At 72.1% G+C, this 46266-nt stretch carries 34 protein-coding genes; 26 read left to right on the top strand and 8 right to left on the bottom strand.

The window, feature by feature from the left end; translation table 11 throughout:
• The first annotated feature begins 54 nt into the window (after positions 1-54).
• Together GSF22_RS02530 and GSF22_RS02525 are read left to right on the top strand one after the other, a co-directional pair.
• A complete protein-coding gene (locus GSF22_RS02530; protein ID WP_208811070.1) occupies positions 55-1119 on the top strand; it encodes a ferrochelatase in 1065 nt (354 codons plus the stop codon).
• 60 nt (positions 1120-1179) lie between these two features.
• Entirely contained in the window at positions 1180-1959 is a 780-nt protein-coding gene (locus tag GSF22_RS02525; protein WP_208811069.1) for an HAD-IIA family hydrolase, read from the top strand.
• A 108-nt stretch (positions 1960-2067) separates the two neighbouring features.
• On the opposite strand, the gene GSF22_RS02520 is transcribed toward GSF22_RS02525, so the two are convergent.
• Positions 2068-2859 carry a hypothetical protein gene (locus GSF22_RS02520; protein ID WP_208811068.1) on the bottom strand — a complete coding sequence of 264 codons (792 nt, stop codon included), beginning with the start codon at positions 2857-2859 and terminating at the stop codon, positions 2068-2070.
• Between the two features lie 281 nt (positions 2860-3140).
• On the opposite strand from GSF22_RS02520, the gene GSF22_RS02515 reads away from it, so the two are divergent.
• Entirely contained in the window at positions 3141-3962 is an 822-nt protein-coding gene (locus tag GSF22_RS02515) for a DUF3097 domain-containing protein (protein ID WP_208811067.1), read from the top strand.
• 15 nt (positions 3963-3977) lie between these two features.
• Here the strand turns inward: GSF22_RS02515 and GSF22_RS02510 are convergent, their stop codons facing one another.
• A complete protein-coding gene (locus tag GSF22_RS02510; RefSeq protein WP_208811066.1) occupies positions 3978-5306 on the bottom strand; it encodes a serine hydrolase domain-containing protein in 1329 nt (442 codons plus the stop codon).
• Positions 5307-5405: 99 nt separating this feature from the next.
• On the opposite strand from GSF22_RS02510, the gene GSF22_RS02505 reads away from it, so the two are divergent.
• The 3 genes from GSF22_RS02505 to GSF22_RS02495 all read left to right on the top strand — a co-directional run bounded on the left by GSF22_RS02505 (position 5406) and on the right by GSF22_RS02495 (position 8270).
• Positions 5406-5891: an NfeD family protein gene (locus GSF22_RS02505; protein ID WP_208811065.1), complete on the top strand. Its 486-nt coding sequence runs from the start codon at positions 5406-5408 to the stop codon at positions 5889-5891.
• A gap of 5 nt (positions 5892-5896) precedes the next feature.
• Entirely contained in the window at positions 5897-7006 is a 1110-nt protein-coding gene (locus tag GSF22_RS02500) for an SPFH domain-containing protein (RefSeq protein ID WP_208811064.1), read from the top strand.
• A 382-nt stretch (positions 7007-7388) separates the two neighbouring features.
• Positions 7389-8270, top strand: coding sequence for a hypothetical protein (locus tag GSF22_RS02495; protein WP_244365840.1), 882 nt, complete (start codon positions 7389-7391; stop codon positions 8268-8270).
• A 96-nt stretch (positions 8271-8366) separates the two neighbouring features.
• On the opposite strand, the gene GSF22_RS02490 is transcribed toward GSF22_RS02495, so the two are convergent.
• On the bottom strand, positions 8367-19976 hold the full coding sequence (locus tag GSF22_RS02490) for a non-ribosomal peptide synthetase/type I polyketide synthase (protein WP_208811063.1): 11610 nt from the start codon (positions 19974-19976) through the stop codon (positions 8367-8369).
• Positions 19976-21244 carry an MFS transporter gene (locus GSF22_RS02485; protein WP_208811062.1) on the bottom strand — a complete coding sequence of 423 codons (1269 nt, stop codon included), beginning with the start codon at positions 21242-21244 and terminating at the stop codon, positions 19976-19978. Before GSF22_RS02485 ends, GSF22_RS02490 begins: the two co-directional genes overlap by 1 nt.
• A 170-nt stretch (positions 21245-21414) precedes the next feature.
• On the opposite strand from GSF22_RS02485, the gene GSF22_RS02480 reads away from it, so the two are divergent.
• Positions 21415-22224: a TrmH family RNA methyltransferase gene (locus tag GSF22_RS02480; protein WP_208811061.1), complete on the top strand. Its 810-nt coding sequence runs from the start codon at positions 21415-21417 to the stop codon at positions 22222-22224.
• A gap of 133 nt (positions 22225-22357) precedes the next feature.
• Here the strand turns inward: GSF22_RS02480 and GSF22_RS02475 are convergent, their stop codons facing one another.
• Together GSF22_RS02475 and GSF22_RS02470 are read right to left on the bottom strand one after the other, a co-directional pair.
• Entirely contained in the window at positions 22358-22546 is a 189-nt protein-coding gene (locus GSF22_RS02475) for a DUF397 domain-containing protein (protein WP_208811060.1), read from the bottom strand.
• Entirely contained in the window at positions 22537-23337 is an 801-nt protein-coding gene (locus GSF22_RS02470) for a helix-turn-helix domain-containing protein (protein ID WP_208811059.1), read from the bottom strand. Before GSF22_RS02470 ends, GSF22_RS02475 begins: the two co-directional genes overlap by 10 nt.
• A gap of 204 nt (positions 23338-23541) precedes the next feature.
• Here GSF22_RS02470 and GSF22_RS02465 point away from each other — a divergent pair, with 204 nt between their 5' ends.
• The 17 genes from GSF22_RS02465 (at position 23542) to GSF22_RS02385 (ending at position 41023) form a co-directional block, all read left to right on the top strand.
• Entirely contained in the window at positions 23542-23805 is a 264-nt protein-coding gene (locus GSF22_RS02465; protein WP_208811058.1) for a flavin reductase, read from the top strand.
• Positions 23806-23954: 149 nt separating this feature from the next.
• Positions 23955-24197, top strand: a complete 243-nt coding sequence (locus GSF22_RS02460; protein ID WP_208811057.1) for a DUF397 domain-containing protein — start codon at positions 23955-23957, stop codon at positions 24195-24197.
• A 222-nt stretch (positions 24198-24419) separates the two neighbouring features.
• A complete protein-coding gene (locus GSF22_RS02455; protein ID WP_208811056.1) occupies positions 24420-24710 on the top strand; it encodes a hypothetical protein in 291 nt (96 codons plus the stop codon).
• A gap of 13 nt (positions 24711-24723) precedes the next feature.
• Positions 24724-25626, top strand: a complete 903-nt coding sequence (locus GSF22_RS02450; RefSeq protein WP_208811055.1) for a JmjC domain-containing protein — start codon at positions 24724-24726, stop codon at positions 25624-25626.
• An 85-nt stretch (positions 25627-25711) separates the two neighbouring features.
• Positions 25712-27163: an argininosuccinate synthase gene (argG, locus tag GSF22_RS02445; protein WP_208811054.1), complete on the top strand. Its 1452-nt coding sequence runs from the start codon at positions 25712-25714 to the stop codon at positions 27161-27163.
• A 74-nt stretch (positions 27164-27237) separates the two neighbouring features.
• Complete coding sequence (locus GSF22_RS02440; RefSeq protein ID WP_208811053.1) at positions 27238-28983, top strand: PucR family transcriptional regulator; 1746 nt, start codon at positions 27238-27240, stop codon at positions 28981-28983.
• Between the two features lie 91 nt (positions 28984-29074).
• Entirely contained in the window at positions 29075-29992 is a 918-nt protein-coding gene (locus GSF22_RS02435) for an LPXTG cell wall anchor domain-containing protein (protein WP_208811052.1), read from the top strand.
• Positions 29993-30251: 259 nt separating this feature from the next.
• Positions 30252-31454: a dipeptidase gene (locus GSF22_RS02430; RefSeq protein ID WP_208811051.1), complete on the top strand. Its 1203-nt coding sequence runs from the start codon at positions 30252-30254 to the stop codon at positions 31452-31454.
• Positions 31451-33091 (top strand): ABC transporter substrate-binding protein, encoded by a 1641-nt coding sequence (locus tag GSF22_RS02425; protein ID WP_208811050.1) that lies wholly within the window; start codon positions 31451-31453, stop codon positions 33089-33091. The genes GSF22_RS02430 and GSF22_RS02425 overlap by 4 nt, the downstream gene beginning before the upstream one ends.
• Positions 33092-33119: 28 nt before the next feature.
• Complete coding sequence (locus GSF22_RS02420; protein WP_208811049.1) at positions 33120-34073, top strand: ABC transporter permease; 954 nt, start codon at positions 33120-33122, stop codon at positions 34071-34073.
• 55 nt (positions 34074-34128) lie between these two features.
• Complete coding sequence (locus GSF22_RS02415) at positions 34129-35004, top strand: ABC transporter permease (protein WP_307803681.1); 876 nt, start codon at positions 34129-34131, stop codon at positions 35002-35004.
• A 1-nt stretch (position 35005) separates the two neighbouring features.
• Complete coding sequence (locus GSF22_RS02410) at positions 35006-36181, top strand: M24 family metallopeptidase (protein WP_208811048.1); 1176 nt, start codon at positions 35006-35008, stop codon at positions 36179-36181.
• Positions 36178-37011: an alpha/beta fold hydrolase gene (locus tag GSF22_RS02405; protein ID WP_208811047.1), complete on the top strand. Its 834-nt coding sequence runs from the start codon at positions 36178-36180 to the stop codon at positions 37009-37011. The genes GSF22_RS02410 and GSF22_RS02405 overlap by 4 nt, the downstream gene beginning before the upstream one ends.
• A complete protein-coding gene (locus tag GSF22_RS02400; protein ID WP_208811046.1) occupies positions 37011-37997 on the top strand; it encodes an ABC transporter ATP-binding protein in 987 nt (328 codons plus the stop codon). Before GSF22_RS02405 ends, GSF22_RS02400 begins: the two co-directional genes overlap by 1 nt.
• The gene (locus GSF22_RS02395) at positions 37981-38970 is read left to right on the top strand and encodes an ABC transporter ATP-binding protein (RefSeq protein ID WP_208811045.1); all 990 of its coding nucleotides are present in this window, start codon (positions 37981-37983) and stop codon (positions 38968-38970) included. Before GSF22_RS02400 ends, GSF22_RS02395 begins: the two co-directional genes overlap by 17 nt.
• A 30-nt stretch (positions 38971-39000) precedes the next feature.
• Positions 39001-40203, top strand: a complete 1203-nt coding sequence (locus GSF22_RS02390; protein ID WP_208811044.1) for a dipeptidase — start codon at positions 39001-39003, stop codon at positions 40201-40203.
• A gap of 88 nt (positions 40204-40291) precedes the next feature.
• A complete protein-coding gene (locus GSF22_RS02385) occupies positions 40292-41023 on the top strand; it encodes a GntR family transcriptional regulator (protein ID WP_208811043.1) in 732 nt (243 codons plus the stop codon).
• A 56-nt stretch (positions 41024-41079) separates the two neighbouring features.
• Here the strand turns inward: GSF22_RS02385 and GSF22_RS02380 are convergent, their stop codons facing one another.
• Entirely contained in the window at positions 41080-42429 is a 1350-nt protein-coding gene (locus GSF22_RS02380; RefSeq protein WP_208811042.1) for a hypothetical protein, read from the bottom strand.
• 48 nt (positions 42430-42477) lie between these two features.
• Here GSF22_RS02380 and murD point away from each other — a divergent pair, with 48 nt between their 5' ends.
• Complete coding sequence (murD, locus tag GSF22_RS02375) at positions 42478-43842, top strand: UDP-N-acetylmuramoyl-L-alanine--D-glutamate ligase (RefSeq protein WP_208811041.1); 1365 nt, start codon at positions 42478-42480, stop codon at positions 43840-43842.
• Between the two features lie 64 nt (positions 43843-43906).
• Here murD and GSF22_RS02370 read toward each other — a convergent pair whose 3' ends face one another.
• Entirely contained in the window at positions 43907-44941 is a 1035-nt protein-coding gene (locus GSF22_RS02370; RefSeq protein WP_208811040.1) for a hypothetical protein, read from the bottom strand.
• A gap of 314 nt (positions 44942-45255) precedes the next feature.
• On the opposite strand from GSF22_RS02370, the gene GSF22_RS02365 reads away from it, so the two are divergent.
• A partial coding sequence (locus GSF22_RS02365) for an aspartate aminotransferase family protein (protein WP_208811039.1) occupies positions 45256-46266 on the top strand: 1011 nt, incomplete at its 3' end.

Genomic DNA, 46266 nt, shown 5'->3' with positions numbered 1-46266 from the left:
GCGTCGTACGCCATGCCCCCATTGTCCCCGGCCCAGGCCGGGGACAATGGGGGCATGGCGTACGACGCACTGCTGCTGGTTTCGTTCGGTGGGCCGGAACGGCCCGAGGACGTGCTGCCGTTCCTGACCAACGTGACCCGTGGCCGGGGCGTACCACCCGAGCGGCTGGCCGAGGTGGCCGAGCACTACCAGCACTTCGGCGGGGTCTCGCCGATCAACCAGCAGTGCCGGGACCTGCTCGCCGCGATCCGGGACGACTTCGCCGCGCACGGCATCGACCTGCCGGTCTACTGGGGCAACCGCAACTGGCACCCGATGCTCGCCGACACCGTGGCGCAGATGCGCGACGACGGCATCCGGCGGGCCCTGGCCTTCGTCACCAGCGCCTACGGCGGGTACTCCTCCTGCCGGCAGTACCAGGAGGACATCGCCTCGGCCCGGGCGGCGGTGGGCCCGGACGCGCCGGTGATCGAGAAGCTGCGCCAGTTCTGGGACCATCCCGGCTTCGTCGAGCCGCACGCCGACGCGGTACGCACCGCGTTGGCCGGCCTCGACCCGGCCCGCCGGGGCACCACCCGGCTGGTCTTCACCGCGCACTCCATCCCCACCTCGATGGCGGCGAACGCCGGCCCGCACGGCGGACGGTACGAGGCACAGTTGCGCGAGACCGCCGCCCTGGTGGCCCGGGCGGCGGCCCCGGACCTGCCGTACGACCTGGTCTGGCAGAGCCGGTCGGGCCCGCCCCAGGTGCCGTGGCTGGAGCCGGACGTCAACGACCACCTGGCGGCGCTCGCCGCCGCCGGTACCACCGCCGTGGTGGTCAGCCCGATCGGGTTCGTCTCCGACCATCTGGAGGTGGTCTGGGACCTCGACACCGAGGCACTGGCCACCGCCCGGCAGCTCGGGCTGGACTTCGTCCGGGCCGGTACCCCCGGTACCGACCCCCGGTTCGTCACCATGGTCCGGGAACTGGTCACCGAGCGACTCGACCCGGCCACCCCGGCACCCCGCCGTCGGCTCGGCGAGCTGCCGATGTGGGACACCTGCCCGACGGTCTGCTGCGTACCGGCCCGCCGCCCGGCCGGAGCCAGTGAGCCGCCCGGCCAGCGTCCCTCCTGAGCCGGTCCGCCGCCACCGACCGTCCCGACCTGCCCCGACCACACCCCTTTTGAGGACGACATGACCGAGCGTAAGCCGGTGCAGAGCTGGCTGACCGACATGGACGGCGTACTGGTGCACGAGGGCCAACCGGTCCCGGGCGCGCCGGAGTTCGTCAACCGGCTGCGTACCTCCGGGAAGCCCTTCCTGGTCCTGACCAACAACTCGATCTACACGCCCCGCGACCTCCAGGCCCGGCTCAGCCGGATGGGGTTCGACGTGCCGGAGCACGCGATCTGGACCGCCGCGCTGGCCACCGCCCAGTTCCTCGCCGACCAGCGCCCCGGCGGCACCGCGTACGTCATCGGTGAGGCGGGGCTGACCACCGCCATGCACGCGGTCGGCTACGTGCTGACCGACTTCGCCCCCGACTACGTGGTGCTGGGGGAGACCCGGACGTACAGCTTCGAGGCGATCACCAAGGCGGTCCGGCTGATCAACGACGGGGCCCGGTTCATCTGCACCAACCCGGACGTCACCGGCCCGTCGGTGGAGGGTGCGTTGCCCGCCGCCGGCTCGGTCGCCGCGATGATCTCCAAGGCGACCGGCGTGGAGCCGTACTTCGTCGGCAAGCCCAACCCGATGATGATGCGTTCGGCGCTGAACACCATCCAGGCGCACTCGGAGAGCACCGCGATGATCGGTGACCGGATGGACACCGACATCCTCTGCGGCCTGGAGGCCGGCCTGGAGACGGTGCTCGTGCTCACCGGCATCAGTACCCGCGTCGAGGCGGAGCGCTACCCGTACCGGCCGTCCCGGATCGTCGACTCCGTCGTGGACCTGATCGACGAGATCTGACCGGTCCGGCCGGGACCATCCGATCGGCCCGGCCCGGCCCGGCCCGGGACCGGTGGCCGGTCGGCGGCGGTGCAGGTGACCACGGTCCCGGAGGGCCGGACGGACTGCTCAGGGGCGCAGCGGCGCGTTGCAGGCGGCCACCAGGGCACGCCGACAGGCGGCGGTCAGCGGGCGTAGCGCCGCGTCCCGCTGCTGTGCCTCGTACCCGTTGACGGCCCCACCGGGCGCGGCGGTCTCCGCCAGGGCCAGGACCCGGTCGAGCACCGCCGCCCGGGCGAAGAGCCGACGGGCCCGCGGGTCGAACCCGGGTGGCAGGTCGGTGGTGCCGTCCGGACGGCGCAGCGCGGCCAACGCACCGGCCAGCTCGGGGCGCCACTGGGCGACGTCGAGCCGGGTCAGCGCGGCGGTGGCCTCGGCGAGCGCGATGGTCAGCTCCGCCTCCGCCTCGGCCGCGCCGGGACAGCCGAGGGAGGCGGCCGGGGCGGTCTGCGGCAACGGGTACACCCGCCAGAGCACCGTCTCGAAGGTCATCCCCGAGCCGGAGGTGTGGGTGCGGACCTCCGGGATCAGCCCGAGCCCGGCGGCGACCACGGCCTCACCCGCGAGCAGCGCGGCACCGGCGAACTCACCGGGACCGGGCAGGCCACGCGGGTCACCCGGGGCCGGCAGCACCAGCCGGATCTCGTCCGGGGAAAGCTTGGCCAGGGTCGGCAGGGCCTGGCCGAGGGGCAGGTCGGTCCAGGCGCCGGGCGCGTCGGCGACCAGGTGCTCCTCGTCGCCGGCGATCGCCTCGGCGACCTCGTCGTAGGGCACCAGCCCGGCGCGCCACGCGCGCACCCAGGCGACGAACCGGCTGGACCGGCGCGGAGCGAGGGTGGCCGCGCCCGTTGCGGGTGACATGCAGGCAAGGGTACGTGGTGGATCCGACGCTGTCTCGACCGTCGCGGTGTCCGTTCCACGCCTCCCTGCCCGACCTGCCCGCCACGGCCCCGCCGTCCCGCATGCCGGCCCGGTGTGCCGAGCCGTCCCGTCCCGCACGCCGGGCCGGTGTGCCGAGCCGCCCCGATCGGCATGTCCTGCCGGCGTGCATGCCCGACCGGTGTGCCGGGCCGGTCCGACCGGCATGTCCTGCCGGCGTGCCTGCCCGGCACCGGGCGCGTGGCCGGCTAGCCTCAGCGGCCATGGGGAGGCGATACGGCGACGACGTACTGGCTGGTGACTGGCGGCGACGCCGGACGATCCCCGAGGTCGACGCCGAGCCGGACCTGGTGGTGGAGGACGCCGACTCGGGCTTCTGCGGCGCGGTGGTCGGTTTCGAGTCCGGCGCGGTGGTGCTGGAGGACCGGCACGGCCGGCGGCGGAACTTCCCGTTGCTGCCGGCGGCGTTCCTGCTCGACGGGGCGCCGGTGACCCTGCGGCGGCCCCGGCCGACGGCGGCCCCGGCGGTACGCCAGCGCACCGCCTCCGGTTCGGTCGCGGTCGCCGGGGTACGCGCCCAGGTGGCCAAGGCCAGCCGGATCTGGGTGGAGGGGGTGCACGACGCCGCGCTGGTCGAGCGGATCTGGGGCGACGACCTGCGGATCGAGGGCGTGGTGGTGGAGCCGCTGGACGGCATCGACGAACTCGCCGAACAGGTGCGGGACTTCGCGCCCGGCCCGCAGCGGCGGCTCGGGGTACTCGTCGACCACCTGGTCCCCGGGTCGAAGGAGAGCCGGATCGTCGCCCGGGTGACCTCGCCGCACGTCCTGGTCACCGGGCACCCGTACGTGGACGTGTGGCAGGCGGTGAAACCGGCGGCGCTCGGTATCCGGGCCTGGCCGGTGGTGCCGCCGGGGCGGCCCTGGAAGGAGGGCGTCTGCGCGGCCCTCGGGGTGGCCGAGCCGGCGGAGCTGTGGCGGATCATCCTGTCGAAGGTGAACAGTTTCGCCGACGTGGAGACCCCGTTGATCAACTCGATGGAACGGCTGATCGACTTCGTCACCGTACCGCCGACCGGCGACTGACCGGCGCCCCCCGGGTTACGGATTCCCTTCCGGATCGCGGGTGAGCACGAAGGTGGCGATGTCCAGCGCCACCGGCGTACCGGCCGGATCCCGCAGCACGGTGATCACCTCACCGTCGTTCATCCCGGCCCGACCCCGCCACCGGCCGTCGCCGTCACGGACGAACCGCCACGGCACCGCACCCGCCGGCCGCAGCCCGGTGCAGACCAGCTCACCGGCCTCCGGCACCCAGGTGACCTCGTACTCCCGGCCCATCCACCACCACCGGCCGCAGAGTTCGGCGACCTCCGCCTCCGGTGGGGCCGTCGCCGGCCGCCACGCCCGCACCGGGGCCGGCTCGGTGTCGAGTACCCCGGTCAGCAGCCGCTCGCCCAGCCCACCGATCGAGCCGGCCCGCAGGCCGTACGAGTTGGCGAAACCGATCACCCCGGTCCGGCTGGGCCGGTGCACCGCCAGCGTGGCCACGTACCCGGGCATCGACCCACCGTGGCCCACGTAGACCCGGTCCCCACAGCGGTACAGCTCCAACCCGAGCCCGTGACCGGACCGCCAGGAGTCCAGGTCGCTGATCACCACCGGGGCGCACATCTCGGTGAGCGTGGCCGGGGCGAGTACGGCCGGATCGGGGTCGGCCAGGAACGCCGCCCACCGGGCCAGGTCCGTCGGGGTGGACCAGAGCTGCCCGGCGGGGGCCATCGCCCCGGTGTCGGTACGCGGCTCCTCCCGGAGCGTGCCGTGCCACGGGTGCACCACGTACCCCCGGGCGAACGGTTCGGTCGCCTGGTAGGTGGTCCGGACCATGCCCAGCGGGGTCAGCAGCCGCTCGTGCAGCAGCTTCCACCAGGACCGGCCGGTGACCCGTTCCAGCACCGCGCCGAGCAGTCCGTACGCCAGGTTCGAGTAGTGGTAGACCCGGTGCGGCGGGTACGCCAGCTTGGCCGGGGTGAGCCCGGCCAGCAGGGCGGCCAGGTCCCCGCCGGTGCTGCGTTCCCACCACTCGCCGTCCGGTTCCCGTTGCAGGCCGCCCGCGTGCCCGAGTAGCTGCCGCAGGGTGGGGGTGCCGACCCCGGTGTCCGGCAGGTACCGCTCCAGCGGGTCGTCGAGCGCGAGCCGCCCGGCGTCGCGGAGCTGGAGCACCAGCACGGCGGTCATCGTCTTGCTGATCGACCCGATCCGGTACTGGAGGTCGGCGTGCGGTTCCGGCGTCGTGCCGGCGGTGGCCAGGTGCGCCAGGACACCGTCCCGGACGACCCCGGCGACCAGGGACGGGGCGTACCCGGTCGCCTGTGTCTCCGCGACGAGGGCGTCGACCCGACGGATGGTCTCCGGCAGCAGGACGGACACGTACGGCTCCTTCGCCTCGTCGACGCCTCGCGGTGATCGTACCGTCGATGTGATCTTCGATGGTGGGCGTGACGTGCACCGGCATGTCAGGATCGGGCCATGGAGCCACTGCTCTGGATCGTGCTCGGTACGGTGCTGGCCGTCGCGGAGATCTTCACGACCACCCTCTTCGTCGGCATGTTCGCGGTCGGCGCGTTCGCAGCGGCCGGTGCGGCGGCCCTCGGTGCCCCGCTCGGGGTGCAGGCACTGGTCTTCGCGGCGGTCTCGGCGCTCACCGTCGCCTTCGTCCGGCCGTCTCTGCGCCGCCGGCTCGGGCCGACGGCCGACAGCGACGAGACCCGGTTCGGCACGGCGGCCCTGGAGGGCGCCGAAGCACTGGTCCTGGAGCGGGTGGACGTCGACCACGGCATGATCAAGATCGACGGTGAGTTGTGGAGCGCGCGGTCGTACGACGCGACCCAGGCGTTCGAACCCGGCGAACGGGTACGGGTGATCCAGGTCAGGGGCGCCACCGCCCTGGTCTGGCGGGACGACTTCTCCTCCTCCGGTGAGCTGCCCGGTGGGCTGCCCGAGACGAAAAGGTGAGTGGCATGGAACTGGTGATCGCGGTGCTCTTCGGCGCCGTGGCCCTGATCGCGGTGGTCGCGCTGGCCAAGTCGGTGCGGATCGTGCCGCAGCAGCGGCACGACGTGGTCGAACGGCTCGGTAGGTACAAGCGCACCCTCAGCCCCGGACTGAACCTGCTGGTGCCGTTCATCGACGCGGTACGCACCAAGGTCGACATGCGGGAGCAAGTGGTCAGCTTCGAACCGCAGCCCGTGATCACCTCGGACAACCTGGTGGTGTCGATCGACACCGTCCTCTACTTCAAGGTGGTCGACCCGGTCCGGGCCACCTACGAGATCGCCAACTTCCTCCAGGCGATCGAGCAGTTGACCGTCACCACCCTGCGCAACGTGATCGGCTCGCTGGACCTGGAGCGGGCCCTGACCAGCCGGGAGGAGATCAACCGGCACCTCTCCGGTGTCCTCGACGAGACCACCGGCCGGTGGGGCATCAAGGTCACCCGGGTGGAGATCAAGGCGATCGAGCCGCCGCCCAGCATCCGGGACTCGATGGAGAAGCAGATGCGCGCCGAACGGGACCGGCGGGCGGCGATCCTCAACGCGGAGGGACACAAGCAGGCGCAGATCCTCACCGCCGAAGGTGAGAAGCAGGCCGCCGTGCTGCGCGCCGACGGTGACCGGCAGGCCCGGATCCTCCAGGCCGAGGGCCAGGCCAAGGCGATCCGGACGGTCTTCGACGCGATCCACACCGCCAACCCGAGCCAGAAGGTACTCGCCTACCAGTACCTCCAGGCGCTCCCGCAGATCGCCAACGGCACCGCCAACAAGGTCTGGATCGTGCCGGCCGAACTGACCAAGGCGCTGGAGGGGATGGGTGGCGCGCTCGGCGGGCTGGCCCAGATGGCCGGCGACGCCCCGTCACCGAAGGCGGCCGACGACGCCAGCGCCGTCGAGCGGGAGGCCGCCGAGGCGGCCCGGGCCGCCGCCGCTGCCGCCCGGGAGGTGCACGACGAGGTACGCGCCGCCGAGGTGCAGGCCACCGGTGGCAACACCCCGCAGGGGCTGCCGGCCCCCGAGCCGGTCTCCCCGGCCAGCCTGCTGACCGACCCGGCCCAGCAGCGCCAGCCCGGCTGAGGTGTAAGGAAGGGCCCCTTCTTAACGTTTTCGGTAGAGGAAGGGGCCCTTGTTAACACCCGGCTGGGCTTGCCCGACGCCCTGGCCGGGCTGCCGGGACGCCCTGGCCGGGCTGCCGGGACGCCCTGGCCGGGCTGCCGGGACGCCCTGGCCGGGCTGCCGGGACGCCCTGGCCGGTCACCTCGATGGCCGGGCCTGCCAGCGCGACGGTTGGGCCTGACCTGCCGGCCTGACCTGCCGGATGCCTGGGCCGGGCCTGCCTGACGACCCCGACGTGCTGCCCCGCCGACCCGTCCTGGATATCCGAGAACTCCTCATCTGCCCCGGCCGGCCCTGCCACGATCGGTCTGGTAGGTACCGGCGGGCGGAGCGAGGTGACGGCATGAAGGAACCGAACGGACAGGTCAGGTCTACCGCCGCGGTCCCGGGGGCCCACGATCCGGCGGGTCCGCTGGGTACCCGTCGTACCGGTGGCGGTTTCGGCGTACTGCCCTTCGTCCCCGACGCCGGGCCGAACCTGCCCGCGACGAACGCCACCTGGGCCTGGTCCCTGCGCCGACTGGCCCGCGCCGCAGTCTGGCTGCTGCCGGCGTACGCCCTTCTCTACGGTGCCGTGACCATGGCCAGTGACGGCGGGATCGGCAATGAGCCGTACCCGGCGGACGGCCGCCCGGTGTACCTGGTCGGTTGGGTGCTCGCCGTCTGGCTGGGTCTGCTGGCCCTGCTGGCGCTGGCCGGACTGCTGGTCACCACCCGCAGTCGCCGCTCGGCGCTGGCCGGGCTGCTGAGCAGCCTCGCCGGTACGGTGCTGATGCTGCCCTTCACCGGGCTGGCCGAGACCACCCCGGTCTTCGGTACCGAGGCCCGCACCATGGTGCTCGCCGGGTCGGCCGTCTACAGCGTGGGCTGGTTCCTCACCGGCTGGGCGGTGGCCCGGTCCGGGATGTTCAGCTACGGTGACGGCCTCCTGTTGATGATCGCCGCTCCGCTGCTCGGCCTCGCCGGTGCCCTGATCGGCTCGTTGCAGACCTTCGGCGCGATGTTCGTGCTGGCCGCCGGAATCGGGATCGCCTACCGGGCGGGGCGGCTGGTGCCCTCGGCGATCCTGCGCGAGGCGGCCAGCGCCAGTCTGGCCACCGCAGCCGGCCCGGCCGTCCTGCCGGACGGTGGCCCGCCCGGCCCGGCCGTCCTGCCGGGAGACGCGCTGCCCGGCAGGGGCAGCCGCTCCGACGGCGTTCCGCCCCGTCCGCCGGCCGCGCCCTGACTCGTTGATCATGGAGTTGTGGTGGGCGGTTCAGTCGCCTATACGCCTTTTGTGGTGCACCACAACTCCATGATCGGCAAGGGGACGCGGAACCCGTCAAGGAGCGCCGAACCACGGCTCGGCTGCCGGCGGGGCGACTGCCGGCCCAACCTGCGGCTCGGCTGCCGGCGGGGCGACCTGCGGCTCGACTGCCGGCCCAACCTGTGAGCCGACCTGTGGATCGGCTGCCGGCGGGACGACCTGCGGGGCGACCTGCGGGACGGCTGGCAGGGCGGTCGGTGCGGCGGCACCCTCGGCGAGGATCTCGACGTACCGGTCGCACCAGCGGGCCACCGTCGCCTGGTCCAGCCGGTCGGTGGAGTACTCCACCGTGCCGCGTAGCCCCTCGGGGGTCGGGGTGAGCACCGTGGCGTACTCCCGCCGGGCACAGTCGAGCGGCTGGTCCACCAGTTCCGCGACCAGCCCCGGCAGGCGCAACGGCGGTAGGCCGGGGTTCCAGCCGAGGAGCGCGGTGGCCACCGGCGGCGGCATCCCCTGCCGCCACTGCGGGTCGACCGCCGCGTAGACCTCGGCCAGCGGGGCCGGCTGATGGCGTACCGCGTCCAGGAAGACCGCCTCGGTGACGCGGACGAGATCCGCGAAGGTGCGGGCCTCGGCCACCGGCAGGCGCAGCACCAGCGGGCTGGTGAACAGGCCCACGGTCGGCTCGATGTCCCGGCTGTCCCGGTGTGCGTACGGGCCGGCCAGCACCACGTCCGGGTCACCGGTCAGCTCCGCGACGAGCAGCGCGTACCCGGCCGCCAGCACGGGGAACATCGTCGTGCCCAGTTCACCGGCGAGCCGGGTCAGCCCGGCGGTGACCGGGTCGGGGATCGGGAAGACGTATTCGGCGCCCCGGCCGGAGGACAGGTCCGCACCGGGACGGTCCACCGGCAGCGGTACCGTCCGGGGGGCGCCCGCCAACCGGCGTCGCCAGTGGTCGAGTAGGTCGGCGGAGACCGGCTCGGCCCGCTGCCGCCGGGCGTACCCGGGATAGCTCACCGGCACCGGTTCGAGGACCGGCTCGGTGCCGTCGAGCGCGGCGGCGTACCGTCGCCCGAACTCGTCGAAGAGCCGGAACATCGACCAGCCGTCGCCGTGCAGGTGGTGCACGACGAGCATCAGTATCCAGTGGTCACCGGGGAGTCGGGCCAGCCGGGCCCGCAGTTTCGGCCCGTCGTCGTCGAACGGCTCCCGACCGGTCGCGACGCACCACCGCTCCACCTCCGGGTCCTCGGGGGCGTGGTCGAGGTCGACGACCGGCAACGGGACCGGCCGGTGGGCGAGGACCTCCTGACGGAGCTGACCATCCTGCGGTACCAGCCGGGTACGCAACGCCCCGTGCCGGGCGACGAGGCCGTCCACCGCCGTACCGAGTGCCGGCACGTCGAGCCGGCCGGTGAGGTTGATCCGTACCGCCATGTGCACCGCCGCCGGGTTCGGCGCGACGTGCTGCCGGTTCCACATGGTCTCCTGCTGGTGGCTGGCCGGCGCGACCTCCTCCACGGCCGGTGCTCCGTCGGCCGGTGCCCTGGTCGGTGCTTCACCGGCCGGCACCACGGCCGGTGCCACGGTCGGCCCAGCGGCCGGCACCACGGTCGGCCCGGCCGTCGGGTCTCCGGCCAGGCTCGCAGCGAGGGCGCGCACCCCGGCTGCCCGGAGTACCCGGTCCACGCCGACCTCGGTACCGAGCAGCTCGGTCAACCGGTTCGCCAGCCGTACCGCCCCCAGCGAGTGCCCGCCGGTGGCGAAGAAACCCTCCTCCAGTGGTACCCGGTCCACACCCAGTTCGGCGCACCAGGCATCGTGGACCACCCGTTCCAGCCCCGGCTGCGGTACCCGGTCACCGCCGTCCGGCTCGGGGGCCGGCAGCCGGGCCGGGTCCACCTTGCCGGTCTCCCCGACGGGCAGCGCGTCGAGGAAGACCCAGGCCCGGGGTACCAGGTAGCCGGGCAGCCGTGCGGTCAGCTCCCCGGTCAGCCGGGTCCGCAGCGCCGCCGCCGGTTCCGCGCCGTCGACCGGTACGACGTACGCCGTGAGGTAGGGCTCCGGGCCGCGGTCCTGCCGGGCGACGACGGTCGCCTGCCGTACCCCGGCCAGCCGGACCAGCTCGGCGGCGGCCTCACCCGGCTCCACCCGGTGCCCGGCGATCTTCACCTGCTCGTCGGTGCGGCCGAGGAACTCCACGGTGCCGTCCCCGCGCAGCCGGACCCGGTCCCCGGTGGCGTACATCAGGGCGCCCGGTTCCCCGGAGAACGGCTCCGGCCGGAACGCCGCCGCCGTCTCCGCCGGCCGACCGAGGTAGCCCCGGGCCAGGCTGCGTCCGGCCAGGTGCAGCTCACCGACTGCGCCGGGCGGTACCGGCCGACCCCGGCCGTCGAGCACGTAGAGCCGGACGTTGTCGACCGGCCCGCCGATGTGGACCGGCTCGGTCCCGTCCGGCGGTACCCGACCGGCGGTGCTGACGATGGCGTTCTCGGTCGGCCCGTAGGCGTTGACCACTGTCGCCGGGAAGTCGACCGGTGGGCGGCGCCGGAGCTGGCTGCCGCCGACCATCAGGGTCCGGGGCAGGCCGGCGGGGCGGGCCGGCAGGGCGAAGACCAGCTCGGCCAGGGGTGCCGGGACCAGCGCCACGGTCACCCCCTGCGCCGACCACCAGGCTGTCAACCGGGCCGGGTCGGCACGCCGGTCGGCCGGTACGAGGGCCACGGTCGCCCCGGCGGCGAGCGCCGGATGGATCTCCGCCAGGTTGGCGTCGAAGCCGAGACCGAGCAGATGCCCGACCACGTCGGTACCGGTCAGCCCGAGGGTGCCCACGTGCCAGGTGACGGCGTTCACGGCGGCCCGGTGCGACACGGCCACCCCCTTCGGGCGTCCCGTCGACCCGGAGGTGTAGACGCACCAGGCCAGATGGTCGGGGCCGGGTACGGCGGTCGGCGCGGGCAGGCCCGCCGGCCCGGTCTCGTCGACCAGCAGCCGGGTGACCCCGGCCGGCGTGGCGATCCCGGTGGCGGTGACCACCAGCCGGGCCCCGCTGTCGGCCAGCAGCCCGGCCAGCCGGGCGGGCGGGGTGTACGGATCCAGCGGGAGGAACGCGGCACCGGCCATCAGGACGCCGAGCTGCGCGGCGATCAGTTCGGGCCGACGGGGCAGCAGCACCCCGACGACGTCGTCCGGGCCGACCCCCTCGGCGGCCACCCGCCGGGCCAGCCCGTCGGCCCGTTCGCGCAGCTCCCGGTAGGTCCACCGGTCCGGCCCGGCGACCACCGCCACCGCGTCCGGGTCGACCGTGGCCCGCCGGAGGAACAGGTCGTGCAGCCGGTCTGCCGTCGGTGGTGTGACCGGGCCGGACAGCCCGCCGCCCGGGTGGTCGAGCCGGTCGGTCAGTACGGTCACCGACGCCTGCGGGTCGCGGGTCGCGGCGTCCAGGAACCGGTGCAGATGATCGACCAGCCGGTCCACCGTGGCCCGGTCCAGGACCTCCGAGCGGTACTCGACGTGCACGTCGACGGTGGCACCGTGGGACAGGTACACCATCAGGTCCACCGGTGCCTTGTCCAACCCGACCGGCAGCGGTTCGGCGGTGACCCCCGGCAGGTCGAAGCGGAACGCGTCGCCGCGCTCGTACTCGACGACGACGTCGAACAGCGGGTTCCGGCCGGGTTCCCGGACCGGGGCGAGCGCCTCGACCAGCTCGTCGAAGGGCAGGTCGGCATGCTCGTACCCGTCGGCGGCGGTGAGCTGCACCCGGGCCACCAGTTCCTGGAAGGTCGGGTCCCCGCGCAGGTCCAGCCGGAGCGGGACGGTGTCGACGAAGAACCCGACCAGGTCGGCGGAGCGGTCGTCCCGGCTGCTCATCCCGGTACCGACCACCAGGTCGTCCTGGCCACCGCCGAACCGGGACAGGACGACCCCGAACGCGCTGAGCAGGGTGGTGAACGCGGTGACCCGTTCGGTCCGGCTGAACTGCTCGACGCGCCGGGTCAGCCCGGCCGGGAGCTGCCGGAACAGGCTGCTCCCGGCGGCCGAGGGCACGGCGGGGCGGGGCAGGTCGGACGGCAGCACCAGGGCGGGCGGCGGCGGGTCGAGCTGGCGCAGCCAGTACCGCAGGGCCTTCTCCCGGTCCCGGCCCCCGCCGTCGTCCCCGGCGAGCTGCGGGTAGCTGGTGGTCAGCCGCGGCAGGTCGGGTGCCCGGCCGTCGACCCGGGCCCGGTAGCACTCCGACACCTCCCGGGTCAGAATCGCGTACGACCCGCCGTCGGTGGCCAGATGGTGGAAGGAGAGCACCAGGACGTGCCGGGTCGGGGCGAACCGGAGCAGGGTGAACGCGAAGACCGGCCCGGCGGTCAGGTCGAAGCGGCGCCGGCTCTCCGCAGCCATCACCGCCCGGACCGCCTCGTCCTCGTGTCCGTGCCGGACCGCCTCGTCCTCGTGTCCGTGCCGGGCTGTCGGGTCGAGGTCGCGCACCGGGCACTCCACCGGCACCGTGGCCCGGACCACCTGGTGCGGCACGCCGTCGATCTCCCGGTAGACCGTGCGCAGGGGGGCGTGCCGGTCGACCACATCCTGGAGTGCCCCCTGCAACGCCGGTACGTCCAGTGGGCCGGCCAGTCGGACCGCGACGGCCTCGTTGTAGGCCGGGCTGGTCGGGTCGAGCTGTGCGGTGATCCACAGCCGACGCTGGGCCGCCGACAGTGGAGCGACCTCCTCCGGTGCCGTATCCGGGGACACCGCTGCGGCGGCCTCCGACGGACCCGGCGGGCTCGCGGCAGCAGGCTGGTGCCGGCGTGCCGTCGTACGCCGGACCGTGTCGATGAACGGCAGGCCGGCCCGGACCGCGTCGGCGGGCAGGCCGAAGTCGACGAAGCAGGCGATCTCGTCCACGCCCGCGTCGAGCACCGCCGCCACCACCTCCCGGCAGCTCTGCGGGGTACCGATCAACGCACGTTCCGCGCAGTACCGCCCGTACGCCTGGGACAGCACGAAACGGACGTCCTCGTCCGGGGTACCGGCCAGGTCGATGTTCATGCCGAGACTGTTGGTCACCTGACCGAGCAGGCCCAACGAGGAACGCAGGTACCGGTGGAACGGTTCGAACGCCTCGGCGCGTACCCGGTCGAGGTCGTCGCCGAGATAGGTGTGCAGCAGTACGGTGACCCGACCGGCGGCCGGATCGAGCCCGTGCTCGGCACGGGTACGCCGGTACAGCGCGATGTTCGCGGCGAGCTGGTCGACATCCTGGGTCATCAGGTTGGTCACCACGCCGACGTCGTTGCGGGCGGCCTCCCGGTAGCTCTCCGGATTGCCGACGATGGCGGTGAACGCGGGCGGCGCGGCCTGGATCGGCCGGGGGAAGAGGCGTACCTCGGTGGGCTCACCGTCGCCGGCACGGGCGGTCACCGACTCGCCCCGCCAGAGTCGCCGCACCGTGGCCAGGTGTTCGTACATCACCTGCTTGTGCCGACCGTAGTGCTCGGGGAAGAAGACGAAATCGTTGGCGTGCCAGCCGGGTGCACAGCCCAACCCGATCCGGCCGCCCGAGAGGTTGTCCACCATGGACCATTCCTCGGCCACCCGGACCGGATGGTGCAGGGGCAGCACCACCGACCCGGCGTTGAGCCGGATCCGGCGGGTACGCGTGGCCAGGGCGGCGGCGAGGACAGCCGGGTTGGGGAAGATCCCACCGAAGGAGTGGAAGTGCCGCTCCGGGAGCCACACCGCGTGGAAGCCGTGCTCGTCGGCGAACTGCGCGGCATCCAGGAGTACGCCGTACTTGTCGTCGTTGTCCTGGTCGGGATAGTCCCCGAAGAAGTAGAGACTGAAGTCGGTGCTGTCCTGGCGTCCAGCGTCGTCCTGGCGTACGCCGTCGTCCTGGCGGGTTCCGCCGGACCGGCGACCGGTCTCGCGGCCGGTTGGCTGCTCGGTTGCGTCGTCGGTACCGCTGTCGGTGCTGCGGTCGGGTCGACCGGCTGACCGTGCCGGTGCCGCTACCGGTCGTACCGTGCCACCCACGTCCGCTGCCGGCGCCGCCGCCGCTGGTGGTCCCCCGGCGGCCGGGTCCGGCGGTACGGGTCCGGCGGGTGCCACCCCGGCGGTACCGAGCAGGGTGAGTTGTTGCTGCATCAGGTCGAGCTGGCGATGGATGATGCCGGCCAGTTCCGCTGGTGCGGGTGCCGGGACACCGGCGGCTGCTCCGGCTAGGGCGACGGCCGGAGTTCCGATCGGCGGCGACAGGTCCACGGAGGGCGCCGGCTGCGCCGGGCGCGTGGGGTCCCCGGGGCCCGCCGGATCGACCCCGGACGGTTGGTCGGCCGGTCGTGCCGAGGAAACGGGCTCGGTCGATGGTTGCGCCGGTCGTGCCGTGGAAACAGGGTTGGACGATGGTCGTGCTGTGGACGCGTGGTCAGCGGGTCGTGCTGTGGACGCGTGGTCAGCGGGTCGTGCACTGGTGACCGCGTCGGCGAGCCGTCGCGGGGTGTCGACCGAGCCGAACAACTCCCGGACCGGCACCCGTACCCCGAACTCCCGGTGGATCTCCCGGGACATGGTGATCAGCAACAGCGAGTCGGCGCCCAGGTCGAAGAAGCTGCGGTCCGGGTCGACCGAGGCTGCGAGCAGGCCGAGGCGCTCGGCAGTCAACTCGCACACCCTGGCGAGCACCGGCCCGTCCGTCGGCTCGTTGCCCGGCTGCTGCACCACCTCGTTGCCCAGTTGCTGACGCGGCCCGTTCGTCGGCTCGTGCACCGTGCCGGTGCCCCGGGGGTCCGCCGTCGCCGGCTGCTGCGCCGGCCCGGCCGGCCGCTCGACCCCCGGTGGAGTGTTAACAGGGGGCCCTTCCTCTACCGAATGCGTTAACAGGGGGCCCTTCCTTACATGCCAGAAGGGGCGGTGCTGGAAGGGGTACGCGGGCAGCGGCACCCGTCGGCCGCCGTACCCGTCGGTGAGCGCGGTCCAGTCCAGCGGGACGCCCGCCGCGTACAACCGGGCCACCGCGTGCCACAGGCCGGTGGCCGGGTCCCGGGCGGGCTGCTGCGACGGTACCCAGTGCAGGCCGGTGCCGGCGGACCGGGCGATGCCGGTCAGCACCGCATCCGGCCCCGCCTCGACCACGGTCCGGCAGCCGGTGGCGGCGAGGGTACGCACGGCGGCGTCCCACTGGACCGGCTCCCGGGCCTGCCGGCACAGGTGGTCGGCGTCGGGCCGCCAGCCGGGTTCCCGGATCCGGCCGTCCACGCTGCTGACCAGCGGTATCCGGATCGGCTGCCGGTCGACCCGGTCGACCAGGGCCCGGAACCGGTCGAGCACCGGTTCCACCGCAGGTGAGTGGAACGCCCGGGTGACCGCCAACCGTCGGACGGGTGGGCCGTGCCGCCCGGCCCACTCGGCGACGGCGTCGACTGCGGCGGGTGGACCGGCCAGCACGTGCTGCCGGTCGCCGTTGACGGCGGCCACCACCAGCCCGGAGCCGCTGGCCAGACGATCGACGGTGGCCCGGTCGGCCAGTACGGCCAGCATCGCCCCGGGTGGCATGGTCTCCTGCATCAGCCGGCCCCGGTGCGCGGCCAGCCACACGGCATCCTCGACCGACAGGGCCCCGGCCACGGCCAGGGCCGCGTACTCGCCGACACTGTGTCCGAGCACCTGGTCCGGGTGCATCCCCCAGGACCGCCAGAGTTCCGCCAGCCCGATCCCGACCGCCACCAGGGCGGGTTGGACGATCCCGGTCGGTCGGCCGTCGACACCCGGCGGTTCGTGGAGTTCGGCGACCAGGTCACCGCCGACGGCGGCCCGGTAGGCGGTGGCGGCCCGGTCGAGTACCGCACCGACCTGCGGGAAACGTCCGGCCAGGTCGAGGAGGGCCGCCCGCAGGTCGCCCTGCCCCGGGAAGGCCAGGGCGACCGGAGCCGACCCGGCGCCCCGGGCATCCCCGGTGTACAGGTCGGGGCCGGCGGCCCCGCCCGGTCCGTCAGGCGTGCCGGCGGCGAACCGGTCCAGGGCGTCGGCCAGCGCGGCGGGAGAGTCACCCACCACGGCCAGCCGGTGGCGTAGCCGCCGGCGGCCGACTCCGGCGGTCCGGACCAGGTCGGCGGCGCGCAGGTGAGGGTCGGCGCGCAACCGGTCCCGGTACCGGCCGGCGAGTTCGCGCAGCGCCACCGGGTCGGCCGCCGACAGCGGCAGCACGCCGGGCGCGGACGGTGGCGGTGCAGGGGACACCGGGCGGGCCGCTGCGGGGGGCTCCTCGACGATCACGTGCGCGTTGGTGCCGCCCACTCCGAGGGCGCTGACCGCTGCCCGGCGGGGGAACCGGCCGACCGGCCAGTCGCCGGGTCCGGTGGTGACGGTGAACGGCCCACCGGTCAGGTCGACGGCCGGGTTCGGCCGGTCGAAGTTGATCTGCGGGGGGATCCGTCCGGTGCGGACCATCAGCACCGTCTTGAGCAGCCCGGCCATCCCGGCGCAGCTGTCCAGGTGGCCGATGTTCGCCTTGACCGAGCCGAGCAGCAGCCGGCCACCGTCGTACGCCTCGCGCAGCGCGTGGTACTCGACCGGGTCACCGAGTTCCGTGCCGGTGCCGTGCGCCTCGACGTACCCGACCGAACCGGCCGGGACGTCCGCGTCGCGCAGCGCACGGCGGATCACGTCGACCTGACCGGCGACGCTCGGCGCGGTGAAACCGACCTTCCCGGCTCCGTCGTTGTTCACCGCCGTGCCGAGGACGACCGCGTGGATCGGGTCGCCGTCGGCCAACGCCCGGTCCAGGCGTTTGAGAACCACCGCGGCCACGCCGTTGCCGCCGACGGTGCCGTCGGCCGCCGCGTCGAAGGGTCGGCACCGCCCGGTCCGGGACAGGATCGAGCCGGGGGCGTACCGGTATCCGGTGACCTGCGGTACGTGCAGCGCGGCTGCCCCGGCGAGCATCACGTCGGCGTCGCCGTCGAGCAGCGCGCGGACGGCCAGGTGCACCGCGACCAGGGAGGTGGAGCAGGCGGTCTGCACACCGATCGCCGGGCCGGTCAGGCCCAACCGGTACGCGACCCGGGTGGCCAGGAAGTCCGGTTGGTTGCCCAGCGCGGCGCCGATCACCCCGGCCGGGTCGCCGGACTCGACGACCCCGGACAGGTTGTGCCGCAGGTAGGTCTGGTGGGTGTAGAGGTTCATCCCGCTGCCCGCGTACAGGCCGATCCGTTGCCCACCGGTCGGGCCGGCGTACCCGGCGTCCTCCAGGGCGTGGTGGCAGACCTCCAGGAAGAGCCGGTGCTGCGGGTCGAGCAGTTCGGCCTCGCGGGCGCTGATGCCGAAGAAGTCGGCGTCGAAGCCGGCCACGTCGTCGAGTACGCCACTGGCGGCCACGAGGTCGGGTGCGTGCGCCTGTTCCGGGGGCAGGCCGGCGGCGAGCAGTTCCTGCGGGGTGAAGTGGCGGATGCTCTCCACTCCGGCGAGCAGGTTGGCCCAGTACCCGTCGACGTCGGCGGCGCCGGGGAACCGGGCGGCCATCCCGATCACCGCGATCCGCCGGTCCCGGCCGGGACGTCCGGTCGGCGCGACCGGTACCGGTTCGACTGCCGGGTCGGTGAGGTGCCGGGCCAGGGCGTCCACCGTCGGGTACGCGAAGAGGACCGGCTGGTCGATCCGCCGGCCGAGGTCCTGTTCGAGTCGGGCCCGGAGCCGGACGATCCCGATGGAACCGATGCCGAGTTCGTAGAAGGGCACGGTGGGGTCCGCCGGCTGGCCGAGGATCGCGGTCACCGCGTCTGCGACGGCAGCCCGGACCGCCCCCGGCCCCCGCGCCGCCGGCTGATCCGGCGACACCGACACCGGCACCGGCGCTGCCGTCGGGGCCGACGTCGGGATCGGCTCCGGCGCTGCCGTCGGGATCGGCATCGGCGTCGGCTCCGGCGCCGGGCGTGACATCGCCTCCGGCTCCGCCCCGGTCGGCTCGTCGAACCCGCCGGCCAGGTACCGCTCCCGCAGGGCGGCCCGTTGGATCTTGCCGCCGGTGGTACGCGGGAACTCCGCCGCACCGACGGTCACCACCCGGGCCGGCACGACCTGCCAGCGTCGGGCCACCGCCGCCCGGACCGCCTGGTCCACCGGTGGCCCGGACACGCCGGCCCGCCCGTCCGGCACGTAGCAGACGACGAGCGCCTCGCTGCCGGTCTCCGGGTCGGGTACGCCGAACGCCGCCACCAGCCCGTCGGTGACCCCGGATACCGCGCCGGCCACCTGCTCGATGTCGTGGCAGAGGTGGTTGTGGCCGTTGAGGATGATCAGGTCCTTCTCCCGGCCGGTGACGGTGATCCGGCCGTCCACCATGAAGGCCAGGTCGCCGGTCGCCAGCCAGTCCCCGTCCGGGAAGGCGGCCCGGTCCGCCTCCGGGTCGCCGAGGTACCCGGGGGTGACCCGGGGCGACCGGAGCTGCAACCGGCCGATCCGGCCCTCCGGCAGTACCCGGTTGTCGTGGTCGACGATGCGCAGCGTGGTACCGGGCGCGGGGAAGCCGACCGACAGGAACTCGACCACCCCGGCCGGGTCGTCGGTGTCGGTGGCCCAGGCCAGGTCTCCGGCGAGACTGGCGGCCCGGATGCGTTGCCGGCAGCCCGATGCGCCGTACGAGTCGAAGGTGATGGCGGTGGCGGTCTCCGACATGCCCCACGCCGGGGTGAGTACGCCGGCCGGCAGTCCGGTGGCGGCGACGAAGTCGGCGAAGGTGGCCGGTAGGCACTGCTCGCCGCCGCTGACCATCCGGCGGAGCGCCCCCAGGTCCCACCGTCGGTCCGGCGCTTCCACGAGCGCGTCGGTGACCAGCCGCAACCCGAAGTTGGGTGCCCAACTGTGCGTGACCCGGTAGGACTCCATCAGGTCCAGCCAGCGCAGCGGGTCCGGCAGGACCAGCTCGGTGGCGACGTGCACACTGGTCGCCCCGAGGAACGCCCCGCCCAGCGGATAGAGCAGCAGCCCGGCGATGTGGTCCAGCGGCAGCCAGTTGAGCAGCACGTCGTCCGGACCGATGTGGAGCATGTGCCGGGCGCCGGTGGCGTAGCCGGCCAGACCCCGGTGGGTGAGCTGGATGATCTTGGGTTGCCCGGTGCTGCCCGAGGAGAGTTGCAGCAGCGCCACGTCGTCCGGAGCCGGCTCCCCGTCGGCTGCCGCCGGGCCACCCCCGCCGTCCGAGGTGTCCAGGTCGCCGACGGGTACCACCCGGTCCCGCACCATGGACCGGGACAGCCCGGCGAGGTCGTCGGAACCGCCCACGACTACCGGGCCGCCCAGCCGCCGCCAGGCGTGGCCGAGCGCGTCGAGGGCGGGGTTGTCGAGGTCGTACGAGGTCGGAGCGGCGGTGGTCAACGGGACGATCCCGCCGAGCAGGCAGCCCCACAGCGCGGGGAAGTACTCGACGCCCGACGAGATGCGCAGCATGACGTGGTCGCCACGTCCGACGCCCCGGGCCCGCAGCCCGGCCAGGATGCCCCGACCCCGGGCCAGCAGCGTCGGATAGTCCAGACCGACCGCCTGCCCGTCGGCTGCCACCACGTGGATCCCGGAGGTCGGGAACCGTTCCGCGGCGCGGACCAGCGCCTGGTCGACGGTGAGGGCGAGATCCGGGTCGGTGGGCGGCTCGGCGCCCCGACTGACCGCTGGTGGACGGGTGGACGGTGCGGGGTTCATCAGGTTACCTCGACCGGTTGAGGGGCGGACTGGTCACGGCGGTCCGGTCGGCGCCGTAGCCGGCCGGCGAGCAGGAGGAAGGCGAGTGCGGTGGCCAGGGCGGCGCCGTGCGCCACGGCGATGACCGGCAGGGGCGCGTACCGGTCGAGCAGCGCCGCGCAGCCGACCATGCCGAGGCCGAAGCCGGCGTTCTGCGCCGCGCTGGCGAAGCCGAACAGTGCGGCCCGACGGTCGGCCGGGGCGCCCTGCAACCGGGTGGTGTAGCTGATCTCGGCGTACCCGTCCGCCGCGCCGGCCGCCACGGCGACCGGGACCAGCAGCCAGAGCGGGAGCCCGGTGAACGCGAGCACGAAGAAGACCGACATGGCGCAGGTGGCGAGGCCGAACGACCGTTCCGAGGTGACCCCGCTGCCCCGGCGGCTCCGCCAGGACACCCAGCGGCCGGCGACCAGGCTGCCCACCGCCCAGGCCGTGGTGAACGTGGCGGCGAAGCCGGCCGGGTCGTCGGGCCGGACCAGGTTGGCGTACACCGGGAGGCCGACGTTGTGCGACGCGGAGCCGAAGGCGTCGGCGGCGCGTACCCCGATCATGCCCACCACCACGGGCCCCACGACCCGCAGCAGCGCGCGACGGTCGCCGGCCCGGCGTGCCCCGGCGCCGCGCCCGACGGCCGGTGCCGGGCCCCACCGGCGACGCAGCGTGACCAGCAGCAGCGCGGAGACCAGGTAGGTCGCCGCGTCGAGCAGGAACGCCGCCGAGTAGCCGACCCGGGCGACCAGCAGGCCCGCGCTGGCGAAGCCGAGCAGCATGGCCACCGACCGGGCGGTCACCAGTCGGCTGTTGGCCCGGGTGAGCTGGTCGGCGGCGACCAGGTCGGGCAGGCTGGACCGCAGCGCCACGCCCCACAGCGTCTGCCCGGCGCCGAGCACCACCGCCACCGGCCAGAGCAGCGCCGGCCGGACCCCTACGGGGGCCGCCACCAGCAGCCCGAGCGTCCCGGCGGAGAGCAGGTCCGCGCCGATCATCAGGTACCGGCGGGAGTACCGGCCGGCGAGCAGCCCGGCCAGCGGGCCCATCAGGAAACCGGCGGCCAACCGGACCGCCATGAACAGCCCGGTGCTCAGCGCGGAACCGGTGACGTGCAGCGCGAACAGGCCCAGGGCCAGCAGGTTCAGGAAGGTGCCGTAGGTCGAGACGGCGTACGCGGACGCGAGGACCACGACCGTGCGGGTGGACCGGTCAGCCACCGGCGCGGTAACCGTCGACATGGCCCCCCGGTCCTGACGGTCGAACTCGTAAGGGTCGATAATGCCTTCGTCGCAGGTCGATTTCAACCGGCCCGGCTCGTTGAGGCGGCAATCCGACGTACCACCACCTCGGCATCGGGTGGCCCGTGGCCGGTTCCGGCCGGCGGCGGTGGCACCGGCACAATCGGCGGGTGCACGTCGAAGAGATCACCGACCCCGCCGACGAGCGGATCGCCGACTACCGCGCGCTGACCGACGTCGAGCTGCGTACCCGGTGGGAGCCGCCGCACGGACTGTTCATCGCCGAAGGTGAGCTGGTGCTGCGCCGGGCGCTGCGGGCCGGGTACCCGCCCCGGTCGTTCCTGGTCGACGCGAAACGGGTCGACCAACTCGGTGACCTGGACACCGGGGACGCGCCGGTGTACGCGGCCACCCCGGACGTGTTGCAGCAGGCCACCGGCTTCCACGTACACCGTGGGGTGCTGGCCTCGTTCCGGCGGCGGGAGCTGCCGACGGCGGCCGAGGTGCTCGCCACCGCGCGCCGGGCGGTGATCCTGGAGGACGTCAACAACCACACCAACCTCGGCGCGATCTACCGGGCTGTGGCCGCGCTCGGGGTGGACGCGGTGCTGCTTTCACCGTCCTGTGCCGATCCGCTCTACCGGCGCAGTGTCCGGGTCAGCATGGGTGAGGTGTTCGCCGTGCCGTACGCCCGGCTGGAGCCCTGGCCGGCCGGGCTGGACACGGTCCGGGCGGCCGGTTTCACCGTGCTGGCGATGACCCCCGCCCCGGACGCGGTGCCGATCCAGCGGCTCACCCCGGCACAGCGGGAGCGGGCGGCGCTGCTGCTCGGCGCCGAGGGGGCCGGGTTGACCGCCGCCGCGATGGCCGGCAGTGACGTACGGGTGGTGATCCCGATGCGCCGCAACGTCGACTCGCTCAACGTGGCCGCCGCGACCGCAGTCGCCTGCTGGGAACTCGGCCGCGACGACCCGCTCTGACCGAAGACCCGACTCCCGGCACGAGCAGTCTTGGCCGGGGGCGAAGTAGGCCAGTTTCAAAAAAGTGAGAACTCGGACCGAGGCGAAGGCCCGGCTTCCCGTCTCGGGTGGTCGGGCCTTTCGCGGTTGCAGGTCAGTGCTGTTTGGTGAACTCGACGAACGCCTTCCAGGTTGCCGGCTCGAAGGTGAGCGCCGGTCCTGCCGGGTCCTTGCTGTCGCGGACGCCGACGACGCCCGGCAGGTTGTCGGCCACCTCCACGCAGTCGCCGCCGTTTCCGCTGCTCCGGGTGCTCTTGTGCCAGATCGCGCCGGTCAGGTCCATGACTCTGCTGCCTCCGAGATCAATCTGAGGGTGGCCCCGTGGGGTATCGCCTCGGCTCGCACAGACTCCCAGGTCTGCCGCAGCGAGTGTACGTCCGCCGTCCGCTCGACAATCGATCCCTGTAGCTGGTTGTCCAGGTATGCGACGTCGTCGCCCTCCGGGGGTGTGGCGATCACGAAGGCGCCGTTCAGACCGGGATACGCCCCGGTTCCCTGCGGGACGACGTGCAGGTGGACTTTCGGTCGGCGGGCCATTTCCAGCAGGTGGAGCAACTGCTCGCGCATCACCTTCGGGTCACCGATCGGGCGCTCCAACACGGTGTAGTCGAGCACTACCACGAGTTGAGGTGGGGAGTCCCGGCGCAGGATTTCCTGCCGAGCGAGTCGGGCAGCGACCTGCTGCTCCAGCGTGTCACCGAGGAAGTGGCTGGCCTTCTCGTACAGCTCCCGCGCGTACGCCTCGGTCTGGAGCAGACCGGGCAGGACCAGCGGTTGGAACGAGCACAGTGCGGTCGCCTCCTGCTCGATCGTGACCCACTCGCGGAACCAGGGCAGCAGGGACTCCCTGAGCAGCGCGGCCCGGATCCGGCCGAGCAGCCCGTCGGCCTGGAGCACGTCGTCGCACCGTTCGGTGAATTCCTCCCGTGGTGGCCGGCGGCACTGCTCGACGGCGGCGACCAGCGAGGCCGAGTAGCTGATCTGCTGGCCCAGGGCTTCCTGGGACAGCCCGGCGCGCTCGCGCAGTCGGCGCAGCTCCCCGGCGAACAGCTCCAGCATCGGAAGTCGGTCCATCTGCACACCTCTGCACATCAAGGGGACGGCGTCTGCACGGTAGCGCTGAGTAGCGCGTGCCACTTCCGAGAGTAGTCCCGTCCTGATGAGACTGTGCGTAGGCGGGCCCGCTCCACGCCGAGGAGGGCTGGGGCGGGCTTCGATCGGGGGTCGCCCCGTCCTCCCCAACGGGGCGGCCCCTCTCCAACTTCCGAGGTGATCGACATGTGCAGCCCATGGTTCCGTCCGGGCCGAGCCATCCCGCACACCCCGATGCGCCCGCTCTGGCGGTGCCGGAACTGCTGGGCGGAGTGGCCGTGCCAGCCCGCCCGCCTGGCCATGCTCGCCGAGTTCAGGGACAGCCGCACCGTCCTGCTGATCTATCTCAGCAGCCTGATGGCGGAGGCGCTCAGCCAGCTCGGTCGGCCGGAGCAGGACGGGAAGCTCGACCTGCACGACCGCTTCATCGCGTGGGCCAGGGCGCGGTGAGCCGGGATCGCGTGCCGAGGGTGCGGGGGCCTCCGTCTTCGCGCCTCTGCCGTGAGCCTCCCCGGCTTCATTTTTGCCCCACGGTACGACAGACGCGGGCGCGGAGGCCGCATTCCTCCGCATGATCGACAGTACGAGAGAGGTCTCTCATGTCCCAGCCCAACCTTTACGACCTGCCCATCGATGGGGTGCAGATCCAGGCCCTCTGCGGCGGCAATCTGACCAGCGACAACGAGAGCTGCGTCGGCGTCGGCGAGATCCCCGGCGGGGGCGGCTTCGTCGTCACCGACACCAAGCCCGAGGGGGCCGCTCGCCCCGGCCTGCGCTTCACCGCCGAGGAACTGGATGCCTTCGCGGTCGGCTGGACCGCCCGACGCGGTCTGACCGCCTGACATTTCGTACCGCACCTGAAGCGCCCGGCCGCCTTCGACCCCGAACGGGGGCGGCCGGGTGTGGTCCCGATAGGGGGAGCGATGACCTGGCAAGGCCACTGGCACGGATTCGGCCCGTGGGTAGGCCCGCGCAGCGAGTTTGCCCGAGAGGATCTGCGACGGCCTGGCCGGGAGCCGGGAGACGAACAGACGCGATCATTTCTCGCCAACACCATGACGCCCGTGCAGACCGGTCTCTCCCTGTTGCGGCGGAGCCAGGCGGCCGTCGAGCGGACCTGGACCAACGTGGAGGATGCCCTCGACTGGCTCTGCTTGACCTGGCGCGCAAACCCGCCAGGCGGCGACGTGCTGTCGCTGGACGAGCACATCGCGTACGACCGGGGATATCTCAGCCGGGGCAGCGACTGCTGCCTGGGCTACTACAACTCCGGCTACGGCTTCGTGTCGTACTCCGTCGTCTGCTGCCCGAACCACTTCTTTCCCGACGTTCCCTGCCCGCTACCTCCACGTTGACAAAGGAGGAGACATGTCACTCAAGCTCCTGCTCCCCGAGGAAGGCGTCACCGAGCTGCTGGAGCGCTGGCCCGACGAGCCGCGCGTCTACCAACGCACCAGCACCGAACTGGACAGAATCTTCACGGTCGACCAGCTTTGGGACTGGCTCGACCTGAACTGCGTTCCGGCGGACGAGGTCGCCGCGATCAAGGCGCCCAACCCTGCCGTCAATCCCAGATCCTTCACCGGAGCCCACGGCAGGGCCGACGCAACCAGGTTGCACAGACTCCACGACGACGGCCACACCATCCGCGTCGGCAACCTGCAACGGGTCATGCCGGCGATGGCTCGCGTCACCCGCGACATCCAGACCGAGACCGGGTACTCGAACTATGTGCACGTCTTCATGACCCCGGGACGTAACCAGGGACTGCGGCATCACTGGGATCAGCAGATGGCTGTCATCGTCCAGGTGTCGGGCGGGAAGCGGTGGGAGATGTGGCCACCGGTCGTGGACGCCCCGATGCGGTCGCACCTGGAGTCGTGGCGGGTGTGGCGCGACGAGTACCTCCAGGACTGGCTCGCCTCCGGCCCCGAGCGGACCATCGACCTCGGTCCGGGGGACACCATGCTGCTGCCGAGGGGCTGGGTGCACAACCCGTACAACACCGGCGACGAGCCCAGCGTGCACCTCACCTTCGCCATCCGTGAGCGTACGCCGCTCTGGGTGGCCGAGAAGTTGATCGCCGACGCCGTCGACGACGCGACCTTCCGCCAGATCATCCCGCCGGGGAGGCTGGCTGGCGGGGCACTGCCCGGCGTCGTCGCCGACACCCGGAAGGCGCTGGTGACCTACCTTCAGCGACTCGACCCGGGCGGGCTCGCGGACACCCTGCGGGAGCTTGCATCGACCGAGCTTGAGTACACCACGTAGAGCCCGTCCACGCGGAGTGGGCCGGTTGGGCAGTACGGAGACATCCGGTTTGCATGACCATGCGGGCTGATGCATAATCTTCCTTGTGTCCAAGGTTCTCACCTCCCTGCCCATCGGCGAACGTGTCGGCATCGCCTTCTCCGGCGGCCTCGACACCTCGGTGGCGGTCGCGTGGATGCGCGACAAGGGCGCCATCCCCTGCGCCTACACCGCCGACATCGGCCAGTACGACGAGCCCGACATCGCGTCGGTGCCCGGTCGTGCGCTCAGCTACGGCGCCGAGGTCGCCCGCCTGGTCGACTGCCGCGCCGCCCTGGTCGAGGAGGGCCTGGCGGCGCTGACCTGCGGGGCCTTCCACATCCGCTCGGGCGGTCGGGCGTACTTCAACACCACCCCGCTGGGCCGGGCGGTGACCGGGACCCTGCTGGTCCGGGCGATGATCTCCGACGACGTCCAGATCTGGGGCGACGGCTCGACCTTCAAGGGCAACGACATCGAGCGGTTCTACCGGTACGGCCTGCTGGCCAATCCGCAGCTGCGGATCTACAAGCCGTGGCTGGACACCGACTTCGTCACCGAACTGGGTGGGCGTAAGGAGATGTCGGAGTGGCTGCTCGAACGCGGCCTGCCGTACCGGGACAGCACGGAGAAGGCGTACTCCACCGACGCCAACATCTGGGGCGCCACGCACGAGGCGAAGACCCTCGAACACCTCGACACCGGCATCGAGACGGTCAACCCGATCATGGGAGTCCGGTTCTGGGACCCGTCGGTGGAGATCCTGACCGAGGACGTCACGATCGGCTTCGACCAGGGTCGTCCGGTGACGATCAACGGCAAGGAGTTCGGCAGCCCGGTCGACCTGGTGCTGGAGGCCAACGCCATCGGCGGCCGGCACGGCCTGGGCATGTCGGACCAGATCGAAAACCGGATCATCGAGGCCAAGAGCCGGGGCATCTACGAGGCGCCCGGCATGGCGCTGCTGCATGCCGCGTACGAACGGCTGGTCAACGCCATCCACAACGAGGACACCCTGGCGAATTACCACAACGAGGGTCGCCGCCTCGGACGGCTGATGTACGAGGGGCGCTGGCTGGACCCGCAGGCGTTGATGCTGCGCGAGTCGTTGCAGCGCTGGGTCGGCACGGCGGTCACCGGCGAGGTGACGTTGCGGCTCCGCCGGGGCGAGGACTACTCGATCCTGGACACCACCGGCCCGGCGTTCAGCTACCACCCGGACAAGCTGTCGATGGAGCGTACCGAGGACTCGGCGTTCGGCCCGGCGGACCGGATCGGCCAGCTCACCATGCGCAACCTGGACATCGCCGACTCGCGGGCCAAGCTGGAGCAGTACGCCACCCTCGGCATGGTCGGCGGCCCGGCCCCGCAGCGGATGGTCGGCGCCGCGCAGGCTGCCTCCACCGGCCTGATCGGGGCGATGCCGCAGGGCGGTGCGGAGGCCATCGCCTCCCGGGGCGTCCCCTCCGCCGAGGACGAGGCACTCGACCGCGCCGCGATGGAGTTCGGCGTCGACTGAGCGACGCAGCGGTGGAGGATCGGTAGAGCTCAGCCCTGACGGCCGGTACGACCATCGGGGTAACCGAGGGTAGCGTGTCGCCCGTGTTCCCTACCGTGCGTGAGGTCCTCGCCCTCGACCCGGTCCGGCACGGCGTTCCCCGGCTGGTCGCCGGGGAGAACGGGCTGGACCGGCCGGTGCGCTGGGTGCACGTGGCCGAGGTACCGGACATCGCCACCCTGCTCGGCGGGGGCGAGCTGGTCCTGACCACCGGGATCGGCCTGCCCGCCGACGACGCCGGCCTGCGCGCCTTCATCGGCGACCTGGCCGACGTCGGCGTCTCCGGTCTGCTCGTCGAGCTGGGCCGACGGTACGCCGGCAGTGTGCCCCGGGTGATGGCCGCCGCCGCCCAGCGCCGTGGCCTGCCCCTGGTCGAGTTACGCCGGGACACCCCGTTCGTCCGGATCACCGAAGCGGTGCACGCGCTGATCGTGGACGCACAGCTCACCGAACTGCGCGCCACCGAGGAGATCCACCAGCGGTTCACCGACCTGTCGGTGGAGGGGGCCGGGCCCGGGGACGTGGTCCGGCAGGCCGCCGAACTGTCCGGCTGCCCGGTGGTGCTGGAGAACCTGTCCCGGCAGGTCCTCGCGTACGACCCGGCGGGGGAGAGCGCCGAACTGCTGCTCGGCGGCTGGGAACAGCACTCGCGGCGGATCCAGCCGGCCGGGCGGACCGCGTACGACCCGGACAGCGGCTGGCTGGTCACCATGGTGGGCGCCCGGGGGCAGGACTGGGGCCGACTGCTGCTGCGCTGGCCCGGTGGGGAACTCGCCGCGCCGCCCGGGTCGCCTCCGACCCGGCTGACCATCCTGGTCGAGCGGGCCGCCTCCACCCTGGCGCTGGGGCGGCTGATCCAGCGGGACGCCGAGGGCCTGGAGCGGCAGATCCACCGTACCCTGCTGACCGCGCTGCTCGACCACTCCCAACCGGTCGACGAGGTGGCGCTGCGCGCCCGCGCGCTGGGCGTGGTGCTGGAACGGCGGCACCTGGTCGGGGTGATGATCCGGTACCGGGCCGACGAGACCGGCGGCGAAGGCGGCCCGGAGGTGGCCCAGTCCCGGTTGCGGGACCTGGCCGAGGCGGTCGGGAATGCGCTGCGCGAGACGAAACTGACCGCGTTGACCAGCGCCGTCGACGAGCAGGCGGTCGGTGCCCTGCTCGCGTTGACCGACCCGGCCGCCGAGGACCGGGCGCTCACCGCGTTCGCCGCCGCGTTGCGCCGGGTACGCCTCGACGGCACGACCGCAGGCGCCGCGACCGGCGCCCCCGGAGCTGCCGGTGCGGTCGGCGGCGGTCCGGCCGGCGGTACCGGTGGACCGGGCAGCCCCGGCGCGGTCATCGTCGCGGCCGGCTCCGGGGTGGGTACCCTCCGGGAGGCACGCCGGTCGCTGATCGAGGCCCGGCAGATCGCCGACGCCGCCCGTCGGGACCGCCGGGAACTGCCGGTGTTCCGGCTGCCCCACGTCGGCCTCGCCGGGCTGCTGCACCTGCTGCGGGACGAGCCCCGGTTGCAGACCTTCGTCGAGCGGGAACTGGGCCCGCTGCTGGCGTACGACGCCCGGCACCCACGGGAACAGCTGCTCGGCACCCTGCGGGCGTACCTGGAACAGGGGCGCAACAAGTCGGCGGCGGCTGCGGCGGCGCACCTGTCCCGGCCGGCGTTCTACGAGCGGCTGGCCCGGATCGGCCGGATCCTCAACGTCGACCTGGACTCGGTGCCGGCCTGTCTGTCGCTGCACGTCGCGCTGCTCGCCCTCGACGCCGTGCGGGACGTCTGACGGGGCCTCCGCAGGGTGAATACCGTCCGCCATGCACCTGAAAACAGGGGTATGAGGCATCAAATGGACGATTCGCCCATATTGTGCCACCATGGCAAGATTTTTGAAGATCAACAATGCTGTCCGGGGCGGATGGACCCGTACCCGGGCGCTGTGGGCGGCCGGTGTGGCCTGCGTCGGGGTGGGTCTCCTGGTGGCCGTTCCGGTCGTCGTGCAGGCGGACATTCCTGCGGGGTCCACGATCCGGGTCGTCGTCCCGACCAACGGCGCGTGCGCACCGGAGAACATCGTGTCGCACACGCTTCCCACTGACGAGATCACGTACGAGGCGCCCAACTTCATCATCACCCGGATACCCGACACGGCCATCCCGACCGGTACGGCGGTGCAGTTCGGCGTGATCGTCGACACCCCGATCAGCGGTTGCGCCATGCAGCAGCCGGTCACCATCACCGTCGACGGGGTGCCCGTGGAACCCTTCGAGAACAACATCTCTCCCGGTGGCGCCACGTTGACCGTCACCTTCCGGGCCCCGGCCACGCCGCCGACCGCGAGTCCGACGGTGCAGCCGACGGTGACTCCCACGGTCACGCCGACGGTGACGCCGACCGTGCAGCCGACGGTGACGCCGACCGTGACTCCCACGGTCACGCCGACGGTGACGCCGACCGTGACTCCCACGGTCACGCCGACGGTGACGCCGACCGTGCAGCCGACGGTGACGCCGACCGTGACTCCCACGGTCACGCCGACCGTGTCGCCGACCGTGCAGCCGACGGTGACGCCGACCGTGACTCCCACGGTCACGCCGACCGTGACGCCGACGGGGAAGCCCACCTGGAAGCCCACGGGGAAGCCGACCGGCAAGCCTGATCCGACGGCGCTGCCCAAGACCGGTGCGTCGTCCGGACCGCTCGTCGGCGTCGGGCTCGGCATGGTCGGGGTGGGCACGCTGCTCGTGGCCGCCATGTGGTGGACCCGGCGACGGGAGTACCGGTCCCGAGGGTAGTGAGGCGTCCCTCTCGCCCGGTGGCGAACGATGGGCCTGACCCGGCTACGGGTCAGGCCCATCGTCTTTTTCCGGCTCCTGGAGGTTCCGCTGCGGCGGCCTCGTCGCGGATCTGCCATCAGGGCTTTGACCTGCGGTTATGAAAAGTAACGGTCAGGTAACGGCTCTTCCCAACGCGTTTACGGCTCACATACCGTCCCAGGAGGCAGGAGGTCAGACCTCCATCCTCATGCCTCTCATCTGACGAGGTGAACCGTCTGTGCAGGAACCCGCCCCCCGGTACGCCGGGTACCAATCGTTCGACTACCTGGAACCACGGGTCGACTACAAGGTTTTCGACCTCGCCCCGCAGCTCGGCCGGGTGCCCGAGCACGACCTCGGGCTGACCGAGACGCAGCGGCAGCGGGTGACCCGGCTGCTGACCGAGTACACCGCGATCTCGTTGCACGAGCACCCCAAGATCCTCCCGGCGGACGTCACCCAGCTACGTGACTACAACCGGACCGGCCGCAACTCCTTCGGGTTCGAAGGGCTGGCCCGCTCCGGCCTGACCGCCGTGTTCGACAACTTCATGAACGGCACCGGCTGCGTCACCAGCGAGCACGCCTGGAAGTGGGACGACGTCATCTACGACATCGGTCTCCGCTTCGCGGATGTGGCCAAGCAGGACTACGTGGTCGTGGCCACCACCCTGGCGGAGATCCACGCGGCCAAGCGGGACGGCCGGCTCGCCCTGGTCGCCGGCCTCGAGGCGGCGACCATGATCGAGAACGAGCTGGACCGGATCGACATCCTGTACGGCTTCGGCGTCCGTCAGATGGGCATCGCGTACAGCCAGGCGAACATGCTCGGCTCCGGTCTGTCGGAGCACTGTGACGGTGGGTTGACGCACTTCGGTCGGCGTGCGGTGGACCGGATGAACAAGTTGGGCATCGCGATCGACGTGTCGCACTCGGGGGACCGGACCTCGTTGGAGGTGGTCGAGGCGTCGCGGGTGCCGGTGTTCATCACGCACGCGGGGGCCCGGTCGGTGTGGGATACGCCGCGGATGAAGCCGGACGAGGTGATCCGGGCGTGTGCCGAGCGGGGTGGGGTGATCGGGATCGAGGCGGCCCCGCACACCACGTTGTCCGAGGCGCATCCGCACCACTCGATCGAGTCGGTGATGGACCACTTCGTCTACTGCGTCGACCTGGTCGGCATCGACCACGTCGCCTTCGGCCCGGACACCAACTTCGGTGACCACGTCGGCCTGCACGACAGCTTCACCCAGCACCTGGCCATCAGCAACGCCCATGGCGCGGTCGAGCACCCCCGGGTGCCGTACGTCTCCGGCATGGAGAACCCGGCCGAGTGTTTCAGCAACATCGTCGGCTGGCTGGTCCGGCACGACTACTCCGACGACGAGATCGCCAAGGTCATCGGCGGCAACATCATTCGCGTACTTCAGGAGGTCTGGTGAGCAAGTTCCTCAGCCGCCGGCCGGGTCGGTGGCGGTCCGCCGTCGCCCTCGGCGCGGTGGCCGTTCTCGGCCTGTCCGGTTGCAGCCTCAACGAGGGCACCGGCTCGTCGTCCGGTGGTGACTCGGGGGACGGCGCGGTCCTGCGGATCGGCACCACCACGGACGTGTCCAACTTCAACCCGTTGCAGTCGCTGAGCAAGACCGACTCCTGGATCCTCAACGCGATGTACCCGCACCTGCTGCGGATCGACGAGAACGCCAAGAAGGCACCGGAACTGGCCAAGGAGTACCGCTACGAGGACGGTGGCCGGACCGCGGTGTTCACGCTGCGGGACGACTTCACCTGGACCGACGGCAAGCCCGTGGTCGCCGAGGACGTCAAGTTCAGCGCTGAGACGATCATGAAGTACAAGCTGGGCAACGTCGCGGCCAAGCTGACCTGGGTGGAATCGATCGAGGCGCCGGACGCCACCACGGTCAAGTTCCGGCTGTCCCAGCCGTACGCGCCGTTCGCCGAAGGCGTCGGCTTCTGGATGTCCATCGTGCCCAAGCACGTATTCGAGAAGGCCGGCGACCTGTCGAAGTTCCCGAACGACTCCAACTGGGTCGGGGCCGGGCCGTTCGTGCTGGAGACGGCGACCAAGGGCCAGCGCTACGTCATGAAGCGCAACGACAGGTACCCGCTCGCCCCGGGTGGCAAGCCGGCGGTCAGCCAGGTCGAGTACCGGATCTACCCCGACGTCAACACGATGATGCTGGCGCTGCGCAACGGCGACATCGACCTCATGGGTACCCCGGTGCCGGCGTCGGCGACGAAGACCTTCGACAACGACGAGAAGATCAAGTTGCAGAAGGTCGGGGCGCTCGGCTTCGCCCACCTGACCTACAACATGAACAACAAGCACCTGGCCCGCCAGGAGGTCCGGCAGGCGCTGTCCATGTCGGTGGACACCAAGGCGGTCATCTCCTCGGTGCTCCAGGGCGGCGGACGGCAGATGGCCGGCCCGATCTCGCCGATCTTCTCGGACTACGACAACACCGACCTCCAGCCGTACCCGTTCGACCCGGCCGGGGCGAAGGCGAAGCTGGCGTCGGCGGGCTTCAAGGACGGCAACGGTGACGGGCTGTTCGACGACCTCACCTTCGGGGTGGCCTGCGACCAGTCGAACGCGAACATCACCCGGGTCGTGCAGTTGTTCCGGGAGAGCGCGGCCAAGGCCGGGATCAGCCTGGAGAACCAGTGCGTGGAGCGGAACACGTTCCTGTCCCGGACCAAGAGCGGCGAGTACGACATCGACGCCTCGCAGTGGGGTGTGTTCGACAACCCGATGGACCAGCTGCGCAGCACCTACCTGTCCAGCAACCCGGGTGGCATCAACTACAACCTGCTGAAGTCCGAGGAGATGGACAAGTTGATCACCGACGCGGCGGCCACCACCGACGCGGCGGCGTTCAAGGACAAGATCAAGAACATCGACCGCGTCGTGCACGAGCAGGCGTACCTGACCCCGCTGTACGTGGAGGACTTCCAGTTCGCCTACAACGCCAGCCGATTCACCGGGTTCGTGGCGTCCCCGTCGGACCTGCTCGGCATGGTCACCGCGTACTCGCTGGCCCAGGTCAAGCCGGTCGGCTGACCAGAGACAGGAAGGGAGGGGGTTCCCCGTGGCACGCTTCGTGCTCAGCCGGCTGCTGAAGGCCGTACTGACCATCTGGATCGCGATCACCGCGACGTTCTTCCTGCTCCGGCTGCTGCCGGGGGACCCCACGACCCTGATGGTCGAGGGGGACATGACCCCCGAGATGCAGGCCGCGCTGCTCAGGACGTACGGCCTCGACCGGCCGCTGTGGGAGCAGTACGTGTCCTACCTGCGGGAGCTGTTCCAGGGCAACTTCGGCATCTCGTTCCGGCAGATCCAGCCGGTCACCGACATCCTGCTCGACCGGCTGCCCTGGACCCTGCTGCTCGCCGGTACGGCCTTCCTGGTCACCATCGCCGTCGGCATCCCGATCGGGGTGTACGCGGCGGTGCACCGGGGCCGGTGGGCGGACCGGGTGCTCCAGGCTCTGGGCATCGGTGGGCACGCGCTCTTCGTGCCCAGCGTGGCGATGCTGCTGCTGGTGTACCTCGGTGCCCGGCTCGGCTGGTTCCCGATCGGTGGTGCGATCGACCCGGACACCCGGGGCGCGGCGGCCAACCTGAGTCTCGCGCACCACCTGGTGCTGCCCGTGCTGTCGCTGGTGCTGGTGCAGCTCGGCCCGTATGCGCTGACGCTGCGGACCAACATGATCGAGGTGCTCGGTGAGGACTACATCCGGGCCGCCCGGGCCCGTGGCCTGTCCGCCAGCCGGCGGGTCTGGAAGCACGGTCTGCGTAACGCGATCCTGCCGGCGCTGACGCTGATGGGTCTGCAACTGGGCACCCTGGTCGGCGGCGCCGTGCTCACCGAGACCGTCTTCGCCTACCCCGGTGTCGGCCGGCTGATCTACGAGGCGGTCGGGCAACGCGACTATCCCGTACTGCAAGGAGCCTTCATCATGCTCGCCGTCACCGTCGTGATCGCGAACTCCCTGACCGACCTGCTCTACGCCGTGCTCAACCCCAGGATCCGGCTGTGAGCGCGGTGGGAGCGGCGCAGTGGAGCCGCGCAGCCGCGAACGTGAGGTGGGGACAGTGAGCGCACCCGTCCTGACCGAGCAGACCGCGCCGGTGGTGTCCGCCGCCCGGCCGGTCTGGCGGGACTACCTGCGTCAGCCGTCCGCGTGGCTGTCGGTGACGGTGCTCGGGCTGATGGTGCTGCTGGCGGTCGGTGCGCCGCTGATCGCCGTCGAGCCGGGCGGTACCGGCCCGGACGTTCTGCAACCACCGTCCGGCCGGCACTGGTTCGGTACCGACGACCTCGGGCAGGACATTTTCGCGCAGGTCGTCTGGGGTACCCGGACCAGCCTGGTGATCGGCGTCGCCGCCTCGTTGATCGCGCTCGTGCTCGGTACGGCGATCGGACTGCTGTCGGCGTACTTCCGGCCGGTCGACGCGGTGGGCACGGTGATCACCGACGTGATGCTGGCCCTGCCCACCCTGCCGCTGATGATCATGTTGGCGGCGGTGGTCAACCCGAGCGTGTGGACACTGACCGTGATCATCGGCGTCTTCGCCTGGCCCGAGGTGGCCCGGTTGATCCGGTCGCAGGGACTGGTGGTGACCGCGATGCCGTACATCGACGGGGCCCGGGTCCTCGGCGCGACCGCCTGGCGGATCGTGACCCGGGAGATCCTGCCGGCGGTGATCTCCCTGATGGTGGTCAGCGTGCTGCTGACCGCGTCCCGGGCGGTGATCTCCGAGGCCGGGCTGAGCTTCCTCGGTCTGGGTGACCCCGATGCCTGGTCGTGGGGGCGGATCCTGCTCAACGCCCAGCGCAGCGGCGTGGTGGCCATCGCCTGGTGGCAGACACTCTTCCCGTCGCTGGCCATTCTCGTCCTGGTACTCGCGGCGACGGTGGCCGGCATGCGGTTCAACGACATCCGCGACCCGCGCCGGAACGGAGGCTGACGTGCGCCTGCCCGACACCTTCTACACCACCGTCCGTGCCCGACTGAACGAGGCGCTGGCCGAGCAGGAACTGGACGGCTTCCTGGCGACCGCACCGGCGGACGTCGCCTTCCTGTCCGGCTTCTTCTACATCGCCACCGAACGGCCGGTCTACCTCTGGATGCCCCGGCAGGGTGACCCGCTGCTGGTGATCCCCCGGCTCGACGAGGAGTACGCCGCCCAGCAGGGCGTCCGGATCTCCACGGTCAGCTACTTCGAGTACCCCGGGGTGGTCAGCGCCGAGGAGACGCTGGCCCTGGCGTTGAGCGGCCGGCGTACCCGCCGGATCGGGGTCAGTGCCGGAATCAGCGTCGGTACCCTGGAGAAACTCTCCCGGGCCGTCGGCGGTACGCGTCTGGTGACCACCGACGCGGTGGCCCGGCTCCGGCTGTGCAAGTTCCCGGAGGAGATCCCGCTGCACGAGGCGGCGGCCCGGATCTGCGACGAGATGCTCGCCGCCGGCCGGGACCTGATCGCCGAGGCCCTCGCCGCCGGCACCGCGCTGCCCCGCGAGGACGAGATCGCCCGACACGTCATCGGTTACGGCACCGACCGGATGTACGCCGAGTACGACCTGGTCGTCTACACCACCAAACTGGCCGGCGGTCTGGTCTACGCCGGCCCCAACTCGGCGTTGCCGCACGGCCTGCCCACCCGGCGGCGGATCCAGCCGGGCGACACGCTGATCCTCTCCCTCGGCGCGGCCGTCGCCAGCCGGTTCGTGGAGAGCGAACGGACCTTCGTCGTCGGTGAGCCGACCGCCGAGCAGCAGCGGTACCACGAGGCGGACCGGGAGGCGCAGCAGGTCGGTACCGAGGCGATGGTCGTCGGCCGGACCTGCGCCGAGGTCAACCGGACCTGTCTGGACGTGTTGCGCGGGCACGGACTGGGCGACTACATCCGGCACCGGCAGGGGCACGGGATCGGGCTACAGAACCACGAACCGCCCTGGGTGGAGGACGGCGACGACACCGTGCTCGCCCCGGGGATGCTCCTGTCCAGTGAGCCCGGTGTCTACGTGCCCGGTCACGCCGGCTACCGGATCTCCGACACCGTCCTGGTCACGGCGGACGGTCCGCGCCGGTTGACCGGCTTCCCGCGCGATCTCGAGTCCACCATCATCGAGGGGGTCCGATGAAGATCAACGGCGCCGAGCTGGTCGTCGAGGCGTTCGGTCCGGAGGACGGGCCGGCGATGATCGTCCACCACGGCGCGCCCGGCCTCGGCTCGCGCAACGAGCCGAAGCGGTCCTTCGGACCGTTCGCCGACCGGATGCGGGTCATCGTCTTCGACGCCCGGGGCTCGGGGGAGTCCAGCGACGACGGGCCGTTCACCCACGAACAGTGGGTGGCCGACGTCGACGCCATCCGGGAGCACTTCGGCTACGAGAAGGTCGTCATGGCCGGTGGCTCGTACGGCGGTTTCATCGCGCTGGAGTACGCCATCGCCCACCCGGACCGGGTCTCCGCGTTGATCCTGCGGGACACCGCAGCGGACACCGCGCACGACCACCTCGCCGTCGAGCGGGCCCGCAGCACCGACCGTTCGGTGATCCCGGAGTGGGTCATCGACCGGATCGGCACCGGCCGGTTCGAGAGCGACGACCAGCTGCGGGAGTACTGGCGGGCCATCCTGCCGCTCTACGACCACCAGCACGACCCGGCGAAGGACGAGGCGAAGCTGGCCGCCACCCGGTTCCACTACCGGACCCACAACGCGGCCTTCGGGCAGAACATGCCCCGCTACGACCTCAAGCCGAAGCTACCGTCGATCACCTGCCCGACCCTGGTCACCGTGGGTCGGCACGACTGGCGGACCCCGGTGGCCGCGTCCGAGGTGATCGTCGAGCTGGTACCGGACGCCCGTCTGGTGGTGTTCGAGCACTCCGGACACTCGCCGCAGTTGGAGGAGCCGGAGCGGTTCCAGCAGGTGGTCCGGCAGTTCCTCGACGAGGTCGGGGTCCGCTGATGGACGCCCTGCTGGAGGTGACCGACCTCAAGGTGTCCTTCCCCGGGCCGGCCGGCCGGGTGAACGCGGTCAACGGCGTGTCGCTGTCCCTGGAACCGGGCCGGACGCTCGCCCTGCTCGGCGAGAGCGGATCGGGCAAGAGCGTCACCGCCCAGGCGGTGATGGGCATCCTGGACGTCCCGCCCGCCGAGGTCACCGGGTCGGTCCGGTTGCGGGGGCGGGAGCTTCTGACCCTGCCGCCGAAGCAGCGGGACCGGGTCAGCGGCGAGGAGATCGGCATGGTGTTCCAGGACGCCATGGCGGCGCTCAACCCGGTCTTCACCGTCGGCGACCAGCTCACCGAACTGCTCCGGGTCCGGCGCGGGATGTCCCGGTCGGACGCCCGCCGCCGCGCGGTGGAACTGATCGACCGGGTACACATCCCGGCCGCCCGGGACCGGGTGCGCGACTACCCGCACCAGTTCTCCGGCGGGATGCGGCAACGCGTCATGATCGCCCTGGCCGTCGCGCTGGAACCGGCCGTCCTCATCGCCGACGAGCCCACCACCGCGCTCGACGTCACCGTGCAGGCGCAGGTGATGGAGCTGATCGCGGAGATCCAGCGGGACAGCGGCATGGCCCTGCTGCTGATCACCCACGATCTGGGGGTGGTCGCCGAGGTCGCCGACGACGTGGCGGTCATGTACGCGGGCCGGTTGGTCGAGCGGGGCACCGTCGAGCAGATCTTCGACGGCCCGGCGCACCCGTACACCGAGGGACTGCTCGCCTCCATGCCCCGGGTCGACCGGCGCGACGAGCAGCTCTACGCGATCCCGGGTGCGCCGCCCAACCCGGCCCGGCTGCCGACCGGTTGTCCGTTCCATCTGCGCTGCCACCGGGTCACCGACGAGTGCCGGACCGACCTGCCGGTACTCGAACCGCTGCCCGCCGGCCGGGCCAGCGCCTGCCACCACCGTACGGAGGTGCTACGTGCCACCCAGCGATGACGTCGTCCTGCGGGTCGACAACCTCGTCAAGCACTTCCCGGTCAAGGGGCGGGTACCGTTGCGGCCGGCCGGCGTGGTCCGGGCCGTTGACGGGATCTCCTTCGAGCTGCGCCGCGGTGAGACCCTCGGCGTGGTCGGGGAGTCCGGCTGCGGCAAGAGCACGCTGGCCCGGATGCTGGTCGGGTTGGAACGCCCGACCTCCGGTGCGGTGCGGTTCGGCGACGCGGTGGTGCACGACGCCCGGGGCCGCCGGCTGCGGGCGCTGCGCCGACGGATCCAGATCGTCCTCCAGGACCCGTACACCTCCCTGAACCCGCGTCGCACCATCCGCGAGATCCTGCTCCAGCCGTTCGAGATCCACCCGGACGTACTGCCCCGGGCGCGGCGGCTGGACCGGGTCCGGGAACTGCTCGACCTGGTCGGACTCGACGCCAACCTCCATCTGGACCGGTACCCGCACCAGTTCTCCGGTGGGCAGCGGCAACGGATCGGGATCGCCCGGGCCCTCGCCCTGCAACCGGACGTGGTGGTCTGCGACGAACCGGTCTCCGCGCTCGACGTCTCCGTGCAGGCCCAGGTGGTGAACCTGTTGGAGCGGCTCCAGCGGGACCTGGGCGTCGCGTACGTCTTCATCGCCCACGACCTGTCGGTCGTCCGGCACATCTCGGACCGGGTGGCGGTGATGTACCTGGGCAAACTCGTGGAGTCCGGACCGGGTACCCCGCTGTACGACCAGCCACGCCACCCGTACACCCGGGCGTTGCTCTCGGCGGTACCGGTACCCGAACCGGCGGCGCGGACCAACCGGCAGCGGATCCTGCTCGCCGGTGACCCGCCCAGCCCGGTGAACCCGCCGTCGGGTTGCCGGTTCCGGACCCGCTGCTGGCAGGCCACCGAGATCTGCGCGACCACCGAACCGCCGCTGGCCGGTGCCGGACATCCGGTCGCCTGTCACCACCCGCTGGCCGCCTAGCCGGCGGCACCGTCCACCAAGGAGAAAGTCTTGTTGCAGAATCCCGCACCGGGGTACCAGGGCCACAAGTCCTACTCGTACCTGGAGCCGCACGTCGACTACACCGTGTTCGACCTGGCGCCGGAGATCGGGCGGGTGCCCGAGCACGACCTCGGGCTGACCGACGCGCAGCGGCAGCGGGTGACCCGGCTGCTCGCCGACCACGTGGCGATCTCGTTGCACGAGCACCCGGTGGTGCTGCCGGCGGACGTCACCCAGCTCCGCGCGTACAACCGCACGGCCCGGCAACGGACCGGCTACGAGGGGCTGGCCCGCTCCGGCCTGACCGCCGTGTTCGACAACTTCATGGCCGGTGCCTCCTGCGTGACCAGCGAGAACGGCTGGAAGTGGAACGACCTGATCTATGCCGTCGGGATGCGGCTCAGTGACGTCTACCAGCAGGACTACGTCTTCCTGGCGACCTCGGTCGCGGACATCCACGCGGCCAAACGGGACGGCCGGCTCGCCCTGGTCGCCGGCCTGGAGTGCAGCAGCCCGATCGAGAACGAGCTGGACCGGATCGACATCCTGTACGGCTTCGGCGTCCGCCAGCTCGGTATCGCGTACAGCCAGGCGAACATGCTCGGTGGTGGGCTGTCCGAGCGGGTCGACGGTGGGTTGACGCACTTCGGTCGGCGTGCGGTGGACCGGATGAACAAGTTGGGCATCGCGATCGACGTGTCGCACTCGGGGGACCGGACCTCGTTGGAGGTGGTCGAGGCGTCGCGGGTGCCGGTGTTCATCACGCACGCGGGGGCCCGGTCGGTGTGGGACACGCCGCGGATGAAGCCGGACGAGGTGATCCGGGCGTGTGCCGAGCGGGGTGGGGTGATCGGGATCGAGGCGGCCCCGCACACCACGCTCTCCGAGGCGCATCCGCACCACTCGATCGAGTCGGTGATGGACCACTTCGTCTACTGCGTCGACCTGGTCGGCATCGACCACGTCACGTTCGGCCCGGACACCATGTTCGGCGACCACGTCGGCGTGCACAACACCTACGCCGGCAACTACGCCCACGACACGGGGAACCGGCCGGAACACCCCCGGGTGCCGTACGTCTCCGGCGTGGAGAACCCGGGTGAGGCGTTCGGCAACATCGTCGGCTGGCTGGTCCGGCACGACTACTCCGACGACGAGATCGCCAAGGTCATCGGCGGCAACACCCTGCGGGTCCTGGAGCAGGTCTGGTGACCGCCCGGCCGGGACTGCCGGCGCTGCGGCGCTAACTACTACACTCCCTACGCCGCGGGCGGCGGTGCGGAGCGAGAGGTGAGGTGGGATGGCTCGGCGGGAGACCGCGCTCCAGGCGGCTCAGGGGCGGCTGATGGAGCTGATCGGCACGCAGTTCCAGCCCGGCGACAAGCTCCCCAACGAGCGGGAACTGGCGGACCTGCTGGAGGTCAGCCGGGCCACCGTCCGGGAGGTGCTGGGCCAGCTCGCGGGCGAGGGCGTGGTGAAACGGACCTGGGGGATCGGCACGTTCGTGAACGAGCCGGAGGGGCGGGTGGTGCCGGTCTCCGTGGGTGACGTGACGGCCCTGCGGGACCGGATCACCGCCTCCGGGCACCGTCCCGACCTCCAGGACGCCACGGTCAGCCGGGTGGCCTGCCCGGGCGACTGTGCGCAGGTGCTCGGGCTGGCCGCCGGTGCCCCGGTGTGGCGGATCGACCGGCTCTTCACCGTCGACGGGGTACCTGCGGTCTGGCTCCGCGACCACCTGCCCCTCAGCGTCTCCGGGCGCGACCTCGACCCGTCCGGTCTGGTGAGTATCGACCTGGACCTGTTCGAGTTCCTTGCCGGGGCGACCGGTACGGCGGTACGGCGGGCCGAGATCGAGTTCTCCGCGGTGCTCGCCGACGAGCTGTTGACCGAACGCCTCGGCGTACCGGGCGGACACCCCCTGATAAGCGCCACCCAGATCGGCTACGGCACCGGGGACACCGCCCTGTTCCACGGTCACATCACGGTCCGGACCGACGTGCTCACCCTGCGGATCGTCCGGGGCGGCTGACCGGAGACGCGGCGCGGTACCGGCCCGGAGCCGCCCCGGCCGGGTGGGCGGCGCTGCTACTGGAGAGCGGCGAGCAGCTTGGCGTACGCGGGCGGGACGAAGTGCGGGCCGCCCGGCGTGAACACGTCCGAGTTGCGGGCCGTCGACCAGGCGGTCTCCGGTACGTCGGCGACCAGCGCCTGCACCACCGGCGCGTGCCGCCACTGCTCCTGCTCGGCGAGCAGGCCCAGCGCCACCACCGACTCCTCCACCTCGCCGACGCACTCGAACGGCTTGTGCCCGCCGATCCCCAGCAACTCCAGGTAGCCCGGCACCTGCGTCGGGTCGGCCAGCAGGTCGGTACCGAAGATGTGCACCAGCCGCTCGCGGGACATGAACGGCGCCATGGCCAGGAAGACGAACCGGCACTTCGGGCAGTTGCCGCACCAGCGGGCACTCGCGTCCCGCAGCTTGAAGGCCGCGTTGCAACTGGTTACCACGTCGTCGTACCGGTCGATGGCGGCGAAGAGCCGGGCGATGTGCAGCTCCGACAGGGAACGCAGCAGCGAGAAGTACGGCTCGGTCAGCCCGGCGTGCCCGGCCAGCGCGGCCCGCAGCAACCCCTCCGCCTCGACACCCTTGGACCACTGGTGGTTGATCTCGTGCCCGTGCCAGACCAGGTTCGGGTCGGAGGCGGACCGCTCGTTGGACATCACCACCGGGCCGAGGCCGTGCAGCACGGCGGTGGCCACCGCGATCAGCGAGTTGATCGCCGTCACCGGGATGTGCCCGTTGCGCGCCCCGGCGGCGTTCAGGTCGAACAGCGCCGGATCGATCCGCCGCCGGGCGGCCAGCGGGGTCAGCCCGGAGGCGTCGTTGACCGCCACGATCACGTGGTTCGGGTTGACCGAGAAGGGCACCGGGTCCAGTCCGGCCCGGCGCAGCGCCTCCAGCGTGACGATGGAGTCCTTGCCGCCACCGACCGCCGACAACGGCCGCCGTTCCGAGGTGTCCACCGGCAGCGCCGGATCGACCGTACCGGCCGGGACCTCCGGCACCAGCTCCAGCACGTACGGCAGGTCGTTGCGGTACGCGTACTCGGCCAGCCCCTTGGTGTAGACGGCGGTGACCAGCGCGGCGGCGGCCGCACCCAGCGGCGCCGGCAGCACCAGCCGGCGCGGCGCGGCGGCCTTGTAGTAGCTCACCCCCGCCACGACGTGCAGCAGCTCCAGCACCCGGTTCAGTGTGGTCACCGTGGCGTCCGACGGCGGCGCGTCCGGCAGCGGGAACGTCACCACCTCGGTGAACCGCACCTCCCCGTCCGGCCCGGTGAGAGCGTAGTCGAACAACGCCTCGCCGGTGGCCAGATCGATCGAGTACGACGGGAACGTGAACGCGGTCATCTGGGCGAGCTGTCCGTTAAGCACAGGCCATACTATTCCGGGTCCGCCCGCCGGAAAGTGAGGAGATCAGTCGTGCGCCTGTCTGACCTGCGCGGACGTTCCGTGGCCGTCTGGGGTACCGGACGGGAGGGCCGGGCGGCGGTGACCGCGATCGCCGCACACGGTCCGGCCGACCTGGTGGCCGTGGACGACAGCGCGAACTTCCTCGCCCTGCCCTGGGAGGGGCCACTCGCCGAGGCCGCGCCGCTGGTCACCGGCGAGGCGGGGTACGCCCGGCTGGCCGCCGCCGACGTGGTGGTCCGCTCGCCCGGGGTGCCGCAGACCCACCCGTGGCTGGTGGAGCTGCGCCGGCACGGGGCGACCGTCACGCAGGGCACCGCGCTCTGGATGGCCGACCACGCCGCGCGGACCGTCGGGGTGACCGGCAGCAAGGGCAAGAGCACCACGTCCAGCCTGATCAGCCACCTGCTCACCGCGGTCGACCGGCCGAACGTCTTCGGCGGCAACATCGGGGTGCCGTTGCTCGACCTGCCCGACGCCGAGCGGTACGTGCTGGAACTGTCCAGCTACCAGTGCAGCGACCTGACCGACTCGCCCCGGGTCGCGGTGGTCACCTCGCTCTTCCCGGAGCACCTGGACGCGCACGGCGGGGAGCGGGAGTACTACCGGGACAAGCTCAACCTGCTCGCCCACGCCCCGGAGACCATCGTGGTCAACGGCACCGACCCCCGGCTCGCCGCCGAGTTGGCCGACCGCGCCGACCGGATCGACCGGCCGGTGGTCCGCGCCGGGCTGCCGGACGGTTTCCACGTCGCGGCGGGAGCCGACGGCACGGCCTGGCTGCACGCCGCCGACCGGCCGCTGTTCCCGCGCACCGCGCTGGGCCTGGTCGGCCGGCACAACGAGAGCAACCTCTGCGTGGCGCTCGCGGTGCTCGACGCGCTCGGCGTGGACTGTTTCGCCGAACGGGAGACCCTCGCCGACGCGGTCGCCGCGTTCCGGGGCCTGCCGCACCGGCTCACCGAGATCGCCGACCCGTCCGGGCTGACCTTCGTCGACGACACCCTCTCCACCAGCCCCTACTCGGCGGTGCACGCGATCGACGCGTACGACGGCCGGCCGCTGACCGTGATCGTCGGCGGCACCGACCGGGGGCTGGACTACACCCCGCTACGGGAGGCGCTGGCCACCCGGGAGATCACCGTGATCGGTATCCCGGACAGCGGGCCCCGGATCGTCGAGGCGCTGGCCGACCTGCCCCGGGTCCGTACCGGGCTGGTCGACGACCTGGTCGCGGCGGTCCGGCAGGCCCGCAAGCTCACCCCGGCCGGCGGGGTGGTCCTGCTCTCCCCGGCCGCCCCGAGCTACGGCCGGTTCCGCAACTTCGAGCACCGCTCCGAGGTCTTCGCCCAGGCCGTCGCCGACACCCAGGAGTAAGGAAGGGCCCCTGCTTAACGCTTTCGGTAGAGGAAGGGCCCCTTCCTAACAGCTGTGAACAGGATCAACCGGACAGGGCGGCGTGCAGGTGGCGCATCGACCGGATCGCCGAGCGGATCTCCTGGAGGTAGCGCCCGGGAGTGAGGGTCGGCTCGGGCAGCGCCCGCAGCGCCGGCAGTGCCGGGTCGACGCCGACGGTGTCCACCCCGCAGCCGTACGGCAGTGCGAGCACCCGTAGCGCGTCGCAGTGCTGGAACGGTACGTAGATCGGCGCGGTGACCATCAGTACCCGGTCACCGGGGCCGAGGCTGACGTGTTCCGCCCAGAACCGCTGGGTGTCCGCCGTGTGGGCCCGGCGTACCGCCGGCTCGCTGGACGGGGCGGCGAGCACCCGGACCGGCGGCCCGCCGGCTGGCCGGTACGTCCGGGTCGACCAGGCCCGGTGCGGATGGTCGCCGTCCCCGCCGGTCTCCTCGGCCGGTGCGGGTACCCCGAAAGCGGCCCGGACCGCCGCGTCGAGCGCGTCGACCTCGGTGGTGCAGCCGGTGATCCCGGCGTCGGTCAGCATCCGGGTCTCGAGTGCGGACAGCGGCCGGAAGCTGCCCAGCGCGGCCACCTCCCCGGTCACCGTCGTCCCCCGGGCCACCAGGTGGGCGGCGTACGCGGTGCGCCGGAGGCAGGCGTGCGCGAGTCCACCGAGGACGACCAGGTGGGTGTACCGGTCGACCGGGGGCGGTACCGGCTCGACCAGCCCCAGCGTCCGGGCCGCGTCGAGGACCAGCGTGACGGTCTCCGGGTCGAGGACCGGTTCGTCGGCGTCGGGGCGTTCCCGGCCGTGCCGGAAGTCCCAGTGCCGGGCGGAGAACGCGTCCAGCGCGGCGAGCAGCGCGTCCAGCCGGGTCGCTGGGGTGGTCGCGGCGGGCAGCGCGTCCAGCCGGACGGGCAGTGGCAAGGCCCCGCCGTCCGGCCGGTCGCCACCGAACCGGGCGACCAGGGCGCGCAGTGCGGGGGAGGTCACCCAGTCCTGGAGGCCGGCCAGGACGGCCGCCGGCGCCGCACCGGCCTGCCCGGTCGGTAACGGTACGTCACGTGTCGGCACTGCCGGATGGTACCGACCGGATCCCGCTTCGCCCCGCCCTGTCCGGGCCCGGGTGGCACGCCCTGTCCCGCCCTGTCCGGGTCCGGGGTGGCACGCCCTGTCCCCGCTGTCGGCTGCGGAATCAGTCGCCGGGCGGCCTGCCGGCTGTCGGAAACACCTGTGGGACCAGGTTGACGCCGGGAAATCCGCGCCGGATGCTTGACGTAGTGTCAGGCCACCCCCGGCGCTGGGCGACACCCTGGCAGTTGTCCGTCGCCCACCCGTGGTGAAAACGTGCGAGGGTCCGCGTACGCCGGTGAAGAGCGAGGAACACGATGACCGACGACGACCTGCTGGCCCGGCACCGGGCCGTGCTGCCGTCCTGGATGCCGCTCTACTACAACGAGCCGATCGAGATAGTCGCCGGCTCCGGCCGCCGGGTCACCGACGCCGCCGGCCGCAGCTACCTGGACTTCTTCGGCGGGGTACTGACCAACATGCTCGGCTACGACATCGCCGAGGTACGCGAGGCGGTGGAGCGGCAACTGGCCACCGGGGTGGTGCACACCTCGACGCTGTACCTGATCCGGCAGCAGGTCGAGCTGGCCGAGAAGATCGCCCAGCGGTCCGGCATCCCGGACGCCCGGGTCTTCTTCACCAACTCGGGTACCGAGGCGAACGAGGCCGCCCTGCTGGTCGCCACCAACTACCGCCGCTCCCACCAGATCCTGGCCGTGCGGAACAGCTACCACGGCCGGTCGTACGCGACCATGGGCATCACCGGCAACCGGACCTGGTCGGCCAGCTCGCTCAACCCGCTCCAGGTGGCCTGGCTGCACTCCGGGGACCGGCTGCGGGGCCTGCTGTCCCGGCTCGACGCCGACGACCGGCTCGACGCGGCGGTGGAGGACCTGCGGGAGGTGCTGGCCACCCAGACCGTCGGGGAGGTGGCCTGCCTGATCGCCGAGCCGATCCAGGGTGTCGGGGGTTTCGTGCAACCGCCGGACGGGCTCTTCGCCGGCTGGAAGAAGGTTCTCGACGAGAGCGGCATCCTGCTCGTCTCCGACGAGGTGCAGACCGGCTGGGGGCGGACCGGCGAGCACTTCTGGGGCTACCAGGCGCACGGGGTCACCCCGGATCTGCTCACCTTCGCGAAGGGCATCGGCAACGGGTTCGCGCTGGGCGGCGTGGTCGGCCGGGCCGAGGTGCTCGACGCGGTACGCGGGATCAGCTTCTCCACCTTCGGCGGCAACCCCCTGGCCACGGCCGCCGGCAACGCCGTACTCGACTATCTGCTCGACCACGACCTGCAGGCGAACGCGGCCCGGACCGGCGCGATCCTGTAC

It is taken from the genome of Micromonospora echinofusca (assembly GCF_017614955.1).
GTDB classification, from domain to species: domain Bacteria; phylum Actinomycetota; class Actinomycetes; order Mycobacteriales; family Micromonosporaceae; genus Micromonospora; species Micromonospora echinofusca_A.
The sequence above is the reverse complement of the archived record's forward strand: the minus strand, read 5'-3'. Positions and strand labels throughout refer to the sequence as shown.

Bases quoted from the DNA above. Each gene is read 5' to 3' on its own strand.
- GSF22_RS02505 (WP_208811065.1), top strand. From the start codon at position 5,406: ATGGAGCCACTGCTCTGGATCGTGCTCGGTACGGTGCTGGCCGTCGCG.
- GSF22_RS02515 (WP_208811067.1), top strand. From the start codon at position 3,141: ATGGGGAGGCGATACGGCGACGACGTACTGGCTGGTGACTGGCGGCGA.
- GSF22_RS02520 (WP_208811068.1), bottom strand. From the start codon at position 2,859: ATGTCACCCGCAACGGGCGCGGCCACCCTCGCTCCGCGCCGGTCCAGC.
- GSF22_RS02400 (WP_208811046.1), top strand. From the start codon at position 37,011: ATGGACGCCCTGCTGGAGGTGACCGACCTCAAGGTGTCCTTCCCCGGG.
- GSF22_RS02500 (WP_208811064.1), top strand. From the start codon at position 5,897: ATGGAACTGGTGATCGCGGTGCTCTTCGGCGCCGTGGCCCTGATCGCG.
- GSF22_RS02530 (WP_208811070.1), top strand. From the start codon at position 55: ATGGCGTACGACGCACTGCTGCTGGTTTCGTTCGGTGGGCCGGAACGG.
- GSF22_RS02475 (WP_208811060.1), bottom strand. From the start codon at position 22,546: ATGGACCTGACCGGCGCGATCTGGCACAAGAGCACCCGGAGCAGCGGA.
- GSF22_RS02525 (WP_208811069.1), top strand. From the start codon at position 1,180: ATGACCGAGCGTAAGCCGGTGCAGAGCTGGCTGACCGACATGGACGGC.
- GSF22_RS02485 (WP_208811062.1), bottom strand. From the start codon at position 21,244: ATGTCGACGGTTACCGCGCCGGTGGCTGACCGGTCCACCCGCACGGTC.
- GSF22_RS02460 (WP_208811057.1), top strand. From the start codon at position 23,955: ATGTCCCAGCCCAACCTTTACGACCTGCCCATCGATGGGGTGCAGATC.
- GSF22_RS02435 (WP_208811052.1), top strand. From the start codon at position 29,075: ATGGCAAGATTTTTGAAGATCAACAATGCTGTCCGGGGCGGATGGACC.
- GSF22_RS02450 (WP_208811055.1), top strand. From the start codon at position 24,724: ATGTCACTCAAGCTCCTGCTCCCCGAGGAAGGCGTCACCGAGCTGCTG.
- GSF22_RS02405 (WP_208811047.1), top strand. From the start codon at position 36,178: ATGAAGATCAACGGCGCCGAGCTGGTCGTCGAGGCGTTCGGTCCGGAG.
- GSF22_RS02465 (WP_208811058.1), top strand. From the start codon at position 23,542: ATGTGCAGCCCATGGTTCCGTCCGGGCCGAGCCATCCCGCACACCCCG.
- GSF22_RS02385 (WP_208811043.1), top strand. From the start codon at position 40,292: ATGGCTCGGCGGGAGACCGCGCTCCAGGCGGCTCAGGGGCGGCTGATG.
- GSF22_RS02470 (WP_208811059.1), bottom strand. From the start codon at position 23,337: ATGGACCGACTTCCGATGCTGGAGCTGTTCGCCGGGGAGCTGCGCCGA.
- GSF22_RS02490 (WP_208811063.1), bottom strand. From the start codon at position 19,976: ATGAACCCCGCACCGTCCACCCGTCCACCAGCGGTCAGTCGGGGCGCC.
- GSF22_RS02495 (WP_244365840.1), top strand. From the start codon at position 7,389: ATGAAGGAACCGAACGGACAGGTCAGGTCTACCGCCGCGGTCCCGGGG.